This window comes from Nitrospiria bacterium, from assembly GCA_036397255.1.
In the GTDB taxonomy this organism is placed as follows: domain Bacteria; phylum Nitrospirota; class Nitrospiria; order DASWJH01; family DASWJH01; genus DASWJH01.
Genome location: DASWJH010000108.1, coordinates 1 through 49676, shown reverse-complemented (window position 1 = coordinate 49676; position 49676 = coordinate 1). Strand labels below are relative to the sequence as shown.

At 45.1% G+C, this 49676-nt stretch carries 48 protein-coding genes, 3 tRNA genes and 2 pseudogenes; 16 read left to right on the top strand and 37 right to left on the bottom strand.

Features of this window, described 5'->3' with window-relative positions; all coding sequences use genetic code 11:
• Nucleotides 1-138: 138 nt before the first annotated feature.
• Nucleotides 139-459, bottom strand: coding sequence for a hypothetical protein (locus tag VGB26_14815; GenBank protein ID HEX9759045.1), 321 nt, complete (start codon nucleotides 457-459; stop codon nucleotides 139-141).
• Between the two features lie 19 nt (nucleotides 460-478).
• Nucleotides 479-1387 (bottom strand): Clp1/GlmU family protein, encoded by a 909-nt coding sequence (locus tag VGB26_14810; GenBank protein ID HEX9759044.1) that lies wholly within the window; start codon nucleotides 1385-1387, stop codon nucleotides 479-481.
• A 170-nt stretch (nucleotides 1388-1557) separates the two neighbouring features.
• On the opposite strand from VGB26_14810, the gene VGB26_14805 reads away from it, so the two are divergent.
• A complete protein-coding gene (locus VGB26_14805; protein HEX9759043.1) occupies nucleotides 1558-2100 on the top strand; it encodes a thioredoxin family protein in 543 nt (180 codons plus the stop codon).
• Nucleotides 2101-2184: 84 nt separating this feature from the next.
• The gene (locus VGB26_14800; protein ID HEX9759042.1) at nucleotides 2185-2553 is read left to right on the top strand and encodes a response regulator; all 369 of its coding nucleotides are present in this window, start codon (nucleotides 2185-2187) and stop codon (nucleotides 2551-2553) included.
• Nucleotides 2554-2583: 30 nt separating this feature from the next.
• On the opposite strand, the pseudogene VGB26_14795 reads toward VGB26_14800, so the two are convergent.
• The 24 genes and pseudogenes from VGB26_14795 to VGB26_14680 all read right to left on the bottom strand — a co-directional run bounded on the left by VGB26_14795 (nucleotide 2584) and on the right by VGB26_14680 (nucleotide 22359).
• Nucleotides 2584-2904, bottom strand: a pseudogene (locus VGB26_14795) (adenosylhomocysteinase).
• A gap of 46 nt (nucleotides 2905-2950) precedes the next feature.
• Nucleotides 2951-4357: an adenosylhomocysteinase gene (gene ahcY, locus VGB26_14790; GenBank protein HEX9759041.1), complete on the bottom strand. Its 1407-nt coding sequence runs from the start codon at nucleotides 4355-4357 to the stop codon at nucleotides 2951-2953.
• Nucleotides 4354-4548 (bottom strand): adenosylhomocysteinase, encoded by a 195-nt coding sequence (locus VGB26_14785; protein ID HEX9759040.1) that lies wholly within the window; start codon nucleotides 4546-4548, stop codon nucleotides 4354-4356. Before VGB26_14785 ends, ahcY begins: the two co-directional genes overlap by 4 nt.
• Before the next feature lie 197 nt (nucleotides 4549-4745).
• Nucleotides 4746-5897, bottom strand: coding sequence for a methionine adenosyltransferase (gene metK, locus VGB26_14780; GenBank protein HEX9759039.1), 1152 nt, complete (start codon nucleotides 5895-5897; stop codon nucleotides 4746-4748).
• 297 nt (nucleotides 5898-6194) lie between these two features.
• Complete coding sequence (locus VGB26_14775) at nucleotides 6195-7316, bottom strand: sigma-54 dependent transcriptional regulator (protein HEX9759038.1); 1122 nt, start codon at nucleotides 7314-7316, stop codon at nucleotides 6195-6197.
• A gap of 51 nt (nucleotides 7317-7367) precedes the next feature.
• Nucleotides 7368-8207: a zf-HC2 domain-containing protein gene (locus VGB26_14770; protein HEX9759037.1), complete on the bottom strand. Its 840-nt coding sequence runs from the start codon at nucleotides 8205-8207 to the stop codon at nucleotides 7368-7370.
• Nucleotides 8208-8780, bottom strand: coding sequence for a sigma-70 family RNA polymerase sigma factor (locus VGB26_14765; protein ID HEX9759036.1), 573 nt, complete (start codon nucleotides 8778-8780; stop codon nucleotides 8208-8210).
• A gap of 662 nt (nucleotides 8781-9442) precedes the next feature.
• A tRNA-Thr gene (locus tag VGB26_14760) sits at nucleotides 9443-9517 on the bottom strand.
• Entirely contained in the window at nucleotides 9508-10461 is a 954-nt protein-coding gene (locus tag VGB26_14755) for a RodZ domain-containing protein (GenBank protein ID HEX9759035.1), read from the bottom strand. Before VGB26_14755 ends, VGB26_14760 begins: the two co-directional genes overlap by 10 nt.
• 20 nt (nucleotides 10462-10481) lie before the next feature.
• Nucleotides 10482-11270, bottom strand: coding sequence for a tetratricopeptide repeat protein (locus tag VGB26_14750; protein ID HEX9759034.1), 789 nt, complete (start codon nucleotides 11268-11270; stop codon nucleotides 10482-10484).
• Between the two features lies 1 nt (nucleotide 11271).
• On the bottom strand, nucleotides 11272-12180 hold the full coding sequence (locus VGB26_14745) for a PfkB family carbohydrate kinase (protein HEX9759033.1): 909 nt from the start codon (nucleotides 12178-12180) through the stop codon (nucleotides 11272-11274).
• Between the two features lie 96 nt (nucleotides 12181-12276).
• On the bottom strand, nucleotides 12277-12924 hold the full coding sequence (locus tag VGB26_14740; GenBank protein HEX9759032.1) for a hypothetical protein: 648 nt from the start codon (nucleotides 12922-12924) through the stop codon (nucleotides 12277-12279).
• Nucleotides 12925-12935: 11 nt separating this feature from the next.
• Nucleotides 12936-13829, bottom strand: coding sequence for an S-methyl-5'-thioadenosine phosphorylase (mtnP, locus tag VGB26_14735; GenBank protein ID HEX9759031.1), 894 nt, complete (start codon nucleotides 13827-13829; stop codon nucleotides 12936-12938).
• A gap of 108 nt (nucleotides 13830-13937) precedes the next feature.
• Nucleotides 13938-14171: pseudogene (gene hfq, locus VGB26_14730) on the bottom strand (RNA chaperone Hfq).
• 8 nt (nucleotides 14172-14179) lie between these two features.
• Nucleotides 14180-15196: a tRNA (adenosine(37)-N6)-dimethylallyltransferase MiaA gene (miaA, locus tag VGB26_14725; protein HEX9759030.1), complete on the bottom strand. Its 1017-nt coding sequence runs from the start codon at nucleotides 15194-15196 to the stop codon at nucleotides 14180-14182.
• Nucleotides 15197-15199: 3 nt separating this feature from the next.
• A complete protein-coding gene (gene mutL / locus VGB26_14720) occupies nucleotides 15200-17071 on the bottom strand; it encodes a DNA mismatch repair endonuclease MutL (protein ID HEX9759029.1) in 1872 nt (623 codons plus the stop codon).
• Complete coding sequence (gene ybgF / locus VGB26_14715) at nucleotides 17071-17979, bottom strand: tol-pal system protein YbgF (protein HEX9759028.1); 909 nt, start codon at nucleotides 17977-17979, stop codon at nucleotides 17071-17073. The genes mutL and ybgF overlap by 1 nt, the downstream gene beginning before the upstream one ends.
• Nucleotides 17980-18036: 57 nt before the next feature.
• Nucleotides 18037-18591, bottom strand: coding sequence for a peptidoglycan-associated lipoprotein Pal (gene pal, locus VGB26_14710; GenBank protein ID HEX9759027.1), 555 nt, complete (start codon nucleotides 18589-18591; stop codon nucleotides 18037-18039).
• A gap of 125 nt (nucleotides 18592-18716) precedes the next feature.
• Entirely contained in the window at nucleotides 18717-20036 is a 1320-nt protein-coding gene (gene tolB / locus VGB26_14705) for a Tol-Pal system beta propeller repeat protein TolB (GenBank protein ID HEX9759026.1), read from the bottom strand.
• Nucleotides 20036-20794: a TonB family protein gene (locus VGB26_14700; protein ID HEX9759025.1), complete on the bottom strand. Its 759-nt coding sequence runs from the start codon at nucleotides 20792-20794 to the stop codon at nucleotides 20036-20038. The genes tolB and VGB26_14700 overlap by 1 nt, the downstream gene beginning before the upstream one ends.
• A gap of 38 nt (nucleotides 20795-20832) precedes the next feature.
• Complete coding sequence (locus VGB26_14695; protein ID HEX9759024.1) at nucleotides 20833-21258, bottom strand: biopolymer transporter ExbD; 426 nt, start codon at nucleotides 21256-21258, stop codon at nucleotides 20833-20835.
• A gap of 10 nt (nucleotides 21259-21268) precedes the next feature.
• Nucleotides 21269-21970 (bottom strand): MotA/TolQ/ExbB proton channel family protein, encoded by a 702-nt coding sequence (locus tag VGB26_14690; protein ID HEX9759023.1) that lies wholly within the window; start codon nucleotides 21968-21970, stop codon nucleotides 21269-21271.
• A gap of 143 nt (nucleotides 21971-22113) precedes the next feature.
• Nucleotides 22114-22190 (bottom strand) — tRNA-Asp (locus VGB26_14685).
• A gap of 93 nt (nucleotides 22191-22283) precedes the next feature.
• Nucleotides 22284-22359, bottom strand: a tRNA-Val gene (locus VGB26_14680).
• A 169-nt stretch (nucleotides 22360-22528) separates the two neighbouring features.
• Between VGB26_14680 and VGB26_14675 the strand changes: the two genes are divergently transcribed.
• The 12 genes from VGB26_14675 to phoU all read left to right on the top strand — a co-directional run bounded on the left by VGB26_14675 (nucleotide 22529) and on the right by phoU (nucleotide 35673).
• Nucleotides 22529-23650: a two-component regulator propeller domain-containing protein gene (locus tag VGB26_14675; protein HEX9759022.1), complete on the top strand. Its 1122-nt coding sequence runs from the start codon at nucleotides 22529-22531 to the stop codon at nucleotides 23648-23650.
• Nucleotides 23651-23659: 9 nt separating this feature from the next.
• The gene (locus tag VGB26_14670) at nucleotides 23660-24355 is read left to right on the top strand and encodes a response regulator transcription factor (protein HEX9759021.1); all 696 of its coding nucleotides are present in this window, start codon (nucleotides 23660-23662) and stop codon (nucleotides 24353-24355) included.
• Entirely contained in the window at nucleotides 24352-25761 is a 1410-nt protein-coding gene (locus VGB26_14665; protein HEX9759020.1) for an ATP-binding protein, read from the top strand. Before VGB26_14670 ends, VGB26_14665 begins: the two co-directional genes overlap by 4 nt.
• Nucleotides 25761-26570: an undecaprenyl-diphosphate phosphatase gene (locus VGB26_14660; protein HEX9759019.1), complete on the top strand. Its 810-nt coding sequence runs from the start codon at nucleotides 25761-25763 to the stop codon at nucleotides 26568-26570. The genes VGB26_14665 and VGB26_14660 overlap by 1 nt, the downstream gene beginning before the upstream one ends.
• A 22-nt stretch (nucleotides 26571-26592) precedes the next feature.
• Nucleotides 26593-27036: an arsenate reductase ArsC gene (locus VGB26_14655; GenBank protein HEX9759018.1), complete on the top strand. Its 444-nt coding sequence runs from the start codon at nucleotides 26593-26595 to the stop codon at nucleotides 27034-27036.
• A gap of 38 nt (nucleotides 27037-27074) precedes the next feature.
• Nucleotides 27075-29759, top strand: a complete 2685-nt coding sequence (locus tag VGB26_14650; GenBank protein ID HEX9759017.1) for a glucosidase — start codon at nucleotides 27075-27077, stop codon at nucleotides 29757-29759.
• A 437-nt stretch (nucleotides 29760-30196) separates the two neighbouring features.
• Nucleotides 30197-31318: a putative porin gene (locus tag VGB26_14645; protein ID HEX9759016.1), complete on the top strand. Its 1122-nt coding sequence runs from the start codon at nucleotides 30197-30199 to the stop codon at nucleotides 31316-31318.
• A 78-nt stretch (nucleotides 31319-31396) separates the two neighbouring features.
• The gene (locus VGB26_14640) at nucleotides 31397-32419 is read left to right on the top strand and encodes a PstS family phosphate ABC transporter substrate-binding protein (protein HEX9759015.1); all 1023 of its coding nucleotides are present in this window, start codon (nucleotides 31397-31399) and stop codon (nucleotides 32417-32419) included.
• 23 nt (nucleotides 32420-32442) lie between these two features.
• Nucleotides 32443-33351: a phosphate ABC transporter permease subunit PstC gene (gene pstC / locus VGB26_14635; GenBank protein ID HEX9759014.1), complete on the top strand. Its 909-nt coding sequence runs from the start codon at nucleotides 32443-32445 to the stop codon at nucleotides 33349-33351.
• Nucleotides 33348-34232, top strand: coding sequence for a phosphate ABC transporter permease PstA (pstA, locus tag VGB26_14630; GenBank protein HEX9759013.1), 885 nt, complete (start codon nucleotides 33348-33350; stop codon nucleotides 34230-34232). The genes pstC and pstA overlap by 4 nt, the downstream gene beginning before the upstream one ends.
• A 2-nt stretch (nucleotides 34233-34234) precedes the next feature.
• On the top strand, nucleotides 34235-35002 hold the full coding sequence (gene pstB, locus VGB26_14625) for a phosphate ABC transporter ATP-binding protein PstB (GenBank protein ID HEX9759012.1): 768 nt from the start codon (nucleotides 34235-34237) through the stop codon (nucleotides 35000-35002).
• 14 nt (nucleotides 35003-35016) lie between these two features.
• Complete coding sequence (phoU, locus tag VGB26_14620; GenBank protein HEX9759011.1) at nucleotides 35017-35673, top strand: phosphate signaling complex protein PhoU; 657 nt, start codon at nucleotides 35017-35019, stop codon at nucleotides 35671-35673.
• 255 nt (nucleotides 35674-35928) lie between these two features.
• Here the strand turns inward: phoU and VGB26_14615 are convergent, their stop codons facing one another.
• The 4 genes from VGB26_14615 to pyk form a co-directional block, all read right to left on the bottom strand.
• Nucleotides 35929-36168, bottom strand: a complete 240-nt coding sequence (locus VGB26_14615) for a KH domain-containing protein (protein HEX9759010.1) — start codon at nucleotides 36166-36168, stop codon at nucleotides 35929-35931.
• 253 nt (nucleotides 36169-36421) lie between these two features.
• Nucleotides 36422-37096: a deoxyribonuclease V gene (gene nfi, locus VGB26_14610; protein HEX9759009.1), complete on the bottom strand. Its 675-nt coding sequence runs from the start codon at nucleotides 37094-37096 to the stop codon at nucleotides 36422-36424.
• A 115-nt stretch (nucleotides 37097-37211) separates the two neighbouring features.
• Nucleotides 37212-38144 carry a malate dehydrogenase gene (gene mdh / locus VGB26_14605; protein ID HEX9759008.1) on the bottom strand — a complete coding sequence of 311 codons (933 nt, stop codon included), beginning with the start codon at nucleotides 38142-38144 and terminating at the stop codon, nucleotides 37212-37214.
• A 136-nt stretch (nucleotides 38145-38280) separates the two neighbouring features.
• The gene (pyk, locus tag VGB26_14600; GenBank protein HEX9759007.1) at nucleotides 38281-39696 is read right to left on the bottom strand and encodes a pyruvate kinase; all 1416 of its coding nucleotides are present in this window, start codon (nucleotides 39694-39696) and stop codon (nucleotides 38281-38283) included.
• A gap of 167 nt (nucleotides 39697-39863) precedes the next feature.
• Here pyk and VGB26_14595 point away from each other — a divergent pair, with 167 nt between their 5' ends.
• Entirely contained in the window at nucleotides 39864-40133 is a 270-nt protein-coding gene (locus tag VGB26_14595) for a DUF4321 domain-containing protein (protein ID HEX9759006.1), read from the top strand.
• Here the strand turns inward: VGB26_14595 and uvrB are convergent.
• Complete coding sequence (uvrB, locus tag VGB26_14590) at nucleotides 40130-42151, bottom strand: excinuclease ABC subunit UvrB (GenBank protein HEX9759005.1); 2022 nt, start codon at nucleotides 42149-42151, stop codon at nucleotides 40130-40132. The genes VGB26_14595 and uvrB overlap by 4 nt on opposite strands.
• A gap of 295 nt (nucleotides 42152-42446) precedes the next feature.
• Here uvrB and VGB26_14585 point away from each other — a divergent pair, with 295 nt between their 5' ends.
• On the top strand, nucleotides 42447-44492 hold the full coding sequence (locus VGB26_14585; protein ID HEX9759004.1) for a diguanylate cyclase: 2046 nt from the start codon (nucleotides 42447-42449) through the stop codon (nucleotides 44490-44492).
• A 203-nt stretch (nucleotides 44493-44695) separates the two neighbouring features.
• On the opposite strand, the gene VGB26_14580 is transcribed toward VGB26_14585, so the two are convergent.
• From VGB26_14580 to VGB26_14555, 6 genes are all read right to left on the bottom strand, one after another.
• The gene (locus VGB26_14580) at nucleotides 44696-45091 is read right to left on the bottom strand and encodes a hypothetical protein (protein HEX9759003.1); all 396 of its coding nucleotides are present in this window, start codon (nucleotides 45089-45091) and stop codon (nucleotides 44696-44698) included.
• Between the two features lie 256 nt (nucleotides 45092-45347).
• The gene (locus VGB26_14575; GenBank protein HEX9759002.1) at nucleotides 45348-46700 is read right to left on the bottom strand and encodes a hypothetical protein; all 1353 of its coding nucleotides are present in this window, start codon (nucleotides 46698-46700) and stop codon (nucleotides 45348-45350) included.
• Between the two features lie 140 nt (nucleotides 46701-46840).
• Nucleotides 46841-47344, bottom strand: coding sequence for a NapC/NirT family cytochrome c (locus tag VGB26_14570; GenBank protein ID HEX9759001.1), 504 nt, complete (start codon nucleotides 47342-47344; stop codon nucleotides 46841-46843).
• A gap of 161 nt (nucleotides 47345-47505) precedes the next feature.
• A complete protein-coding gene (locus VGB26_14565) occupies nucleotides 47506-47823 on the bottom strand; it encodes a hypothetical protein (GenBank protein ID HEX9759000.1) in 318 nt (105 codons plus the stop codon).
• 451 nt (nucleotides 47824-48274) lie between these two features.
• Nucleotides 48275-48934, bottom strand: coding sequence for a hypothetical protein (locus VGB26_14560; protein ID HEX9758999.1), 660 nt, complete (start codon nucleotides 48932-48934; stop codon nucleotides 48275-48277).
• Between the two features lie 10 nt (nucleotides 48935-48944).
• Nucleotides 48945-49676: hypothetical protein (locus VGB26_14555; GenBank protein HEX9758998.1), on the bottom strand; the 732-nt coding region annotated here is incomplete at its 5' end.

Below are 49676 nucleotides of genomic sequence, written 5' to 3'. Positions count from 1 at the left end.
CATCAAATACATCTGCTCTTGTGCATACGGCCGAAAATGATAGCCCATAACAGCCCTCCATCGGTTGATTATGAAGCTCTATTTTACAGAAAAGCAGCATGACCGCAAAGTGAAAAATAGGGGTTTGTCGGACAGGCTCTAATGCAGTGCAAAATCACAGACAATGGCCAAAAGGGCAATGACATGAAGCCAGGCGATATCGGTTCGCCATTTACAAAAAAAGTGGTAGACATTAAAAATCATAATCAGCTCGGCAATATTGGAAATGGGCATATGCAGCCAGGGCCAACTTGCCAAAGCATAAGTGAGGGAATAGGTTATAAATGCAGAGGACACCAAAATCCATTGCAGACCGCTTGCTTCACCTCTCCTCCATAACCGTAACAATGCGGTCAGGAGGCAAATTAAAACAATGAAAAATAAAAGAGGAAACAATGGCCACCACACCTTTAAAGACATTGATTCCCCTCCAAAAAACCTAATTCAGTTTTCCGTCCTTTTTTCCCAAAAAATCTTTTCCCAAGCCAATGACCGAAGGCTCCACTTTTTGCACACCCGTCAGTGTGGGTAAGGGGGTAATGACTTCTAGGCTTTTTCGTCCAATGCGGGAGATCATGCCAAGCCCCAATGTCTGTCCGGTCTTGGAAAGAAGACCCACCAGCATTCCCTTAAAGGGGTGCATTCCAGGGAGCGGTTTCCTCTGGTTTGAAAAGTAAATCCATCGGGCCCGGCTATTTTGAAAATAATTTGAGAATTGTTTGGCCCGATAAATACGGCGTTCTTCCAGAGACCGCGGTCGAGTGTTCGGGGTTCTGGGAACGTGAGACACAATCATTCCTGGAGGGAAAGGAATCCCTGTGAGAATGTTTTCCAGTTCTTCTTCTCTTCTCTCGAGGACAATCAGATGGTTGGGCCGAACCAATTCAATCTTATGTTTTTTGAGCAAAAATCCCGTTCTTCCTTGAACCAACCCACTGGTATCCACCAAAACCAAATCCACTCCCCGCTCCAGGGCTTGATCCACCAATCGTTTAACCCCCACCACCACCTGGAGGAGAAACCCCACTGGACTTAAAGCACCAATAAATTGTAAATTTTTATAGTTACAATTCCCCTCTATATGGATATCCCCACCCTTTGGATCTTTCTCTTCCTTATCCTTGGGCCTTGTCCAAAAAGAAAGGCTCAAACAGGAAGGTGGACCAAAGGTAGCCTGCCCAATATCGGCATCAACAACAGCAACCCGCCGTTCCTGTTGCAACCCGCACTTCAAAAGGTATTGGATCAGGGTCGATTTTCCCATATCGGGCTTTCCCATGACCATGACAATACCCCCTGATTGCTGAACCCTTTTTCCAACATCGATCCATTTTTGAGGTAAGTCCATTCGTTTATATTACAAAAGACTGTTCCTTTTTCCAAGATTCTTTCTGACCGCCCCCTCTTTCCGGTCTTGAATTAACGTTTTGCACTGATTTAAGATATAGCCTTACCAGAAACATTTTCCAGGATGAGGAAAGCGTTTATTAAAAAACCATCAGCAGGGGGAATTCAAATATGGCAAAAAAACGATTGGCGATTGGAGATCAGGCTCCAGCGTTTACCCTTCCCGGGGTGGATGGAAAAACCTATTCATTGGATAGTTTTAAGGATAAAAAAATTATTGTGGTCATGTTCACCTGTAACCACTGCCCATACGTCCAAGCCTACGAACCCCGACTCGTTGATATTCAAAGGGAAACCCGGGATCAAGGGGTGGCCTTCGTTGCCATAAACGCCAATGAAACCCTAAATTATCCCGAAGATGATTTTCCTAAAATGGTAAAAAGGGCAAAAGAAAAAAACTATAACTTTCCCTATTTAAGGGACGAAACTCAGGAGGTCGCAGACGCCTATGGGGCTCACTTCACCCCAGAAATATTTCTTTTTGATCAGGAACGACGGCTTCGTTATACCGGTCGGATTGATGATCATTGGCAGGACCCCAAAAAGGCCCAATCCCACGATTTGCGGAACGCCATTGAAGCACTCCTGGCACACCAGGACATAGAAGTTCCTGAAACCCATGCCATGGGCTGTACCATCAAATGGGCAAAATAGAAGGGGAGCAAGGAAGGCCTATCTGTTGACAAACACCCTTTTCAAGGTAGAATTAAAGCTGGAAACCTTGAAGGAAGGAAACCCATGTTTGAAAGAATCCTCCTTGTAGATGACGAGAAAAGCATCACTGAAATTTACCAAGATATTCTAACCAAAAGTGGATATGAGGTATCGGTCGCTTCGTCTGCGGAAGAAGCGATCAATCACCTGACCGCCAAAAGCTTTGACCTTCTGATTACCGATATTCGGCTCCCAGGAAAAGACGGGATTTCCCTTCTCAAAGAAGTGAACGATATCCAAAAAGATTTACCTCGAATTGTGATCACGGGGTATGGGACGCTTCAGAATGCAACAGAAGCCATTTCCCAAGGGGTGAACCGGTTTCTCCTTAAACCGCTCAACCCCAAGGAAATGGCAGAAAGCATTGTGGCAGCCCTTGAAAAGCTGAATTAAGGCAGGAAGAAATGGGTTAGATTATTGTAGTTAGGTCCCCATTTCCCATGAAGCAAGATACTTTTCTTGTTCCTTCTTCACCCCCATCGCTTCCAATTTTAATCGGACAATTTCCTCATCAATAACTGCCGGAACCCCATAAACCTTTTTTTTCAATTATTTATTTTCTTTTTTAAGGTATTCAGCGAAAAGCGCCTGGTTGGCAAAGCTCACATCCATTACGCTGGAGGGATGCCCCTCTCCTAGTAGGTTAATCCGCAGACCATCGGGCATGGTAAATTCTTCTACAAATTCACGAATGAGCCTCTTCTTATTGCTCATCTGTTCCAAAGAAGGTATATCAATGGGTACAGCCATGTAAAAATGGGCACACCCGACCTAGAAGTTGAGCCTGATATTAGTAGCGGTAGTGATCGGCTTTATATGGGCCTTCAACCGGTACATTAATGTAAACGGCCTGTTCTTTAGAGAGCTCAGTTAAATGTGCGCCAATTTTCTTGAGGTGTAAGCGAGCTACTTTTTCATCTAGCAGCTTAGGCAGTTTATAAACCTTGTTTTCATACGCTCCTGCATTTGTATAAAACTCGATCTGAGCCATTACCTGGTTAGTAAATGAAGCCGACATTACAAAGCTTGGGTGACCCGTAGCGCAACCCAGGTTAACCAGGCGTCCTTTTGCAAGGATGATAATCTTTTTGCCATCTGGGAAAATAACATGATCAACCTGAGGCTTGATCTCTTCCCACTCATATTTTTTAAGTGAAGCGATATTGATTTCAGCATCGAAGTGACCAATGTTACAAACAATAGCTTCGTTCTTCATTGCTTCCATGTGGTGATGATCAATTACGTTTAAGTTACCCGTAGTCGTAACAAAGATGTCACCCATGTTAGCTACTTCATTTAAGTCAACAACGCGATAGCCTTCCATAGCTGCCTGTAATGCACAGATGGGATCAATTTCAGTAACCCATACAGTTGCGCCCATGCCTTTAAATGCTTGAGCGCAGCCTTTGCCTACATCGCCATAACCAATCACAATACAAATCTTTCCAGCAATCATGATATCGGTTGCACGTTTGATACTATCGATTAAAGACTCACGGCAACCGTATAAATTATCGAATTTAGACTTAGTAGCAGAGTCGTTAACATTCATTGCTGGGAACAGTAATTCACCTTTCTCCTGCATTGCATAAAGACGGTGAACACCGGTTGTGGTTTCTTCGGTTACGCCTTTAACGCTACCTGCAATATCCTGCCATGTGCTTGAACCAGGCTTAATTGTGCGACGAAGTACACCGAGAATCGCTTTGTATTCTTCATTGTCATCATCTTTTGTCGTGGGAATAGCGCCAGCTTTTTCGAACTCAACACCTTTGTGTACTAATAAAGTTGCATCACCACCATCATCAAGAATCATGTTGGGTAATTTCCCATCCGGCCATAGCAGGGCCTGCTCAGTACACCACCAATACTCTTCAATCGTTTCGCCTTTCCAGGCAAATACAGGAATGTTTTTTGCGGCAATCGCTGCAGCTGCATGATCTTGTGTTGAAAATATATTACATGATACCCAGCGTACCTCTGCGCCAAGGTCTACTAATGTCTCGATTAGGACCGCGGTTTGAATGGTCATGTGAATGCTGCCCATTATCCGGGCACCGTCTAATGGTTTTTTGCCTGCGTACTCTTTTCGTAAAGCCATAAGACCAGGCATTTCAATTTCGGCAATGGATATTTCTTTGCGACCCCATTCGGCCAATGACATATCCGCAACTTTATAATCTGTAAATTCGCTCATTGTAATAACTCCTGAATAGCAAAAACAGGTATCTTGGAATTTTTGACCAAAGATGCAGCCACATCGCCCTGCGTGCTGAGGGGATTTGAAGCACACAAAACCACATCAACGCTCCTGGCTTGAAAGACCTCCATCCAACTGGCTGTTTCGGTTGTCACATGAGGACAAGCCGAAACCCGAACCCCGGACAAAAATTTTTCTTTTTTTTTTAAAACGCTTTTTAATGCTTCTAAAAACGGGCATACTCCGCTCTGCCCACTCAATCCTCAGTTGTCCACAATCTGCTAATCCAATATCTTTGATCTCGTAATCCATTTTGCCTTTCATTTAACGTTAAAATTAACCACAATGGCACAAAAACTTTTTGGAAAAACCCCATTGGGCCTTCTTAAAGGCCTGCCTGTTTTCCAATATCTTTGGCCAAATCTGTTTTCTCCCATGTAAATTCCGGCTCAGTTCGTCCAAAATGGCCATAAGCAGCGGTCTTTTGATAAATAGGCCTTCGAAGATCAAGATGATCAATCATTCCTTTTGGGGTTAAGGGGAAGGAATCCCTCACCAATTTGACGATTTTCTCTTGAGAAATTTTCCCGGTTTTAAACGTGTCCACCAAAATGGAAACCGGTTCCGAGACGCCAATGGCATAGGCAAGTTGAACTTCACAACGATCAGCAACCTCGGCCGCCACAAGGTTTTTGGCAATATACCGGCACATATAAGAAGCGGAACGGTCTACCTTTGAGGGATCTTTCCCTGAAAAAGCGCCCCCTCCATGGCTTCCCACTCCTCCATAGGTATCCACAATAATCTTTCGCCCCGTAAGACCCGTATCCCCTTGAGGCCCCCCCACTACAAAACGCCCGGTGGGATTAATATGGTATACAACATCTTCTTCATTTAAAAATTCTTTTGGAACCACTGGCTTAATGCATTTTTCAATAATATCTTCCCGAATTTCTTTTAGTGTGATATCCGGGCTGTGCTGTGTGGAAATCACAATGGTATGAATTCGAACCGGTTTCCCGTTTCGATATTCAATGGTAACTTGGGATTTTCCATCGGGACGAAGATAAGGCAAAACATCGCTTTTTCTAAGGTCCGCTAACTTTCGCGTCAACTTATGGGCCAATAAAATCGGCATAGGCATCAACTCTTCGGTTTCGTTGGTGGCATACCCAAACATTAACCCTTGATCTCCAGCTCCACCGGTATCGACTCCCAAGGCAATATCGGGTGATTGGTTATGAATAGAGGTAATTACCGCACAGGTTTCATAATCAAACCCATATTTGGCCCGGGTATACCCAATCCCTTTAATGGTTTCCCGGACAATATCAGGAATTTCGACATAACACTGAGTGGTGATTTCCCCTGCGACAAAAGCCAAACCCGTTGTTAAAACCGTTTCACAGGCAACCCGGCACATGGGGTCCTGGGATATGATCGAATCTAAAACCGCATCTGAGATTTGATCCGCGATCTTATCGGGATGGCCTTCTGTAACTGATTCAGATGTAAATAAAAAATTGACGCGACCCATATTTCCTCCATTGGAAAACTTGGGAGTCTTTCTCCCTTTAACTCGTAATTATAGCAGAACCTTCCCCCAAAATAAGCCTAGGGGGATAAAAAACTAAAAAAAAACCCCGTGCCGTCCAGCACAGGGCCAATCGCCATAGCAACAAACTCCCAAGCTTTTTAGCACTTTTTTTTAGGTGGTTGCAATATGCCCAAATCACTCCACCAGTCTCTTTCCCCATTTTTATACAATTAATTTCATCAAAAAGTCAAGAAAATTTCTTTGAAGGGGATAGAGGAAAAACCTAAAAACCAGGTTTTATACAGAAGGAGCTTGGTAATCATTTACTTCCAGCCCGTATTCTTTGATCTTATATAAAAGGGCCTTATAGCTAATTTCCAACATACGGGCTGCTTTTTTCCTGTTCCATCGGGTTTGATGAAGTACAATGCGGATCAGCTCCTCTTCGGCTTTGCGGGACGCATTTTTCCCCACCTCTTTCAATGATGGATATTTGGGGAAACCTGTTTCAGAATTGAGGCCGTTGGTAGAGGTTTGGATAGGGGGCGCTGACATCGTGGGGTTTTGGTTTTGGGATGCCATAACCCGTTCCTGGGGGGGAGAAGAAATCATCTTTTCCCATACCGAAGCCTCATCTTCCAAAACAACAATCTGCTTAATTAGGTTTTCTAACTCCCGAATATTACCGGGCCAATCATAGGTCATAAAACGCTTGATCAAATCAGCCGAAAGTTTGGAATACCGTTTATTATATCGGAGGTTAAATTTTTCTAAAAAGAAATTAACCAAAAAAGGAATTTCTTCCCGGCGCTCCCGTAACGGAGGAAGAGTAATATTCACCACATTGAGCCGATAGTAAAGATCTTCCCTGAAGCTTCCTTCCTCCATAGCTTTGCGAAGAATTTTATTGGTGGCCGCAACCACCTGGACATTGACCTTCACATCGGTTTTCCCTCCAATATGGCAGAAAACCCCGTCTTGTAAAACCTGCAACAACTTGGCTTGCAAAGAGAGAGGAATCTCTCCGATTTCATCAAGAAAGATGATTCCATTATTGGCAAATTCAAACTTTCCCAACTTTCTCCGCTCAGCCCCGGTGAAGGCTCCTTTTTCATACCCAAAAAGCTCGCTTTCCAACAACCCATCGGGAAGCGCTGCACACAAAACCTTGATAAAAGGATTATGGCGTCGGAGAGATCGGGCATGAACGGTACGGGCTACTAATTCTTTTCCCGTTCCGCTCTCTCCCGTGATTAAAACTGTCACATCGGACACCGCCACTTGATTGATCACCCGAAGAATATCACTCATCCGTGGACTATTACACAAAAGATGTCCGTAATCCCCGGGGTGGCGTCCTTCTTGGGTTCCTTCCGCCTCTAAAGCGGCTTCATCTTTTACAATCGGATTTGGTTCCATATTAGTCTCTCCGGAAAATCTTTTAAGAAAACAGGAAAAGGTTCAAAGGGATTAAATCTTTTTTCCAATAAAACCTTCCACCGTCTTTAAACCACGGGGGGTTCCATGGCAAACCACACAGGCCTGTTTAACCCGTTCAGGGTCACTTGAAACAAGGATATAACTCAAACCGTCATGGTTCCAACTAATGGTATGGAACCCTTTGTATTTTTTTGGATAAAAAATAAGGCCGTCAAAAGGGATTCCTCCTTTCTCCAAACTCCGTTTAGGATAGGAAGAGGCGGTTACCCCCAAGGAAACTTTTTGTCCCTCCAGATCATAAGCCAAAAGAGCCAATTGTAGTGTCTCCGAAGGCCCAATCTTTCCTCCCTCGAGGGAAAGGTTTTCAGGCAACGCGGAGGGAAGTTGAACAGGGAACCCCACTTTATGTTTAAACCATGAGGTAGCTTCTTGCGGTTCAATGGCTTGAAAATCCAAATGAACACTGCCATCCACATAACCTTGATGATGATTGACAGCGGAACGGACCAGCTCCGGGACATCATCTTTCTTTAGTGGTTGAAAGGAAAAAGCGAATCCCACAACCAAAAGAATCACCGCCGCAAAGGCCAATACAGACCCTAGGTTTTTAAAAACCCCACCGGCTGCGGAAGTGGATGCTTTAGATGCCACTGTTCTTAAAATTTCATGTCGAATATCGGAAGGAATTTCTGGTTGGACCTGATGGTAAGATTCTTTAAAACAGTCTAAAAATTCTTTTTCTAAACGGTAACGACCCCTACAACCGCGGCAGGCCTTTAGATGAGATTGAACCCGAATGACCTCTTTAACATCAAGCTCTCCATCCAAATAAGGATATAATAATTCCTCAATAGCATTACATGCATACATTTAAATATTCTCCACTTTTAAATGGGAAACATTTTCATAGGCGACCAAGGAGCGTTTCAACTGGGTTCGACCCCTGGCCAACCGTGACATGACGGTTCCAATGGGACAATCTAGAATTTCGGCAATTTCTTTATAATTAAAACCCTCAATATCTTTTAAAATCACCGCTACACGCAAACGTTGGGGAAGATCTTGAAGGGCCATTTGAATGTCTTTTTTAAATATCTCATTTCTTCCATTGGGCAGCGCTTCATGAGCATAATGATGTAAAACCTCTCCTGCATGACCTTGTATAAACTCCCCATCCTCTTCCGGCTCGATGGGGAAAACCTCCCGCTGCCTGTCACGAAAATTATTGATAAAAATATTCTTCATAATGGTAAAAAGCCAGGCCTTGATATTGGTCCCTATTTCGAAACGGTCATAATAATGAAAGGCTCTCAGGAAGGTATCCTGAACCAAATCGGCGGCATCTGTTTTGTTCTTGGAAAGGGTGATGGCAAAGCCCCATAAGGAATCAAGATGTTTTAATGTAAGACTTTCTACCTCTTTCCGGTATATCCAGTCTTTCACAATTTTTATCCTTCCTTGGAAGCTTTCAAATAGTTAAACAATTAAAACTACCAAAATATTCCCTAATATTAGCAAAAAATAGAAAAAAAATTCTAAGTCATTGAAAAACATTCATATTTTTTTTATTCCCCATAACCGCTTCTATTAAGTGGAGAAATTTTTATAACTCCATGAAAAAGCTAAAATATTTTGCATAAAAAGCAAAGAAAATTTAGATTAGTTGAACTTTGAAAATTTGGAAAATTTTACATTTAAGTATTTCTTTTACCAAATTGTTGGAAAAACCGCCAAAACACTAAATAACTTTAATTTTTCAATGTCTTATAAATTTTTCCTTGTATAAACGGTATTAAATTAGTATTAGTGGAAGTATAAATAAAAGTACCAACTATGGATAAAAATGTCAATTTTAAATACCTTTAGCACCATTAAATTAAAATAATTTCCTGTTGGATAAATGGATTGTAGTCCTTAGGAAAATCTAATCATTTTTTCAAATAACTCACATTGAATGCATTTTAAAAATGGAAACCCCCACTGCATTACTATTTCGTCTTTAATTACAATAAAAATCTTGCCTTGAAAGCTTTTGAAAAAATGAAATGGAAGGGAAATTTTGGAACTAAACTAAAATGGTGGGGGCAAATCTTCTCAAAATCCTATGGAGCCGGCGAGAGGAGTTGAACCTCCGACCTGCTGATTACGAATCAGCTGCTCTACCACTGAGCTACGCCGGCACCTTTATATGAAACCTAGTGAAAGAGGTCCCTTTCCTTTCAAAAAAGGAAATGACATCTCCATCCCCTTTCTTAATCAGAATATCCCGAACCACCTGCCCCGATTCTCCGTAAGGCGCCAAGGGTTTTCCATTTAACTCCATCCGAATCCCACCGGCATTTCCTAATGTCACCAAAAACTGATGTTCAGCGCGTAGGGTGTATCTCTCACCCGGCTGAAGTGTCATCTCTTTTTCCACTGTTCCATCCAGGTAAACCAAAACCCAGCTTTGCTCAAGAGCTTCAATCAATAGGGAAAGTGGTTTCTCAATCGGCGAGGCAATGGGAGTTTGTGGGAGTTGGGTTAAGGTTTGATTGAGGGGTGGGTTTAGGGGTTTGCTTTCTTTTTTCTCCACCACAAGAGGGGTCATACTATTTCGCAACTCGGGTTTTGTTTTCGTTTCTGATGGACCCGGTTCAATAAGGGAGATTATCGGCTGATAATCCTGACTCACCGGTAGGGGGTGGGGAACCCTTACTTCTTGAGGGATGGCTTGGGACTCGAGGGAATCCCCAGGTTTTTGTGACACCAATAAAAAAATTAATAACACCAAAGCGACCAATCCCCCTGCAAACCCTAAAAGACCCACTCGATTTCCTTTTATGGTGGTGAAAGCCTCAGGCGAGGAAGAAATGGACCTCTGTTCTTTTTCTTTGGAGGACAGGAAAAATTCAGAAATAAAACTTTCGTACCGAATTAATACATCCTTCTCATCGAGGGAGAGGGTTCTCAAATAGGACCTGATAAAGCCCCTGGCAAAAACCTGGTTGGGCGCCTTGGCCAGATCATCCTCCTCCAAGGCCTTTAAATAGATTGGGTTTATCTTTGTCCTGGAAGCGATATGTTCCAGACTAATTCCTTTTTCTTTTCTGACCCGCTGAAGATATTTTCCTAAGGACTCCATGGTCATCCCGATAAAATTATTTAATTCCTGATCTGTTCCAATTGTGTTTTTGATTCTTTCGCAAAATTACTCTCCGGGGATAGCTCAATCACCCGCTGAAATTCCCCTTGAGCCAAACTCTTGGATCCCTCTTTTAAATAAGCCAGTCCCAATTGGTACCGGGCCTGTGTATATTCCGGGAAGGATTCTACCGCGCGTTTGTATGAATCAATGGCAAAACGGACCTTTCCCATTTCTGAATAAACTTCGCCCATTTCAAAATAAGCCGGCGCATAACCCTTATTAACGCGAACGGCCTGTTGGAGCGAATCAATTGCCTCCTCGAATTTTTCCATTTTTTTATAAACCCGACCTAAATTATAATGAGTAAAATCGGGAGTGGGGTACAGGGGGTTGGAAAGAGCCTTTTGATATTCATCCACCGCCTCTTCCCACCTTTTCTGTTTGGCATAAATATTTCCCAAATAATTATGGCCTTCGGAATCGTTGGGTGTATTTTTTACAACCGTTTTGAATTCCTTAATGGCCTCTGGATATTTTTCCCACACATAGTAGATATGGCCCACCGCATACCGTGAATCCCGATCTTTCGGTTTCAGCTCCAATGCCTTTTGAAATTCCACAAAAGCTTGTTGGAAGTTATTATCATTTAAATAGGAAACGCCCAATTTAAAATGGGCCTGCGCTTTTTGATCCTGTTCAATTCTTTTCTGTGCTGAAACACATCCCAAAAACGGGAGTAAAATAAATAGTAACATAAGGAGAAAAATCTGTCTCCTCCCCCCCACTGATTTCTTCTCCCCTATCATGTTACACCTCCTCAAAATGGGTCAAGCGTTTAAACTCACGGTATCGGTTGACAATTTCCTGATAATTCAACGAATTGAGCCTCTCCAAACTGAAAGCTTCAACACAAAAAGAAGCCATAACACTCCCAAAAATGACCGCCTGGCGCATATTGGATTCCGAATAATTTTGGGTATTGGCCAGGTAACCCATAAAACCCCCAGCGAAGCTGTCACCGGCACCCGTTGGGTCATAAACCTGTTCCAAGGGAAATCCTGGGGCTGAAAAAATAGACTCCCCATTAAACATAAGGGCCCCATATTCACCCCTTTTCACAATTAAGATTTTAGGACCATAGGAAAGAATCGTTTGTGCGGCTTGTACCAAATTGGGGTTTTGAGCTAAAGCCCGGGCTTCCCCATCATTGATGATCAGGATGGAAACCTCTCCCAGGGTTTTTTTCAGGGAATCAGGTTTTCCGTCAATCCAAAAATTCATCGTATCACAAGCCACCAATTGAGGGGATTTCACCTGGTGCAACACTCCCCGCTGTAGATCCGGATCGATATTCGCCAAAAAAACCAGGTTAGCTGTTTGATAGGCCTTGGGAATCTGGGGGTTGAACTTTTCAAACACATTTAAATGGGTCTCTAACGTTTTGGCCTCATTGAGCTGGTACCCATATTCCCCCACCCACCGAAACGTTTTTCCCTTTTGCTTTTCAAGACCATCCAGTTGAATTCCCCTCTTTTTCAACAGTTCAATGTGAGCGTTGGGAAAATCTTCCCCAACCACCGCAACCAAACTGACTTCGGTAAAATAACTCGCCGAAATGGAAAAATAGGTGGCCGACCCACCCAACACTTCTTGTGCTTCACCAAAAGGGGTTTTCACAGAATCCAGCGCTACCGACCCAACAACCAATAATCCCATCCTTTCCTCCCTAAATTTAAAAAGTTGAAGTCAAATAGTCTTTTTTTATTTCGGTATTAGGGGCACGGTCTCAAGGGAAAAATATCATTTTAAAATTCAGGAGACACATTCTCCCTGATTCACCCTATTCTTTTTTCCGTTGGCCAGAGGAACTACCAAATTTCGGGCCGCACTGACGAACATTTCTTCAAAACGCGCCCGTTCATCTTGGGCTGACTCCACCACTCCAACCCGACCCACACCGGACCAAACCACCTTTTTGCAAAGGGAATCCCATAGTTCAGCCTCAAGCTCTACCTTTTTTGACACCAGCCCCCCTTTGGACGAAAAATCAAAATCGTTTATCCTGAGGTAAAGAAAATACCTGGTTTGGGTCATTACATACATTTGTTGAATAAATTGGGAATCTAAAAGATGACTCTGCTCATAATCATTCACCCCATCTCTAACCGTTTTTTCCAAACCCAATTTTTTGGCTTGAGTCAATGCCTCAGATTGACTCACCAATTGGGTTTTGGGAAAATAAATCCGTAAAGCCTGGTAGACCTCATAGATGGCATTCTGCCGGATTCCCTCACTGGCCCGGATATTGGCCATGGGCAAAACCGTTAACCCTTGGGCCTCCATGTAAGATACGGAGAAACCCCGGTCGGAAAAGAGCACTTCTCCTTCTTCCCTTAAAGAAGTGTCTTTGGAAATCAACCCCGTGCATGCCCAAGCGGCGCAGGCGACGAAGCCAATCATTAACCAAATCTTCATGATAAATATTTGCCAATAATCGGTTTCAACTTCCGAACGGCTTCTTTCTGGATGGCTTTCGGTTGGGTAATCAACGCGTTTTGAAGGGCATGAGCGCAGGAACAATTCCTCACCTTTGGAATTTTCGGAATCACCTCTAAAATAATTTTTTTGGAGGCTTCTACGTTTTGCTGAAGGATCTTAATCACCGCATCCGCCGTAACCGTCTCCTCTTCATGATGCCAGCAATCAAAGTCGGTGGCCAAGGCAAGGGTCACATAACAAATTTCCGCTTCCCTAGCGAGTTTTGCCTCGGTGGCATTGGTCATTCCGATCACATCCACCCCCCATGAACGGTAGAGAAGGGACTCCGCGCGGGAAGAAAATTGAGGTCCTTCAATACAAAGGTAAACACCTCCATTGTGTAACGGGACGCCTAAGGGACGACCCTTTTCAAAAACAATTTGCCGGAGGTCATGGCAAATTGGATCCGCGAAAGCCACATGGGCCACCAACCCGTTACCAAAAAAAGTACTCCGTCTTTGCTTGGTTAGATCAATAAAAGATTCGGGAAGGACAATATTCCCGGGTTGAATATTTTCCTTCATGCTGCCCACAGCACTCACGGATAAAATCCGTTCAACCCCCAGTTTTTTTAATCCAAAAATATTCGCCCTGAAATTAATATCAGTGGGCAGAATCCGATGCCCTTTGCCGTGACGGGCTAAAAAGGCCACCTTGACACCCGCAAGCTCCCCCATCCTATAAATACCGGAAGGATCCCCAAAAGGAGTCCGGACTTTAACCTCCCGCGTTTTTTTCAAACCCTGGATATCGTAAAGACCACTTCCCCCAATAACACCAATTTCCGCTTCAGGCTTCATCTCCAATATCTCCCACGTTTTTCCCAATCCCTGTCTATTTTTCCCCCGATGAAAACCTTTTTAACCAGCTTCCCCAGTTTCCTCTTCCTTTTTTCCCTTCATGGGTTTAATTCTGGGTTCGGTGGTAAAACCCTTTTCCTCTTTATTCCCCTCTTTATTCCCATCACGAAAAGGGAAAACGTCTTTTTGAGGGATGATGGTGGAAATGGCATGCTTATAGACCAACTCCTGGGTTTTATGCTTTAAAATAATTGCAAAATTATCAAATCCCTGAATGATCCCGGACAATGAGTTTCCGTTCAAAAGCCGGATCGTTACGGTGACTTTTTCCTTCCGGGCATTATTTAAAAAACTATCCTGCAAATTCATTGGGGTTTTCAACACGCTATACTCCTTTCAACAAGGGCAACCTCTGGATCGTTACTTTGAATATACGTCTGAATGATTTGATAGAGTTGCCTGGCAATGGTTTCAGGTTCTGAATCTTCTTCCAGATGAATCCACCGGACGCCCTGCTCACGCCTAAACCAGGTCAGCTGACGTTTTGCAAAACGTTTGGTATCCCGTTTCAAAATCCGGGTCATTTCTTCAAGGGTTATCTTTCCCATCAAATAGGGAATGACCTGGCGGTAACCCAAGGCACGCAAGGAAGGCATTTCCCCATGAGGGTTGCTATCTATTAAACCCTGAACTTCCCCCACCAATCCCTTTTCTAACATTTTATCTACCCGCTCCTCAATTCTTCGATACAGTTGCTCGCGGTCCCACTGTAAACCCAACAAAAGAGATTGATAACGGCCCTTCATAAATCCATGATTTAACCGAACCTGGGTCAATGTTTTTCCCGACAGGGTATATACTTCCAGGGCTCTAATAATTTTGACACAATCTCTGGGGTGAATCCGTTTTGCTGATTCCGGATCCACACCGAGAAGCTGTCGATGCAGTGTTCCTTCACCTCCCCGCTCTTCTTCCATTCGGAATTTCTCTCTCAAATTCCAATCGGGTCCAGGACCTTCCCATAACCCTCCCTTAAGAACGCGAATGTATAGACCGGTTCCCCCCACCACCAACGGGACCCGATGGTCTCGATGGCATCCGTCAATGGCCTCCTCTGCTCGCTTTTTATACTGACCCGCGCTAAAGAGCTCTTGGGGATCCACCACATCAATTAGGTGATGCGTCACCCTACCCCGTTGGAGAGGGTCCGCCTTGGCTGTCCCGATATCCAAACCACGGTAAACCTGCCGGGAGTCCGCCGAAATAATATCGGCTTTCAACAGGGGGGCCAACGCCAATGCCACCTCGGTTTTACCCGATGCAGTAGGCCCTACCAGAAAAATAACCAACCGTTCCTTAAAAACCGTTTGGTCCTGGGATAATGTCGGAGTCATACCCTATCTCCAGAAAAGGCGATCCAACGTTTTTCCTTCCAACTGGACCAGGGTAGGCCGTCCATGGGGGCAGGTAAAAGGCTGATCTGTTTTTTGAAGATCGAAAAGAAGGGTTTCCATTTCTTCCATTTTCATGGGCCGCTGGGCCCTGACAGCACTGTGGCAAGCAATGGTCGCTACAATTTTCTTCCGTTTTTTCTCCGGGGCTTGAGCCGATTCCTGTTCAGAAAGATCATCCACAATATCCATAATAAACCGACGGGAACCTTCCTTAGACACCAATGCAGGCATGGAACGGACCATAAACGTCCGTTCCCCAAAATCGTCTAAATCAATACCAAAGCCTTCCAATTCATGTTGGTGTTCTTTTAACAAAAGGGATTCGGGTAAGGAAAGCTCCAGGGGAAAGGGAATGAGGAGCCTTTGCCTTTCTTGTTGGAAGGAACCCGTGGTATGGAGGAACCGCTCAAACAGAACCCTCTCATGAGCCGTATGTTGGTCCACAAAATAAAGGTCCCTATCGGAAACCGCTAAAATAAAGGTATGATGAATTTGTGTTAAGGGAAACCATTTCTCTTTTAAAATCCTCGGATGGTGATCCGGCAATTGAAAAGAGTCAGGGGATAGAAACCGAAGGGATTTTTGTGGGGGGGAGAAAGACTCTTTGGGATAGGTCCCTTCCTTTAGGTATTGTTCGGCCGCCTCTTGAACACGGTTTTTATACCCACTGGTATTAAACGATGGAACCTCTTTCAAATCCCCTCCTTCTGTGTGGACTTCGAATCTATTCTCTTTAATGAAGGACCCCTCTGAATGGGAACCTCCCTGTTTTTGAACCAGAAAGGATTGAAGGCTTTCCTTTAACCAATCATGGACCTGTTTTGAATCCCGAAATCGGATTTCTTTTTTGGAGGGATGGACATTAATATCGATGGCTTGCGGGTCTAATTTCAGGAAAAGAAACGTAATGGGATGTCTTCCCCGAGAAAGAAGCGACTCATAAGCTTCATACACCGCATGCTGAATACCTGGACTTCGGACCGGACGGTTATTGATAAACAATTCCTGCTGATTTCTCCCCCCGCGGGTGAAAAGTGGACGAGAAATAAAACCGTGAAGTTTCATAGGTTCCGTTTCATGTTCCACTGCAATAAGCTGAGAGAAAAACTCCTCCCCAAAGGCCTGAAGGATTCGCTCACCAAGGGTTTTGACCGGCGTCAAATTATACAGCTCCCTTCGGGTCTTGCTTCCAAGAAGATTTAACCGAAAATGGAGAGAAGGGTAAGCCAGGGCCTGTTGCAGAATTAAATGGGATATATGGCTAATCTCCGTTGTGGCAGATTTTAAAAATTTACGACGGGCAGGGGTATTATAAAACAGGTCCTCAACTTCGATCAGGGTTCCTTCCGGGGCTCCTGCCTCCATGGGTCCCTTCATACTTCCCCCCTCCAGCCTTACTTCCGTTCCAATAGCCCCACCTTTTTTCATGGTCACCAAACGAACTCTGGAGATGGAGGCGATGCTGGGCAACGCTTCCCCTCTAAAACCCAAGGTCTGAAGGTGATGAAGGTCCTGCTCAGAAAAGAGTTTGCTGGTGGCATGCCGCTCAAAAGCCAAAGCGGAATCTTCCCGGTTCATGCCTTCCCCGTCATCCACCACACGGATTAAACTTTTTCCGCCATCCACAAGGTCCACTGAAATGCGCCGGCTTCCCGCATCAATGGAATTTTCAATCAATTCTTTGACGACGGAAGCGGGTCTTTCCACCACTTCCCCAGCGGCAATTTGGTTAATTACCACCTCAGGTAAAATTTTAATCTGGTTGCCTTCCTTGGAAGGGGAATTAACCCGCAGGGATTTTTCAAAACTCAACATTATCGAATCACCGCCAATTTTTCTTTGGCCAAACTGGCCTCATTGGAAAAGGGAAACTGTTCAATGACACGCTTGAGGGAATCTTTGGCTTTTCTTTTTTCCCCTAACTCCAAAAAGGAATACCCTTCTTTGAGGAGGGCGGTGGGAACCTTGTCATTTCGGGGATACCGTTGACGAAGGGTCTCAAACGTTTCAACGGCTTTTGGATAATCTTTTTGGAAAAAATAGCTTTCTCCCAACCAATAATGGGCGCTAGGCTGCAGAGAGGAGGTTGGAAATTGAGTTAAAAAGTTTTGAAACCCAATCAAAGCCAGATCATAATTTCCTCGAACATAATCGTTATAGGCCAGGTTATAGGCTTCAGTGGGTGTTAACCCCCCAACCCGATTTCCGGGAGAACTGGCTTCATCTGGGCTAGGGGTCTCTTGAGTCTCAAGCTCTCGAGGAATGATCCTTCTACCGGGAAGAACGGTTCCCTCCAATCCTCGCCCCTCAGGTTTGGGGGGTGGAGCCGGTTCAGGAATGGCAAATCCAGCGGACCCCAAACGCCTTTCCAAGGAATCCATTTTTTCCAAAAGTTCAGTTAACCGGTAGGATTGGTCATCCATTCGCCGTCCCAACTCAGAGACCACATGTTGATTCTCTTCCAACCTACCTTGTAGCATTTGAATTTCAATGCCTGTTTGATCCACCCGGCCCCCAAGATCTGCCTGGTGTTGCTGGGAAAAAGTGGAGTTCTCTTTCAGATACCCCTCAATCGCGAGCAGTTTCCGCTCCATGTCTCTATCTCTTGCTTTAAAATCATCCATGTCCAGTTGCACATCCACCATGTCGGCCTGGAGGGCACAACCACTCATCAAGAGCAGGCCTATTCCAAAAATAACCATAAGCCAACCGGTTGTTTTCATCGACGTTCTCCTCTACCCATTACCCACAGGGATCTTTCTACCCTCTGTATAAAGGACTTATTTAACCACAAAATGAGCTCTCCGATTCTTTTGATAGCAGTTTTCATCGGTACCCATACAAAAAGGTCTTTCTTCCCCGTAACTGATAGTAGAAATTCGACTGGAGTCCACCCCCATTGCAACCAGGAACCGTTTGGTGGCCTGGGCACGCCGCTCGCCTAAGGCCAAATTATATTCGGTGGTTCCTCTTTCATCACAATGTCCTTCAATTTGAACTTTTACATTGGGATTGGAGCGGAGCCAATTGGCATTTTCCCTAAGAATGGTTTTCGCATCTTCACGAACCAGGGCCTTGTCAAAATCAAAAAAGGAATCACCCATTCCGATAACCATGGGGACTTCTTTACCGCTGGCCCGTGGAACTTCCGCCTCTTGAATACTGGGGGCGGTAATACTCGGCTCCACCCGCTCGGTGGCCGGGCCAGGCCTTTCTTTTCCGACATTCACCGTTTCTTTAGCGGTCTCTACTTTTTTAGGACATCCCGTTAAAAGGAAAAAACCAAGGACGATCAAAAAACCAGGCAACACAGCGCTATTCCATATCCGATTCATATAAGTAGCCTCCCTTCCTTTCATTGATTCATTACCATTTAAATTGAGCTCAAGAAAAACCGTATTTACTTTCCCTTTCTCAATCCCTTAGAAAACAATCCGCATCTTCCATTGACCGCTGGACTTTAGCGGGGAGACCATGCGGGATTCATATTGTCAGCCCCATTAAAGGTCAAACGCTCCAAATCAGTTCCTTTCGCCCCCATGAAATAAAGGTTAAACGGTCCTTCCCGGTTTGAACCAAAAACCAAGTGTCGCCCATCCGGAGCCCAGGAAGGATTTTCGTCATCCCACGCGCCTTCTGTTATTTGCACTTCCTTTAAACCATCCGGACTGATCAGGCAAATATGAAAAAATCTATCCACACGACAGGTATAAGCGATCCATTCTCCACTGGGGGACCAACTGGGAGAACTATTGTAGCTTCCCGTAAAAGTCAGTCGATGAACGTTGGAACCGTCAGCGTTCATCAGATACAGTTGAGGACTGCCACCCCGATCCGATGTAAACACCATGGCATTTCCAGAGGGGGACCAGGTTGGAGAAAGATCGGTACTGGAATTAAATGTGATCCGTTTGAGATTTTTCCCTTCACGATTCAGAAGATACAATTCGGTGTTTCCATCCTTGCTTGATGCAAATGCAAGGAAAGAACCGGAGGGATTCCACGCCGGGGAAATGTTGAGCCCCGGAAAACCGGCCATTTTCCAACGACGGCTGGTGACCAAGTCGATCACGAACAGATCAGGATTTCCATCACGAAAAGAGGTATAGGTAATCCATTTCCCATCCGGGGACCAGCGTGGAGACAGGACAATACTTTGATCCCCGGTGATCCGCCGTGGGTTATATCCATCATAATCGATTAAGAATACTTCTTTCACACCGCTCAAATTCGAAACATAGGCAATGGTGGTTTGGGCAAACCCTTTTTCCCCGGTGTAATGGTAAACGATATCATCCGAGAGGCGGTGAACCACCGCCCTGAAAAATTTTCGTTGTCCCGAATAACGCTTTGAGAGGACCACTTTTCCTTTAAAGGCATCATAAACATGGGCCTCCAGAACCACATCCTCTCCGTTGAGTCCCAAACGGGCCCAAACAAACGCATCAGCCCCCACACCGCGGATTTCACGAACCAAGTCTTCATGGGCTCGGTTTTGCTCCCCTTGAAAACGCATCCCGGGAAGGTCGATCACACGAAAAAAATGAGAACGTCTCAAATCCGCCTCTAGAATCCCTCTGGCCGTGGTTCCTTCCAAACGGAGTGACTCCTGCACCTCGAAACCCAAGATGCCAAAGGGAATCTTTTCACTTTCTGACTTTGTAATCCCCATAAAAACTTCGGCCCCGATGACCGGCTCTACAGAAAAGGTGCTCCACCACCCCACCCCAAGCAAAACCACCATCCAGCACCGATGATAAAACCAACCGCCCCAATTCACTACAGGTTCCTATTCAACAAAAAACTCACATGGATCAGCAAAGTGCTTTCCAAATATTCCCGTGGAAGAGGAGGGAAGGGATCGGCTTCATGAACCGCCCGTAAGGCCGCCAAATCAAAATGTTGATTTCCTGAACCCTTTTCCATCTTGACCCCACTGACTTTTCCATTTCTTGCAATTTTAAATACCACGACGGCCTCGGGACCCTCAGTCACCGCCCCCACCGGGGGGGGTGACCAACTTCTTCGAAGTTTTTTTTCAGCACTCAATAAATACGCCGGAAAAGGGAAATTTGAAACCTCGAGCATGGGCGTGATACTGGTAGGAGAAATTGCCGCTTCCTTCAAAGGAGGGGCTTCCTGGGGCTCCTGTTGGGTTATCTCAGCTAACTGTTTTTTCAATTCCTGAACCCTTTTCTTCCGTTCAGAAGAGGCCGGATCCTCAACCGCAGAGCGTTTTTGAACAACGATCGGTTTGACAATTTCCTCCTGAATCACTTCCTTTTTGGGTAAATGGATCTTTTGGGTTTTCACTTTTTTGGGTTCGGTTTTTTCTGAAACCACCACCGCCTTTTTGGGCTCGGATGCTTTAACCAAGGGGCGGGGGTTGGGCTCCACCTCTCTTTCGGGAAGCTCAACAAGGTCCACCTGGTAAGTTTGAAGGTATGGGGTTTTCCATCCCATGCTAAAGGTAAAGGAAAAGAGCATGAGGAGAAAAAAACCATGAAACCCTATGGACACAGCGAGCATTGGTTTCATTTGAAAGGGTCGCCTGTTTCTTCAATCAATCAAGGGGGTCATATTTTTCTCTTTCTGCCCGGCGGTTCAGTCACCATCCCCAACTTATCGATCCCCACCTGTTTAACGGTATCCATTACGGCAATCACCACCCCATAGGCCACCGACTGATCCGCCCGAAGATAAACGGTTACCCCGGGATTCCGGTCCTTTACCGATTGGAGCTTCGGCCTTAAATCCTTCAGTAAAACCGTTTCCTTATTCACAAAAATTCCACCGTTTTTTTCAACGGAGATTACCAACCGTTCTTTGGCTTCAATGGTATTGGTTGAAGATTTTGGAAGCTCAATGTCAATCCCCCGGTAAAGGAGAGGAGCAGTCACCATAAAAATGATGAGTAAAACCAAAACCACATCCACCAGGGGAACCACATTGATCTCTGCTAAGAAACGACGCCCACCCAGGTTTGAATCTGTTCCGTGCAAATTGAACCCCTTAGGCCCTAACCGTCTCTTCTGGCTGGGCCTGTTCTTCAAAAAGTTCCATCAATTCCAAAGAAAAGGCTTCCATCTGGGAAGAGGACACGCGAATACGGTTTAAAAAAATATTGTAAGCGATTACGGCGGGAATGGCGGCAAACAAACCCGCGGCAGTGGCCACCAAAGCCTCTGCTAATCCAGGGGCTACCGTGGCAATGCTGGCAGTCTGCTGTCGCCCAATCTCCTGAAAGGCATTGATGATTCCCAAAACGGTTCCAAATAAACCTACAAAAGGAGAAACATTTCCCGTCGTCGCCAGAAAAGATAAATACTCTTCCTGATGAGCGATTTCCTCCTGAATGGAACTTTTGATAGATCGCTCAAGACCTCTCACCCTGGCCGGGTCCCCGTTTTGCCCATGTTCACCTCGCCGATAAACCCTTCGGTACCCCTCCAAGAATAAAGAAGCCAGAGAGGAATCCACGCAACGCTCGGCTTCCCGTTTCATTTCAGCAATATCCTCCCGATGACTGACGAATTGAAGAAAATGACGTGTGGCCCGCTTCTCCTTTTTAAAAATTCGATACTTATAGAAAATAATGGCCCAAGATACCACTGAAAAAAGCAGCAAAAGAAGCAAAACCAGCTTGATGATCCAACTGGAGGAAAGAACCACTTCCAGAATTTGAGAGCCTCCCCAATGAAATCCTTCAGGCATACCCCTTTAACCCTTTCCTCCGCGCTCATGGACAAAGCGCCCATCCCCCCGATCAAGGCGATAAAACCTCATAATGCATTTTGGTAGGGGGAGTGGGCGCAGAAAAAAAATGGCTCGTTGATTTTTTAAAATTCTCTCAATTTTGGCGGGGCCGACGAGGCTCGAACTCGCGACCTCCGGCGTGACAGGCCGGCGTTCTAACCAACTGAACTACGGCCCCGCACATTGTGTACACTTTTATTCAACTGCTTTTTGGTTCCACCCGGGCATTTGAAATGAGTTTGGCCCATGGGCGGGAAATTATTAATACTGATGGTAGGCGGAACAGGGCTCGAACCTGTGACCTTCGGCTTGTAAGGCCGACGCTCTCCCAGCTGAGCTATCCGCCCGTTCTCTAAACTCGGGCATCAATCCTTTCTTCTTGTAAATACAAGGGGAACGGGCTAGAATACTAACAAGATTACCATACCTTGTCAACAGATAACGGTTGAAAATGTGTTGAAAAATCAACCATATTTCCAAATCTTTCATTTCAATTTTATTATCCGTGTTTTCTCAATGGTCACGTTGGTTTTTTTGGCTCAAGGATGCACATCGGAGGGACCTTCTGCCCCTTTTTCCCCGGAGAAAAAAAATATACCTTCCCCCACCAGGCCAACAGGAAAACAACTTCAGTGGACGACTTTTGAAACCGGGCAAAATGTAAAAACCCTTGCCTTGGATGGCCCTTTTCTATGGATGGGCCTGCCTTCTGGAATCATAAAATACGATACCCGGACACAGGACAGACACCAAATTTACACCATTTCAAACACACAGGCCGGCTTTCTCGCCCGTGGCATTTATAAAATAAAAATTGACCCGGAGGGAAATAAATGGGTGGCAACCTATGGTGGAGGACTTTCCAAATTCGATGGAAAACAGTGGACAACGTTTACGCCCTATGGTGCAGGGTCCACCATCTATGGACCCACATGGATGATCTACACACCGGGGGAAGGCCTGGGAGACCTTTGGGTCTATGACATGGTTTTTGGATCCAAAGGAGAAATGTGGGTTGCCACATGGGAAGGAGCCAGCCGGTTTGACGGCAACCGTTTTACGACCTATTCCGAGGAAGCCGGTCTAGCGGACAAATGGGTTTATTCCATTGCTTGGGAGGGGGATCATATTTTATGGTTCGGAACCGAAGGAGGCGTCACACGATTCGATGGCTCATCTTGGGAAAGCTACTCCCATCAGGACGGTTTAGGAGCTGACCCCACGCGTTTGGGCACCGCCAATCTATTCCGGCCCAACACTTCCCATCACGCCCAAAGTGAAAAAAAAGTGGGAGAACCCAACCCTAACTATGTGCTTGCCATTGCCATTGACCAAAACCATCATAAATGGTTTGGAACATGGGGAGCAGGACTCACCCGGTTTGACGGATCCACCTGGACAACTTACACTCGGAACGAGGGGCTGGGAGGAAATTTTATTCATGCGCTTTCCATGGATCACGAAGGAAACCTCTGGGCTGGAACCGATGGAGGGGTTAGCTGGTACGATGGAAAACAGTGGCACACCTTGACAACTCAAGATGGCTTGATGGATAACAATGTATTTTCCTTTGCATTCAACAAAAAGGAAAAGTGGATCGGAACATGGAAAGGGCTCAACCGCCTTCAAATGAACTGATTAAGGACGATGGCAAAAAAAATTTTAATTATTGAGGATGAGAGGGATTTAGCCCAACTACTCGTTCACTACCTAGAAAAAGAAGGATACAAAACACTCTTGGCAACGGAAGGACCCACAGGGTTAAAAACCGCCCAAACCGAAAATCCGGACTTAATCATTTTAGATCTCATGCTTCCCGGTATGGACGGCCTGGAAATCTGTAGGAGACTCCGAACGGGTGCCCATACCCGTCATCTGCCCATCATGATCCTCACCGCAAAAGGAGAAGAAACCGATAAAGTGGTCGGCCTTGAACTGGGGGCCGATGATTACATGACCAAACCGTTTAGCCCAAAGGAACTGGTCGCCCGGGTCCGGGCACTGACCCGAAGAATGGAACGGCAAGAAACCACCCCATTACAATTCACTTATCAAAATATGGTTTTAAATGTGTCCAGCCATGAGGTGAAATTTCAAGGAAAAGAGGTCCCGCTCACGGCAAAGGAATTTAATCTTCTTCTTGAACTGTTGAAGGGCAAAGGAAGGGTTTTAACCCGTGACATATTACTCAACAATATCTGGGGATACGACTATTATGGAACCACGCGAACCGTGGATGTTCATATCCGTCGGTTGAGAGAAAAAATCCCCATCTTGGCCAAAGCCATCCTCACCGTTAAACCCTATGGCTATAAGCTCAAGGAGGAGGAGCCAACCATTTGAAATTCTCCATTCAGTGGAAGTTTATTACGGCTTTCTTTTTTATCATCGTCACCACCCTGGCAATAAATTTCCTCATTCTGCTTTTCCTTCCAACCCACCTTACTGAGGGACCCCGCTCGAAGTTAACCTTCCTCTTGGCCTCCTCAAGCGCATTGGTGTTCACACTCCTTCTGTGTTATCCCTGGATCCGGAAATTTCAAAACGCCCTTTCGGAGATTGAAGGCCTTGCCACCCGGTTGTCCAAGGGAAATTTTGGGCAAAGGTTACCCCTCAATGTTCATGAAGAGACGGGAGAACTGGCCGATTCCATCGATCAAATGGCGGTGTCGATTGAAACACAGGTTTTTCAGCTTTCCGAGGACCGGACCCATCTTTCCGCCCTATTAACCGGAATGGTTGAGGGAGTTCTGGTTCTGGACCGGCAAGGACAAATTCTATTGACCAATACCGCAATGGAAAAAATGTTTGGCCTTTCACGACAGGAGACCAAAGGCCGGCCTTTTATAGAGGTTATTCGGCATCATCGCCTGAACGAATTTATTCAACGCACTTTGGAGTCCAAAACCAATCCATCGGAGGAAATCGCCATTCCCGCCCCGGAAGAAAAGATTTTTTTTGTTCAGGCCTCTACCGCAAAAAACGCCGATGAACAAGAGATCGCAGCGGCTTTTGTTTTCCATGATGTCACCCCATTAAAAACCCTTGAAAGGGTCAGGAAAGATTTCGTCGCCAATGTGTCTCATGAACTCCGCACCCCCATGGCCTCTATTAAAGGATATATTGAAGCCCTTTTGGATGGGGCAAAGGAAAATCCCACTCAATGCACCGAGTTTCTAAAAATCATCGAAAAACATGCGGATCGTTTGAATAATATCATTTCGGATCTATTGGCTCTTTCACAAATTGAATCCGGAAAATACCAATGGGTCAAAAATGAAATCCAGGTGCCGGAACTTTTTGAAAAAGTCTCCTCCATCCTAAAACCCCTGGCGGAAAAAAAGGATCAACACCTGTCCATCCACATTTCCCAGCCGATCCATCCGATCCAAGGGGATCTAGAAAAAATGACGCTGGTGGTCACAAACCTTCTAGACAATGCCGTGAAATACACCCCTGCAGGGGGAAAAATAACATTGGGGGCTTTGGAAACCGATTTCGCCACGGAAATTTCAGTTTCCGATTCGGGGCCTGGGGTTCCCAAAAAAGATCTTTCTCGAATTTTTGAACGTTTTTACCGTGTGGATCGGGCCCGATCGCGAGAAATGGGTGGAACCGGACTAGGCCTTTCCATCGTAAAGCATATTGTAGAAACCCACGGTGGTTCCGTGACGGTTCAAAGCCAACCTGGGAAGGGATCCACCTTCACCGTTCGGATTCCCAAAAGAAAAGGAAACGGGGAATCGTAATGCCGGTTTGGTGGGTCTCAGTTCTGATGGGAATCATTGAAGGTCTGACAGAATTTTTGCCAGTTTCTTCAACGGGACATCTCATTATTGCCGGCCATTTTTTAGGGTTTACAGGAGACTTTGCAAAAACGTTTGAAATTGCTATCCAGTTAGGGGCCATTTTGGCGGTGGTGGTCTATTTTTGGGTTCAGATATCCGATCTTTTTTTTCGCCTCCCAATTGATCCTACGGCACGGACCTTTGTCACCGCAATCGGATTGGCATTTCTCCCGGCAGCCTTTGTGGGATTAATCGCCCATGGGGCCATTAAAGTTTATCTCTTCAACCCCATTACCGTTGGAATTGCACTCGTAATCGGAGGATTCGCTATTTTAATCATCGAATCAAAAAAGAAGACAAGCCATATTAGCCAACTGGAAGGGATTAATTTTAAAACTGCCTTTTACGTGGGTTTGGCCCAATGCCTTGCCCTTTTTCCCGGGGTCTCCCGTGCAGGGGCAACCATCATGGGAGGGCTGGTGGTCGGGATGGATCGAAAGACCTCAGCGGAATTTTCTTTTTTCCTCGCCCTTCCCACGATGTTTGCCGCCACATTATACGATGCCTTTAAAAACAGAGCTTTGATCACCGATGAAAGTCTGGGGATAATGCTTTTGGGCCTGGGGGCCGCCTTTGTAACGGCTTGGGGGGTGATCGCTTTATTTCTTGCTTTTATTAAACGGCATTCTTTTAAGCCTTTTGGTTATTACAGAATTGTATTTGGATGTTTTATTCTATTTATTTTTTGGTCAGGTTTTTTTAAATTTTAAAAAACTTTCTTTTGACTCCTCTATGGGCAAACCCAAAAAAGTTCTTTTTTTATGCACGGGGAATTCGGCCCGAAGCCAGATGGCCGAAGGATTGGCCAGAGACTTGAGCAAGGGAATCCTCGAAGTGTCCAGTGCAGGCTTGAACCCAAAGGGAATCCACCCCATGGCCATTGAAGTGATGGATGAAATGGGCATCAATATCCGTTCCCAAACATCAAAAAAAATAGAGCTTTCCTTTCTATTGGAAATGGATGTGATCATCACCGTTTGTTCAAATGCGGAATCCCATTGCCCAGCAACCCCCCCAAAGATACGCAAAGAACACTGGCCTTTGGAGGATCCCGCCCAGGCCAAAGGGTCCCAACAGGAAATCAGGGAAGCCTTTCGGCAAGCTCGAAGTGATCTTCATTCCCTGATGGTTCCCTTTATCCAAAAAATGATTTCAAACCCGGGGACGATCACCTGAAATTGGAAATATTGCTCCGTTTATAAACTCAAAACAGGATGAAAAAACCTCTGACGCCAGAAGCCCTCCGTCTTAAGGAAAATCGAACCCTCAAAGCCCATTGGCACCGGTGGGGTCCCTACCTGAGTGAACGGCAATGGGGAACGGTTCGGGAGGATTACAGCCCCAACGGCGATGCCTGGAACCATTTTCCTTTTGAACAGGCCCGGTTCAGAGCATACCGCTGGGGCGAGGATGGCATTGGGGGCATATCCGATAACCACCAACGGCTCTGTTTTGCTCTGGCCTTTTGGAACGGGAAGGATCCGATTCTAAAAGAAAGACTTTATGGAGTGGGAGGTCATGAGGGCAATCACGGGGAGGATATCAAAGAATACTATTTTTATTTGGACAACACCCCCACACACGCTTACATGAAATATCTATATAAATATCCCCACCAAGCCTTTCCTTACTCCCAACTCCTTCACGAAAATCAAAAAAGAAATCGATCGGATCCGGAATGGGAATTGATGGATACCGGGATTTTTGAACAAAGCCGATACTGGGATATTTTAATTGAATATGCAAAAAAGACCCCCGATGACCTTCTGATCCAGATTACGGTGAACAACCGGGGTCCCCAGGAAGCCGAGCTACACCTTCTCCCTACCTTGTGGTTTCGAAATACCTGGTCATGGAACGGTTCTTCTAAACCAAATCTAAAGGACATTTCAAACAGGAAAAAATGGAAAACCATACACACAGACCACCCTACCCTAGGGAAGCAGACCTTATTTTGTGAAGAAGCAAACCGATTGCTTTTCACCGAAAATGAAACAAACTTCCAACATCTTTTTGGAACACCCAACCGCTCCCTTTACACCAAAGATGCTTTTCATCATTATGTGATCGATGGAAAACAGGAAGTCATTAATCCCCAAGGGATCGGAACCAAAGCCGGCGCCTATTACAGGTTAAAAACAGATCCCGGGAAACCCAAAATCATACGGCTTCGTTTAACCAATCTGACGGATGGCATTTCACCGTTCGGTAAATCTTTTTCTACCCTCATTCAAAAAAGGAAAAAAGAAGCCAATGGTTTCTACGAAGGCTTAACCTCTGACACCCTAACAAAAGAAATGCGGATGATCCAAAGGCAAGCTTTTTCGGGCATGTTGTGGAACAAGCAGTTTTATCACTACATCGTGGAGGATTGGTTAAAGGGTGATTCCAAAGAACCCGAGCCACCGGGCAGTCGAAAAAAAGGACGTAACAAGGGTTGGCCCCACCTGTATAATGAGGATATTCTTTCCCTGCCAGATAAATGGGAATATCCCTGGTTTGCCTCGTGGGACCTTGCTTTTCACGTCATTCCCTTTGCTTTGATTGATCCGGACTTTGCCAAAAAACAACTGCTCCTTCTCACACGGGAATGGTACATGCATCCCAATGGTCAAATTCCTGCTTACGAATGGGGTTTTGGAAATGCCAACCCGCCGGTGCATGCCTGGGCGGCGTGGCGGGTATACAAAATTGAAAAAAAACAGCGGGGAAAGGGTGACCGGGTCTTTTTAGAACGGGTATTTCAGAAACTTCTCCTGAATTTTACCTGGTGGATCAATCGAAAAGACACCGATGGAAAAAATATCTTTCAAGGGGGATTTCTGGGATTGGATAACATCTCCGTCTTTGACCGGAATGAAGCCCTTCCTACAGGGGGACACCTGGAACAATCCGATGGAACCAGCTGGATGGCCTGTTACAGTCTTCACATGCTGCGAATTGCCCTTGAACTGGCGAAGGAAAACCCATGCTATGAAGATATTGCCAGTAAATTTTTCGAGCACTTTTTATATATCGCCAATGCCATGAACCATTTCAAAGAACTTCAAACCGGCCTATGGAATGAGGAAGACGGGTTTTTTTATGATGTCCTCCAACTCCCCGATGGATCCACCCTTCCTCTAAAAGTCCGTTCAATGGTCGGAATCATTCCTCTTTTTGCGATTGAAACCCTGGAACCCGAATTGATTGAATCTCTGCCAGGCTTTAAAAGACGCCTAGAATGGTTCATTACCAACCGCCCTGACCTTTCCCGCAATGTGGCAAGTATGGAAAAACCCGGAGTCGGAAAGCGCCGCATCCTTTCGGTGGTGAATCCTGAAAACCTACGTCGCCTGTTGCATAAAATCCTAGACGAGGAAGAATTTTTGAGTCCCTTTGGAATACGATCTCTTTCCAAATATCACGAAAAAAACCCGTTTGTTTTAAAAGTAAACGGACACTCCCACGAGGTTCAATATGAACCCGGCGAATCCAAAGGTTCCCTATTTGGGGGAAACTCAAATTGGCGTGGTCCCGTCTGGTTTCCGGTTAATTTTCTCCTTTTGGAGGCACTCCAGAAATTCCATTTTTATCTGGGAAATGATTTCAAAGTGGAATGTCCAACGGGTTCAGGGCATGAGGTCAATCTTTGGGAGGTTTCTACTGAAATTTCCCACCGAATGATACGGCTTTTTCTTAAAAACCAAAATGGGAACCGCCCCATTAATGGAGAAAACTTCCCTTTTCATGACAACCCTCATTGGAGGGACCATATTCTATTTTATGAACATTTTCATGGCGATCAAGGCCAAGGACTCGGTGCCAGTCATCAAACCGGTTGGACCGGACTGGTCGCAAAACTCATTCAACAATGCGGAGAGTATTGCGGGCATCACAAACCACCGAAACTGACTTGATATTTTCTATTAATCCCTTCCCCCATTTAAAATCTTAGTTCCTTCCATTGCAATAAAAAAATTCCATTTAATCATTCCTTTTAAGAAAAAACTGAACCTGCCCTCCTTTTTTTTACACAGATTTAACTTGGTTGTGATGGATGTTTAACATTCCCCTGATAGGGTACCTATCGTAAAAAAAACTAACGGAACCATGACAAAACCCGGTAGTCAGGAAAGGAAAGGCAAAATGGGAAGAAAAACCAAAATTTTTCAACCTCTCATAAAAAAAGATCCTATTAAAACCCCGCTTCATTTAATGAAAGAGATTAAAAAAGAGGTAGACCGAGCCATAGGATAAAGGAGTCCTTTAGGTTTCCCTCTATCTTTATTTTAGGCGAGATTTAAAGGACTCTCCATTTAATGAAATTAAAAAAATAAAAAGGAGACAAAGATCAATGAAGAGAAAAATTTCAATGTTAATGACATTATTGGCTCTGGGCATTGTCCATATTCCAGTGCTTGGGGCAACCGATTTAAAATTCTCCGATTTCGTTGATGAAATAAAACTGAAAGGGGATCTTCGCCTTAGACATGAGTCCTTTTGGAAAAATCCCGATCAGGATCGCCATCGTCAACGGCTAAGGCTCCGGGTGGAAACCAAATTTAAAATAAGTGATTTCACGGCTGGAATCCGCATTGCCAGTGGCAGCGCTGATCAAACCTCTACCAATCAGACCTTTGACAACCTTTTCTCATCAAAGGATATCTTTCTGGACAGAGCCTACCTATCCTGGAAAGGGGCTAACACCGAATGGTTGAAACTCACCGGAGGAAAAATGGCCATTCCTTTCTTTACCTTCTATTCAACGGACATTGTCTGGGATTCGGATGTTAATCCCGAAGGGTTTTCTGAAAGCTTTTCTTTTCCCATCGGAAGTGAGATTTTTGTGAATTTGGGCCAATTTGTTCTGGATGAGGATTCCGGGTCCAACAAGGATCAGTGGATGTTCGGTCAACAAGTCGGCCTCACCCTTGATCTTGTAGAGAATACGGAGGCCACATTGGCTATTGCTTACTATGTAACGGATAACGCCACCCAAAGTACCCTAAGCCAGGCAAGCACCTTGGATGGAAATTCAAGGGACGGAAGCGGCGTACTAATCAATGAATACCGCACCCTGGATGTCACCGGTGTGGTTAAAACAAAAATAGGTGGTTTACCGGTCAGTGTTGGAGGTGATTATATCAAAAATTTAACAGATACCGTGAACGCGGCCGGAACTGGAACCGGTAATGACGGATATCAGGTTGGCGTTATTCTTGGAAAAGCCAAAAAAGCAAAAGACTGGGAGGTTGCTTATTTTTTTAAGCGTGTAGAAACAGATGCAACTTTAGCCGATATATCCGATTCCGATTTCGGTGATGGAGGTCTAAACCGAAAGGGGCACATTGTATGGGGAGCTTACCGTATTTTTGATTTTTTAAAAACCCAGGTGAAATTTTTTTCAACAGAAGCCCTTTCAGAACCCAAGGATGATATTGACCGCCTTCAGGTCGATCTGATTGGTTATTTCTAAAGGAACCGTAACATAGATTTTACATTCCCGTAACATTAAATTAACAATGTACCTCTAACCTAGCAAGGAGAATAAACCATGTTAAACTCAGACACACAAAAGTTATATAATTCCCCCCTTGTTCTTAAAGCAGGGCTCATGGGGATCACGCTGGCCTTTCTTTTTACTCTTTCTCCCAAAATAGCAACTGGAGCGGACCTCATTAAAATAGATGGCTCCAGTACGGTTTACCCAATTACCGAAGCCGTTGCAGAGGAATTTCAGATCAAAAATCGATCTTCCCGTGTTACCGTGGGAATCTCCGGAAGCGGAGGTGGGTTTAAAAAATTCTGCCGCGGGGAAACAGACATTACCGATGCCTCTCGGCCCATTAAAACAAAGGAAATTAAACTTTGCGGGGAAAACGGTATCCAATACATCGAAATTCCCGTTGCCTATGATGGTCTGGCCGTTGTCGTAAACCCTAAAAATGATTGGGTCAAACAGATGACCATTTCCGACCTTAAGAAAATTTGGGAACCCGATGCTCAAGGAAAAGTCACCCATTGGAATCAAATTTACCCCCATTGGCCAAAAAAGGAAATTCATCTCTTTGGCCCGGGTGTAGATTCCGGCACTTTTGACTATTTCACAGAAGCGATTATGGGTAAATCTCAATCCAGCCGGGGGGATTTTACATCCAGTGAAGACGACAATATCCTGGTTCAAGGGATTGCGAATGATGTTTATGCCCTGGGTTATTTTGGTCTCGCATACTATGAGGAAAACAAAAGTAAACTAAAATTGGTGCCCATTGATGGGGGGAACGGTCCAATCGCTTCCTCTCACAAAACCGTGGAGGATGGGTCTTATTATTTGGCCCGACCCCTTTTTATTTATGTCAGTGAGAGTTCTTTAAAAAAACCCGAAGTGAAAAAATTTGTGGATTTTTATCTCCAAGAAGGACCTGCCCTTGCCGAAGAAGTGGGCTATATTTCTCTTCCCCAATCGATCAGAAAAATGGTAGATTCCCGTGTGAAGGAAAGAAGGCTAGGTTCAGTTTATGAGGGGAAGGGATCGGTTGGAAAATCATTGAACTCCCTCCTCCGTGAATCCAACTAACATCCAGGGGAGTACCCACCTATTTGCAAAAAGCAATCGCCCTGCGCAGGAAAAAAAACCTTTTGGGGGAAAAGATCATTCAGTCCTTTCTTTTCCTGTGCGGGGTTCTTTCCCTTTTGACCACCCTTGGAATTATTTTTGTCCTTTTCTTTGAAACCTTTCATTTTTTTAGAGAAGTTTCCTTTAGTCAATTTTTTCTGGATACCCAGTGGACCCCCCTTTTTATCAATAAACATTTTGGAATTTGGCCCCTCGTTACAGGAACATTTCTGGTCTCCCTCATTGCCATGTTGGTCGCCATGCCCATTGGGTTATTGAGCGCCGTATTTTTAAGTGAATACGCTTCAGACGCTCTGCGAAGAACCATTAAACCCGTTTTGGAAATCCTTGCTGGAATTCCCACTGTGGTATACGGTTATTTCGCTCTTCTTTTTGTGACCCCCCTTTTGCAAAATCTGATCCCTCAATTATCCGGATTTAATGCATTGGGGCCAGGAATTGTGATGGGAATTATGATCACACCCATGATTTCATCTCTCAGTGAAGATGCCATGTTTTCAGTCCCCAAAAGCCTCAGAGAAGGAGCCTATGCCTTAGGTTCATCCCGGTTACAAGTGGCATTAAAGGTGGTATTCCCCGCGGCTTTTTCAGGAATCAGTGCGGCCTGCATCCTTGCCATTTCCCGAGCCATCGGTGAAACAATGATTGTAACCATAGCCGCTGGACAACAACCTAGATTAACATTAGATCCATTCGTACCGATCGAAACCATGACTGCCTATATTGTTCAGGTGAGCCTGGGAGATACCCCTCATGGGACCATTGAATATAAAACCATTTTTGCTGTTGGAATGACCCTTTTTTTAGGGACTTTCCTTTTAAACCTCACCAGTCATTGGCTTCGGGAACGGTATCGGGAGGTTTATGAATGAAAACCCTGACCTCAAAAGAATTAAATCAGCTTTTTTCAAAGCGAAAATGGGCTGATCGAATCTTTATCGGATTGGCGCTAGGCGCTTTATTTGTGGCCTTAGCAACCCTTTTGACCCTCTTGATTTCGATTCTAATCGATGGGTTTACAAGGCTCAGTTGGGATTTTTTAACAAGCTACCCCTCCCGAAGGCCCCAAAGGGCAGGGATCCTATCCGCTACGGTTGGAACCATATACATGATTGTCCTCACGGCGATAATCGCTTTTCCCCTCGGAGTAGGGGCGGCCATTTATCTACAAGAATTTTCAAAAAAGAACTGGTTCAATCGGTTGGTTGAAATTAATATCGCCAATCTGGCGGGAGTTCCCTCTATTGTTTATGGTCTGCTGGGTCTTGAACTCTTCGTTCGTGCATTGAAATTCGAGAGAAGCATTTTAGCGGGATCCATGACCATGGCCTTATTGGTTCTACCCATTATCATTCTAGCCTCACGTGAAGCCCTAAAAGCGGTTCCCAATTCCATCCGGGAGGCATCATTCGCCCTGGGGGCAACCCGATGGCAAACGATTCGAAACCAAGTCCTTCCCTTAGCGTTCCCGGGAATCCTAACGGGTACCATACTTGCCCTTTCCCGCGCCATTGGGGAAACAGCACCTTTAATCATGATCGGCGCCCTTACCTATATCGCTTTTTTACCCGATAGTATATTTGCCCCATTTACGGTACTTCCCATTCAGATTTTCAATTGGGTTTCCAGGCCTCAGCACGCCTTTTCCATCAATGCGGCGGCTGCCATTCTGGTGCTCTTGTTTATCCTTTTAACCATGAATGCCATTGCGATATGGCTCCGAAACCGTTTTCAAAAAAAGCTTCACTGGTAATTATGATAGAACCTGAATCATTCGCCTTTGAAATCATAAAACTGAATGCATGGTATGGTTCCTTCCATGTATTAAAAGATAACTCCTTTCAAATCAGGAGCAAGGAAATCACCGCACTCATTGGTCCTTCCGGGTGCGGTAAGAGCACTTTTATCCGGTGTTTGAACCGGATGAATGATTTTGTTCCGGGGTTTCGCTTAACCGGAGACGTTCTCTATGGCAAAGAAAACTTATATGCACCCCGAAAAAACCCCATGGAGATTCGGCTAAAAATTGGAATGGTATTTCAAAAACCAAACCCTTTTCCAAAATCCATTTACGAAAATATCGCTTATGGACCTCGGATTTGCGGAATTCGGAAAAGAGTTGATTTAGATGAAATTGTCGAAATGGCTCTTCAGCAAGCAGCGCTTTGGGAAGAGGTAAAGGACAAACTCCATCAAAGCGCACTTGCCTTATCGGGAGGACAGCAACAAAGACTTTGCATAGCCCGTGCCATGGCGGTGGAACCGGAGGTCATCCTACTGGATGAACCCTGTTCCGCTTTGGATCCCATTGCCACTGCCCGAATTGAGGCATTGATGATGGAGATTAAAAAGGATTATACTGTGGTAATCGTGACTCATAACATGCAACAAGCCGCCCGAGTTTCTGATATAACAGGGTTTTTCCTTTTAGGCCACCTGATCGAATATGGAGAAACCCGTAGAATTTTTACAAACCCGAGTGATCGTAGAACAGAAGATTACATTACAGGAAGATTCGGCTAAGGTGGGATGGACCCATGCATAGACGTTTTGATGAAGAACTAAAAGATTTAAAAGAAAAAATCCTCAGGATGGGGGCAAAGGTTGAAGAACAGATTGCCAATGCCATCAAATCCCTTGTTGAAAGAGATTCAGAACTTGCCAAAGAGGTGATTGCAAACGATCACAAGGTTAATGCCATGGATGTAGAAATCGATGAGGATAGCCTCAGCCTCATCGCACTTCATCAACCCACTGCGGGAGATCTTCGGCTCATCACCACCGCCATGAAAATTTCAACCGAATTGGAACGGATGAGTGATCTGGCTGAAAACATCGCGGAACGGGCCATTGAACTCAATGAAGAACCTCAATTAAAACCTTATATTGATATTCCTCGAATGGCAGAACACGCCCAAGGAATGGTCAAAGAGGCGTTGGATGCATTTGTAAACCGGGATGCAACTTTGGCACGAAAAGTTTGCGGGGATGATGATTTTGTTGACAATCTCACCCATCAGATTTTTAGGGAACTGCTAACCTATATGATTGAAGACCCTCACTCCATTGCCCGAGCGGTCAGAATTACGTTTGTTTCAAAATACCTTGAAAGGATGGCCGATCACGCCACGAATGTGGCAGAGTTAGTGGTTTACCTCGTAGAGGGGAAGATTATCCGTCACACGAGTTCTTAAAAAATCCCACAAAAAAAAAGAGGGAATGAACTTTTCCCCCTTTTTTTACTCCATTTTCAACAACTTCCGCTTTATTTTATGGAAGGGCTATTAAAATATCATTCACCTCAAACTTAATACGTTTTACCCCGGAAGATGCCGGCCCTCCCGTGGCCTCCCCTTATCTTGATCAGCCCCTTTATCTTTTCTTCCTCACTTACAAAAAATCCTCTTCACTGAAACTTTAGGGTCTAGCCATCAAAAACCGGGTAACCTTTACTCAACAATTTCTAAAAAAGCGCGCTTTTTGAGTTTCGTGGCCGCTGCATTCAATATGGTTCGGATGGCTTGAGCTGTCCTCCCCTGTTTTCCAATCACCTTCCCAAGATCTCCCTTCGCCACCTTTAATTCAAGAACGGTGGTCTGATCCCCTTCGACAACCTTCACTCCGACCTGGTCCGGAAAATCAACCAAGGCCTTGGCAATTAAATCCGTTAGTTCTTGTAGCTCTCGCATGGCCTTTACCCCGCAATTCTCAACACAACATTAACCCAAAATTAAACTACCATTTCTCAGCGATGAAGAATCGCCCTCCTTCTGAGGTTTCACTTTGGATCATCAATAATAGGTACCTGTTTTCCTTTTCTCAAAAATCCTAAAAAATCCCCCTTCTCTCTCGCCTTTTTAATAAGAACAGGGAGTCGAAATTTGTGAAAAGACAATTTCTAGCGTACCCCTTTGCCTCTTTAAAGTCAAATTGAAGGGGAGGCTACACCGATCTCAAACGGTTGACAAAAAGGTGTGCTTGGCGGGTAGGTTCCGGAAGTCTGTAACCCCGGCAACTGGTCAACGTAAAATGAATGGAAGCTTCCAGATCGATTTTATGACCCCCCGAAACAAATAAGGGGCGAACATTGGCCTTGGTTCTAACCACAGCACCCACCACCTCTTTTTGATCGGTTACTAAGGGTTGGGTAGCCCCTGCTTTCAAGCCGGGCTCCCGGTAACGCCCAAACAGCCAGGACTTGGCGCAACCAATGGTGGGTTTATTAAAAATCAATCCCAGATGTGTGGCTAAACCCATCCGCCTTGGATGGGCAATTCCCTGACCATCCACTAAAATAAGATCAGGTTCATGGGTTAATTTTTCAAAGAGTTTTATCAGCACTGGAATTTCCCGAAAAGAAAGCAGCCCGGGAATATAAGGAAAAGAAATCTGAACACGCTTTCCTCGTTTTTCCAAAATGGTCAAATCCGGATAGGACATGACCACCACCCCTGCAAACGCTTCTTGGCTTTCACGAAAAATAGCAATGTCTGCACCCGCAACCCGCTCAACGGGTTGTTGAAGGGGTTCAAGACAGACACGATTTTTAAGTTGATTTTGAATTTGGATGGCTTCAGAGGGGGAAATATCCCACGGATGTAATCGTTGATATTTCATATGACGGAAAAATAACGGGCGAAAAAGGGCAACGCGGATGGAACCGGGTATTCTTCTTCACTGTTCTCCATGTGAAAAAAACCTTGTTATAAAAATTAGCTGGAATGGGTTCACGCTACAATAATTGATCCACGCGATTACACAAATCTCTCACCGCATGGGCGGACTTCTCCAAAGCCTGTTTCTCCTCCGGTGAAAGGGAAACCTCAATAATTTCTTCCATTCCCTGGATCCCTAACTTAACGGGAACCCCCACAAAAAGGTTTTGAAACCCATACTCTCCTTCACACCGGGCGGCACAGGGTAGAATCTTTCGATTGTCTTTTAATATACTCTCCACCATCTCTACAATGGCACCCGATGGGGCATAAAAAGCACTTCCCTGTTTTAACAGCTTGACGATTTCCGCACCACCATCCCGGGTTCGTTGGACAAGGGCATCCAACCGTTTTTTTGGAATCAATTCCGAAACCGGAATACCGGCCACCGTGGTCAGCCTCAAGGCTGGAACCATGCTATCCCCATGCCCTCCCAAAACAAGGGCATGAACACTTTTAACTGACACATTTAATTCTTGCGCAATAAAACAACGAAAACGCGCTGAATCCAAGGCTCCCGCCATTCCGAGAACCCGCTGACGGGGAAACCCGCTGATCCGAAAAGCCACATGGGTCATGGCATCCAAGGGATTTGAAACCACCAACAAAATGGCATTGGGGGATTTTTTGATCACCTGCTCAGTCACACTTTTCACAATTCCCGTGTTGGTCTTTAAAAGATCGGCGCGGCTCATTCCGGGTTTTCTGGGAACCCCAGAGGTAATAATGACCAGGTCAGACCCTTCGGTGAGCGAATAATCATCCGTCCCAACGATTTTTGTATCATACCCATACAGGGGACCGGTTTCCATCAGATCCAATGCTTTCCCTTGGGCCATTTCTTTGGCAATATCGAGAAGGATAAGTTCTGTCACATGCTTTTCAGCCAACCGTTGGGCAGTGGTCCCCCCTACATTTCCTGCACCCACGATGGTAATCTTACTGGCCATTTAAAAAACCTCTCCGACAAATTTTTAAAACCCTTGATTTGGAAAAATAAACACTAGAACATTTTTGGGGTATCTCGAGATCTTATAATGAACCACGTGGAAATGTAAACCCCTTAACCACGTTTTCCTTACGGGTTTACTCAATCCGATGGAGTTTCATCATATTGGTCACCCCCCTTCGTGTCGGGGAGGTTCCGGAAAGAACCACCACCGTATCACCTTTTTTTGCCAGTCGGTTTTCGAGAAGGGACTCTTCCAACGCACCAAAGAGATGATCGGTACTCTCCGAATACCCCATGATTTTAGGATTAACCCCCCAATGCAAACACATTCGTTTTTGAATATCTGGTTCAGGGGTAAACGCGATGATGGGAATCGAAGGACGATACTTGGACATTAAAAGAGCGGTATACCCCGAATGGGTAAACACCACAATGGCCTTGGCACGTGTTTCCACCGCAACATAGGCTGCCGCTTCACTAATGGCATCCGGAAAAGCACGGGCAATTTCTTTTTTCCGCCGAATAAAGGCTTTCTCGTGAAGACGGGCCCCATCCGCTTCTCCCACAATGCGGACCATCATTTGGAGGGATTCAATGGGATAGGCCCCGGAAGCGGTTTCTGCTGAAAGCATAACCGCATCCGTTCCATCAAAAATGGCGTTGGCAATATCGGAGGCCTCCGCACGGGTCGGCCGAAGGTTTGATACCATGGATTCTAACATTTGTGTGGCGGTAATGACCGATACTTTTTGGGCGTTGGCTCTATTAATTACCCGTTTTTGAATCATGGGGACCTCCTCGGGGGGCATTTCCACCCCTAAATCCCCTCTGGCCAACATGACCCCATCGGAAACGTCAAGGATTTCTTCCAGATTTCGGATGGCATCGGGATGCTCCAACTTCGCAATCACGGGGGTATGGCAACCGGCGTCTTTTACAATCTTTTTAATCGCCAAAACGTCTTCGGGTCCGCGAACAAAAGATAAAGCCACATAATCCACCCCTTGTTTGAGTCCAAACAAAAGGTCCTCCCGGTCTTTTTGCGTTAAAGAGTGGGCACTGACCCGAACCCCAGGCAGATTAATTCCCTTGTGATCCAAAACAGAACCTCCGTTCATGACACGGCAAAACACATCTTGAGAAGTGGTACGAAGAACTTTGAGTTGAATCAGGCCGTCATCAATTAGGATACGATCCGAAGGTTTTACATCCTTAGGTAAATCGGAATAGGTGGTGGGAATTTCACCAGGAAGGGCCTTGGCTTTGGTGGTGATCACCACCTCCTCTCCCTTTTTTAAAACCCGAGGGCCATTATCCAATACCCCAACCCTGATTTTAGGTCCTTGGAGATCTTGTAAAATGGCCACCGGTTTTTGGGTCTTTTCCGATAGGCGTCGAATGATTCGCATCATTTCGGCGTGGTCGGTTTGAGTCCCATGGGAAAAATTCAACCGAGCCACATCCATTCCGCCATCAATTAATTGACCGATTTTCTTTTCGGAACAACTGGCGGGTCCCAAGGTACAAATAATTTTGGTTTGGCGTTTCATGAATTTAACCCCCGGAAGGTAAGGAAGAATCCTTCAGAAAAATAAACCTGACCTTCACACCCGGCAGGCGCGGCTCCAACGGGCGCCTTGACTTCAAGGCTGGCTTGACAATTAGTTGAAAACAGTTTAATCTTCCCTCCGATTATCGCCCACCATTTAGAGGATTAATGGCTGTTTTAAGAAAAACCCCGTGGCTTTTGATTTTTTTTATCATAGCGGGTGGTTTGTTTGGAGGCGTATTGGGAGAGGTATTAAAATCGATCTCTCCAGAAGGGCCTCTGCGAGACTTTTTCCTAAAAGCCTACACGCTGGGCCTTGATCCCCCCTTTAAATTGGACCTCGGTTTGATTTCCCTGACTCTCGGTTTTACCTTCAAGTTAAATCTTTTGAGCTTTCTCGGGATCCTTTTGGGAATTTTTATCTACAAACAGGCCTAATTCCCAGGAGCGGTCCGTTGGGGTTTCACCCCGATATCCGCTTCCCTTAACTCGCGTATCCGGTCCCTGATCTCTGCCGCCCGTTCAAACTCCATGCGCTTGGACGCTTCCCTCATCTCCCGTTGCAACGTTTTAATGATTTGGGGAATTTCATCAGGTGGAATATACGTTCCTTCCTTTTCCCTGACAGCGGGAATGGGAAAATAATCGGCTTCCACAGTTTCATATAATAACCGGTCATGAATTTGCGTTTGGATGGTTTGGGGTGTAATGCCATGGGTTTGATTATATTTTTTTTGGATCTCCCGCCTTCGGTTGGTTTCCCGAATGGCCAGTTCCATAGATGCGGTCACACGCTCGGCATAGAGAATCACTTCCCCTTCCACATTTCTCGCCGCCCGGCCTGCGGTCTGAACGAGAGACCGGTAGGCCCTCAAAAAACCTTCTTTATCGGCATCCAAAATAGCCACCAGGGAGACTTCAGGAAGATCCAGGCCCTCTCGCAAGAGATTAATTCCGATGAGAACGTCAAAAACTCCCATGCGAAGGTCTCTTAATATTTCCATCCGTTCCAAAGTGACGATTTCCGAATGAAGATACCGCACCTTTATACCCAGTTCCTGATAATATTCCGTCAAATCTTCAGCCATCCGTTTGGTCAACGTGGTGACCAATACCCTCTCTTTTTTCTCAACCCGTTTTTGAATTTCCTCCAGCAGGTCATCCACTTGGCCCACGGCAGGTTTTACGGTCATCTTGGGATCCATCAAACCCGTGGGGCGGATAATTTGTTCCACCACCTCCCCTTGGCATTTTTCCATTTCATAAGACCCGGGGGTGGCAGAGACATAAATGGCTTGCTGGACAAATCCCTCAAACTCTTGGAAGGTCAGGGGACGATTATCAAATGCCGAAGGAAGTCTAAAACCATACTCTATAAGGTTTTTTTTTCGGGACCGGTCTCCTGCATACATCCCCCCGATCTGAGGAACAGTGGCATGACTTTCATCAATGATCAGAAGAAAGTCCTTTGGAAAATAATCCAAAAGCGTCGGCGGAGGCTCACCCGGTTTTCGGCCACTCAAATACCTGGAATAATTCTCAATCCCCTGACAATATCCAATTTCCTTAATCATTTCTAAATCAAAGGTGGTTCTTTGCTCCACTCTCTGGGCCTCTAGGAGTTTATTTTGCCCTTCAAAAAACGCGACCTGTCCCACCAGTTCCTGACGGATCCCTTCCATGGCCCTTTTCAAACGATCGGTTGGGGTCACATAATGACTCCCTGGATAAACCGCAATCTTGGGAATCCGTTCCAGGACCACACCCCGCAGCGGATCCACCCGTGTCAACAGCTCCACCCGATCACCAAACAGTTCAACCCGGAAGCAGTACGCTTCCGAAGCGGCAGGAAAAATTTCGATGACATCCCCCCGGACACGGAAACTGCCACGGGAAAAATCAATCTCATTGCGTTGATACTGGATCTCCACCAATTTTTTAAGAATGTCCTCCCTTTCAATCTCCATTCCTTCCTCTAAATAAAGCAACATCCCATGGTAGGCCTCAGGGGAGCCTAAACCATAAATGCACGAAACAGAGGCCACAATGATGATATCGTTTCGTTCAAAAAGAGAGCTGGTGGCCGCATGACGCATTCGATCAATGGCATCGTTGATGGCGGAATCTTTTTCGATATAGGTATCGGTTTGAGGAAGGTAGGCCTCAGGCTGGTAATAATCGTAATAGCTGACGAAATATTCCACTGCATTGGAAGGGAAAAAAGACCGGAATTCGTTATACAGCTGGGCAGCCAAGGTTTTATTATGGACGAAGACCAGGGTGGGCCTTTGAACCCGCTGAATCACATTGGCCATCGTAAAGGTTTTTCCTGAACCCGTAACCCCCAAAAGAACCTGGTGGGCTTTCCCCTTGAGAACGCCTTGGGTCAATTGATCAATCGCTTTTTCCTGATCCCCTTTCACAAGAAAATCGCTTTTCAATTGAAACTGGTTCATGATTATACCTTGCCTATTTTGGGGTAAACGAAAAGACCTTCAATATAACATAAATTCAACTCTAAGAGCATAATTTTCTACAATTTTTCCCCAAAACCCCCTACCTCAAAAGTGCCTTTTTTTGGCGCTTTCATCTCGATATTTGGGGAAGCACCAAACAGGAGAAAAACATCGGGTTAAATGGGTGAAAACCGCCTTGTGCTTCCCTCCTCCTTTGTTTAGAATACAAGGCACCAATTTTGCTTTATTCTCCGGTACGGTAAAAAGAGTTTACCCGCTAACTTTGGATCCGAATATGTCAAAAATGCACAAAAATCCCGATCCCGCCCAGAGATTGGCCGATCGGGCCAATTGGCAACCCATCCAAGACCGCCTGGCAACCATGACCAGCCTTTCCCTTTTAACCTACAATCAATCCGGGGAATTGCTCTTTCCCCCATCACAAGAAAATGAAATTTGTAAACTCTCCCAACAAAATCCCATCGGTAATCAGCGATGTCAAGAGCACTGCGGAAGACAGGTCACATTGGCGGCTCAAACAGGCGAAGGCGCTTTCTTTAAATGCCATGCCAACCTTCAGGTTTTCTCAGTTCCCCTGGTGATCGAAAATACCAAAATCATTCTCCTGGGAGGAAAAACCTATTACTCGTACCAGGACCTCTCTGAGTTTAGAAACACCTCAGAGGAAATTGGAATTCAATCGGAACAGTTACTCAGTATTTCAAAATCCCTCCCCTTCAAGGAGGAGGAGGCTTTGAAAGCAGCCTCAAGTCTATTGAAAACCATGGGACAAACCCTCCTGAACCATACCCATGCCTCGCTAACTTCCTCTGGCACCTCCACTCTTCTGCTCACCCTCCTCAAAATCCTGGCTGAGGCCAGGGGCACTACCCATCCCAAGGAGTTTGCGCCTTTACTCCTCAATACCCTTGGGGTCCTTTTTAATATTGATACCGCCCTTTTTTTTCTCCATCACCCCGTTTCAAAATCCTTCAAAGTGACCTCCGGTTTCGGACGGATGAGAAGCTCTTTAGACGAAAGCAATCTCAATGACACTGATGGGCTCTTAGCCCGATGTATGGAGGAGGGAAAACCTTTTACCTCCCAGAGTCTTTTTGAAATATTGAAATCAGGTTTTCCCGATACGACCTATCGGATCGATTTTTTTCCCATCCTTTTGGAAAAAAAGATCGAAGGAATTATCGTTGTCATGAATACCCCCCTGACCCCGGAGGAGTTTGATATCATTTCTACCTTTTCAAGCCAGGTTTCCCTTTTGTTTGAGAACATCGGCCTGCAGCGGCAATTTTCAAAAACCGGAAATGATCTTTTCTTTTTAAACGAGATGAACAAAGCCATCGGGTCCGAATTAGATGCCGAACGGCTATGCAATATCATCTTGGAAAAATCTTCAGAGGTGATCGGAACAGAACAAGGGTCCTTGATGCTTTTAGACGAAACCAAAAAAGAGCTCAGAATTAAAGCCATCAAAGGACTCAATCCAAAAATCGTAGAACCGATCCGAATTGAGCCGGGACAGGGGATCTCCGGGTATGTGGCTGCAACAGGGGAACCCTTACTGGTTGAAAATTTGGAGTTGGACCAGAGGGTGATCCAGGATCGCCGAACCCGCTACAAAACCAACTCTTTTATCAGTATTCCCCTCAAACTCAATCACCGTATCATCGGGGTGCTTAATTTGACGGATAAAGTAAGTGGTGAAATTTTTTCGGATGAAGATTTGCACCTTTTAACTTCCATTGCCAACCAGGCCTCCATCGCGATTGAGCGCTCAACCTTTTTCCAAAGGACAGAAGAACTCAAGCAGATCTCGATCACCGATTCCCTCACCAACCTTTTGAACCGTCGGTATTTCCATGAACGCATGGCAGAAGAAATAGAGCGGTCCAGGCGGCACGGAGTCCCTCTTTCATTAATGATGATAGACCTTGACGATTTTAAACGGTTCAATGACTCCTACGGGCACCTCACGGGGGACGAAGCCTTAAAAGCCGCGGCAAAATGCTTTCGAAACTGCATACGGACCATTGATGTGGCCGCTCGATATGGCGGAGAAGAATTTACCGTGATTCTTCCCCAAACCACTAAAGAAGAGGCTGCAATCATTGCGGAAAGAATATGCGGAGAAATGAAAAAAATCCAACTCCCTTTTGACCGACGCCTCGAGGGGGGCCGGATTACCGTTAGTTTGGGACTGGCCACTTTCCCCGAAGATGCCCAAACCCAGGAAGAACTCATCAACAATGCCGATCTGGCACTCTACCGGGCTAAAACCCTGGGAAAGGACCAGGTGGTTTTATTCCAAAAAAACTGGAAATAAGAAAATAATTTCCACCGTCACTCCACTTTTTTGCCCATTATCCCATCTCCGGGAAGATTATATGGATCCCCCCACGATTTCAAACCCCATAAGCCCGTTCCTGAAAGGACATTGGAAAAATTCTAATTCTTGATTTTTGAGGAACGTCAGGAATACAAGGTTTGGATTAGAGGGATTTTAAAGAGAAGGCTCTGTTTGAAAATTTAGGGTGTACCTTGTGGTTTTGCTAACTTTTCTGAAGATTGAACCTCAATTTTGACGGAAGCCTTTGGTCCCAGTTCTTTGTGCTCAACGCCTTTTTCATCCTTCTCACGGCTTGCGGCCCGGACCTCAATGGTATGCTTTCCTTCCTTAACGTCCCAAAGTGTGGTGGAATCCCGTCGGCTGGTTTTAAAATATTTCCCATCCAAATAAAAATGAAGGTGGTCTCCTTTGTCCCCTCGTTCAAATTTCACCTCGATTTTTACATCTTGGGAGTTTTGGATTTCCCCTTCCCTCGGGGAAAGAATAATCACCGAGGTCTCCCCGGCCCAGGAAGGGACAATCCAAAGAAAGACGAAGAGCCAACCCATCCTCATTCCTTTTTTTACACGTGCCACAGGATTCCTCCTTTTTTTGGATTTTTATAAAATATCAGCAAGTTTTATCCCAACCGGGCAGAAGGAAAACATAATTTAAACCCAATAATTTCTCTTCCTTACCCAAATTCAATTTAAAATTCTTCCGGCTTTAGAAGAACCTAAAACCCCCCATATAACGAGACGTTTACCTCTTTCCGGAGAATGTTTTCCAGGAAACCCAAAGGGGAGTTTAGTCCCCTTTGGGTTCAGAAGGTTTTTACCGAAAGGTTTTTAATTAAAAAACAATATCTACTCCGGCAAAGACCGTGGTTTCATTTTGGTCCAGACCGCTGGGAGAGGTTTCCTGTGTTTTTTTGTAACTGCCCTCCACATGCGAAACCAGGGAAACCCGATTAGTAAAAATGGTATTGTGCCGTACAGATATGGTAAAGCCATCCAGATCATTTGTATCGCTGGAAATGGAGCTGTCTCCCTGTTTGAGGTTGCGGATGGTATCATACCTTGCGGAGATTAACAGGTTTAAAGCAGTCATAAAATGATTCAGTTCTGCAAACCCCCCATGAAACCGGGCGTTCTGGGGTGAGCCTGAATAGAGCTCCTGATCATCGTAACCGTAAAGATACAATACTACCAGATTGATAGGATCCTGAAGACCGCAGGGGCAATTTAGGTCCAAATCTGCCCCGGCCCTGAAATAGGGTTCGTCATTGGTTCCGGTTCCATGGATATCGTCTCCCCCCAAGGTATCCTCTTCCGTGGGAGCTGTTCCAACCAAGCCAAAGACTCCCAGAGTTTGGTCCATGAGGGTCTGAGAAACCCGGGTATACAGATCGGGGATTCTGTTGTTATCAGCCTTGGCTTTGGTTCCATTGATTACCGCAATCGCATAACGGAAACCGTCCGTGTAACGACCCAACAGTTCCAAACCTAAGTTGTGCTCACCAAGAACACCCCCTCCTTTTCCGCTGGGATCATATTCCAAAATATAATAGGGCGCTGTAGTGGCTCTCTGGTGGTTCAAAGGACGGACAGCCAGATCCAATTCGGTGACCCCGAGTTTCAGGTTGGTCATCCCTCTTTCATGGCGATGGGTATACCTGACCCATCCCAGGTGCAGTTCACCCTCTTGATCTACTCCTTCAAAAGATAAATGCTCCAAAGAAGGGCTATAATTCATAAAAAAGGAGACTCCCGGAATCAGGTTTCCACCGGCAATAATCCCAAGGTTCCGGATTCCAAACGAATTAACATCCACAGATTTTTCTCCTGCATCGGTATCTTGATTGCTCTTGGCGTTGAGCTGATACCCTACATCTTGAAGACGAATGGAGAATGGAAAATAAGCGGGATGAATGTCCTCCGGATCATCTTTACCCGCCCGGTCCTGGAGTTCTTGTTCCAATCCTTTCTCCAGGCCCTTGATTTGAAACCCATTGTCCCTAAATTTTCTTCCAAATTCCGCCAATTGAGGCGGTGTGGTGTGGCAATGACTGCAATCCATATCGTATTTCCGGGTAAAAGCAGGAATGGCTGATGCTTCCTCAACGTTCCAACCCAAAAGGGTTAAACCGAACACTCCCAAACAAACACTAAACAACAACTGCAAGCCAACGACATTAACTTTCATCGAAGGATTCCTCCTTAATTATATGGTGATGGAATTTTCCCCTTCCCAGATAAAAATTTCCCTGGAACGGGGATTTCAATCCACGAGTTTCTCCCAAGAGACCCGGGGAAATAACCATTGTTTTTTCTCCTTTTGGATTCTTACCCACGCAACTCTCCTAGGAATTCCCATCCCTCCCGATGCTTGTGACAGTCGGCACATTGCTTTCCCTGGGTATCAAACCGGCGATGAATCGGAATTATTTTTTCTTTCGAATGACATTGTGTGCAGAAGGTAATGGGAACCTTTGCTTTAAAGGGCGGTTTCAATTTTTCAGAGGGAAGAGTAAAATGGGATATTGTGAACTTTACACCACGCCACTGGGATTCAATCTCCCCCAAAAGGCCGGGTCCGGAATGACACTGAATACACTCAGGATGTTTTTCGGAAGCCCCGGATTCTTGCCATTCTTTTAAAACATGTTCCATTTCGTGACAGGAGACGCAAAAGCCGTTATGTTTTTCCAACTTTCGCCCCGCCTTGATCGTAGCCAGAGGGAAGATAAGCAAAAACAACAGGCTTAAAAAAATAACTCCTTTCTTGTTATGGATAATTCGGTTTTTATCAACCCTCGCTGGAGGATTTTTTTTGAGAAAAGGCATCATTCTCTTCCATATTTCAAAAAGGGGGGTCAACCCTTAAAATAAAACGGATAAAACCCTATTCTTAAAAAATCCTTCTCCTAAGATTTTTTTGGAGATTAAGATTTATTTTCTGAGGATTTTAGATTCCTCTTTTTTTTTATACTGGTTTTGGTTTTTAAAATTTAAGAAAAGAAAATGGGAGGGGGTCTAACTCTCAAGTCAACATGATAGGCATTTTTAATTAAACCCGGAACCTCAATAGGCGAGATTTCAAAAGAGGGGGTAAAAGGATTTAAAACAACTGGATCATCATAAAATGCCGCCATATACCCAGAACAAAACCAGGCACAAACCGGTTTTTGATGTTGCCCTGCATGGTCCGCCTTTTGTTTGTGGACCTTCATATGCGTCAAGGCAAGGGGAACTATTAACCCGGAAAAGAGAAAATAGACCAATCCAAAAAGGAAAATGTATTTTTTAATTTGATTATTTTTATACATCAATCTTTAAAAAACCCCAATTTACAGCAACTAAAAGCAAGTTTTGAGCCCTTTTTAAATCAAAAAATTTCTTTAATGCTACCCATTTGAAAAATATAGGTAATTTTGATTCCCGTTTTTCAAGTCTAAAAAACCCTTCTTTTTAAAAAGAGGAAAATTCTTTCTTTTTAATGGAACTTATATTATGTTTTTTAAAAATTAGATCCTGATGGCCTCGTAAAAAGTCCGTAACAGGACTCCTTCGTCATTCCCGCGGAAACGGGAATCCAGTCTTTTCAAGCGGTTCCTTGGGTCCTGGATACCCGCTTTCGCGGGTATGACGACTTTTTACGAGTGCATCAGATCCTGGGACACAAAAATATTTTTAAATAAACTCTACGGATCCAAAACCCTGGAAAAGGACCAGGTGGTCCTATTTCAAAAAGACTGGAAATAAAAAAGGTTCACATCATCATTCCATTTCTTTGGGAATAACACGGTCCAAGCGAAACTGAAAAAATCGAACCACGCTCTGGATCAACTCTTTCTTCTGCTTTCTAAACTGCTCCCATTTTTTATCTTCCAGGCTGTACAGCATCTGGTCCAAGAGGCGGTCTAACCGCTTCTCCTCAATAGGGTCAATCTCACCCATGGTGGGCTCCAACAGATAAGAAAAATAGTTTCTTCCCAACCAAAAAATAGTGATTTGGGTTTGTAGAGCAACCGTTCCCTTTTCCATCATGTTATGGAGGCGATCGAATTTTTCCAGCATTAAAAGAAAACTTAGCCATTCAATCCCTTTCTTCAACCCTGAAGAGTTTTTTTCAACAATGGCACGGGAAATCATCTCGTGGGTCGTAGAATGGTAGGTCTCATCCACCCTTATACTGCTGGTTCTTAAACCTGCCTCCCATCCCATGCGTCCGTTTTCTTGAAAATCTTCGTACACCCGCTCGGCCATCCGTACGGCCTCCTCGCCTCTACCCTTTTTAATAAATGTAATGATATGGTCTGCGTGCAGCATGAGGGGGGTAACTTCTCCCACCACCTCATGTCCCCATAGATGGGGAGGCAAAAGGAAAATAAAAAGAAGGGGCCAAACACAGAAAAAAACTTTTCTCCTGATTTTCATAATAAACTCTTTAAAAAAGCTTTGAAATCCCAAAATGAAAACCCCAATCATCCGCTTCACTGGTTATTCCAACAGGAACTGCAAATTTAAGCGCTAACTCTTGGATGACAAAAATGACCTCGGGACGAACCATGATGTGATCAAAATGAGTCTTAAAATTACTTTCTCCGTTGAGCTCCGTGACCAATAAAAGACGATCAGGGATCACCCGGAATATAGGAGCCAAGTTATACACAAAAATATGTGCGTTTTGCACATGGGTTTTCCCTTCCCCCTCAACATCCGGGCCACCCCCAATGACGGTTCCCTCCACCTCAATTTCCCGTTCGGTTTCCAGTAAATATCCTGTTTCCAAATGGAACAGGAAAGAATTGGATAGGTTTTTTGTAAACAAAAAGGTCGTCTTGAGTTCAGCTTCATCCCCTTTTAAACCCGCAGCGGGTGCAAATTCCACCAAGAATCCCGCATCGGGGAGGGTTTCAGTCTCATCAAAAAAGCGATGTTTTAACCCAAAGGCAATCTCCTGAATCCCGTCACTTTTTCCCTGAACCCCTTCAATCTTTTCTTCAAGTAAAACAGCTGCTTCCAGATTTAATTGTGTTCTCTCTCCTACCCCGATTTCAAATTCTAAGGGCAGAAGGTGGGTACTGACCTTTGGCCCATTATCGGGGTCTTTTCGTGTATACAGGTATTCCACCTGTCCAAACATTCTTCCCCGAGGGGGTGTGGCCGCAATCTCGGT

Excerpts from the sequence above, each read along its gene's own strand:
- pstA (HEX9759013.1), top strand. The coding sequence starts at position 33,348 with ATGAAAACCCTGACCTCAAAAGAATTAAATCAGCTTTTTTCAAAGCGA.
- VGB26_14770 (HEX9759037.1), bottom strand. The coding sequence starts at position 8,207 with ATGTATGCATGTAATGCTATTGAGGAATTATTATATCCTTATTTGGAT.
- miaA (HEX9759030.1), bottom strand. The coding sequence starts at position 15,196 with ATGACTCCGACATTATCCCAGGACCAAACGGTTTTTAAGGAACGGTTG.
- uvrB (HEX9759005.1), bottom strand. The coding sequence starts at position 42,151 with ATGAACCAGTTTCAATTGAAAAGCGATTTTCTTGTGAAAGGGGATCAG.
- VGB26_14570 (HEX9759001.1), bottom strand. The coding sequence starts at position 47,344 with ATGATGCCTTTTCTCAAAAAAAATCCTCCAGCGAGGGTTGATAAAAAC.
- nfi (HEX9759009.1), bottom strand. The coding sequence starts at position 37,096 with ATGAAATATCAACGATTACATCCGTGGGATATTTCCCCCTCTGAAGCC.
- VGB26_14800 (HEX9759042.1), top strand. The coding sequence starts at position 2,185 with ATGTTTGAAAGAATCCTCCTTGTAGATGACGAGAAAAGCATCACTGAA.
- VGB26_14670 (HEX9759021.1), top strand. The coding sequence starts at position 23,660 with ATGGCAAAAAAAATTTTAATTATTGAGGATGAGAGGGATTTAGCCCAA.
- VGB26_14650 (HEX9759017.1), top strand. The coding sequence starts at position 27,075 with ATGAAAAAACCTCTGACGCCAGAAGCCCTCCGTCTTAAGGAAAATCGA.
- VGB26_14690 (HEX9759023.1), bottom strand. The coding sequence starts at position 21,970 with ATGCCTGAAGGATTTCATTGGGGAGGCTCTCAAATTCTGGAAGTGGTT.
- VGB26_14595 (HEX9759006.1), top strand. The coding sequence starts at position 39,864 with ATGGCTGTTTTAAGAAAAACCCCGTGGCTTTTGATTTTTTTTATCATA.
- VGB26_14660 (HEX9759019.1), top strand. The coding sequence starts at position 25,761 with ATGCCGGTTTGGTGGGTCTCAGTTCTGATGGGAATCATTGAAGGTCTG.
- VGB26_14775 (HEX9759038.1), bottom strand. The coding sequence starts at position 7,316 with ATGGAACCAAATCCGATTGTAAAAGATGAAGCCGCTTTAGAGGCGGAA.
- VGB26_14745 (HEX9759033.1), bottom strand. The coding sequence starts at position 12,180 with ATGGGATTATTGGTTGTTGGGTCGGTAGCGCTGGATTCTGTGAAAACC.
- mutL (HEX9759029.1), bottom strand. The coding sequence starts at position 17,071 with ATGTTGAGTTTTGAAAAATCCCTGCGGGTTAATTCCCCTTCCAAGGAA.
- VGB26_14645 (HEX9759016.1), top strand. The coding sequence starts at position 30,197 with ATGAAGAGAAAAATTTCAATGTTAATGACATTATTGGCTCTGGGCATT.
- VGB26_14560 (HEX9758999.1), bottom strand. The coding sequence starts at position 48,934 with ATGAAAATCAGGAGAAAAGTTTTTTTCTGTGTTTGGCCCCTTCTTTTT.
- VGB26_14565 (HEX9759000.1), bottom strand. The coding sequence starts at position 47,823 with ATGTATAAAAATAATCAAATTAAAAAATACATTTTCCTTTTTGGATTG.
- VGB26_14755 (HEX9759035.1), bottom strand. The coding sequence starts at position 10,461 with ATGGAGTCCTTAGGAAAATATCTTCAGCGGGTCAGAAAAGAAAAAGGA.
- VGB26_14585 (HEX9759004.1), top strand. The coding sequence starts at position 42,447 with ATGTCAAAAATGCACAAAAATCCCGATCCCGCCCAGAGATTGGCCGAT.
- VGB26_14700 (HEX9759025.1), bottom strand. The coding sequence starts at position 20,794 with ATGAAACCAATGCTCGCTGTGTCCATAGGGTTTCATGGTTTTTTTCTC.
- VGB26_14750 (HEX9759034.1), bottom strand. The coding sequence starts at position 11,270 with ATGATAGGGGAGAAGAAATCAGTGGGGGGGAGGAGACAGATTTTTCTC.
- pal (HEX9759027.1), bottom strand. The coding sequence starts at position 18,591 with ATGAATCGGATATGGAATAGCGCTGTGTTGCCTGGTTTTTTGATCGTC.
- VGB26_14575 (HEX9759002.1), bottom strand. The coding sequence starts at position 46,700 with ATGAAAGTTAATGTCGTTGGCTTGCAGTTGTTGTTTAGTGTTTGTTTG.
- VGB26_14675 (HEX9759022.1), top strand. The coding sequence starts at position 22,529 with ATGGTCACGTTGGTTTTTTTGGCTCAAGGATGCACATCGGAGGGACCT.
- ahcY (HEX9759041.1), bottom strand. The coding sequence starts at position 4,357 with ATGAGCGAATTTACAGATTATAAAGTTGCGGATATGTCATTGGCCGAA.
- phoU (HEX9759011.1), top strand. The coding sequence starts at position 35,017 with ATGCATAGACGTTTTGATGAAGAACTAAAAGATTTAAAAGAAAAAATC.
- pstB (HEX9759012.1), top strand. The coding sequence starts at position 34,235 with ATGATAGAACCTGAATCATTCGCCTTTGAAATCATAAAACTGAATGCA.
- VGB26_14740 (HEX9759032.1), bottom strand. The coding sequence starts at position 12,924 with ATGATTGGCTTCGTCGCCTGCGCCGCTTGGGCATGCACGGGGTTGATT.
- metK (HEX9759039.1), bottom strand. The coding sequence starts at position 5,897 with ATGGGTCGCGTCAATTTTTTATTTACATCTGAATCAGTTACAGAAGGC.
- VGB26_14805 (HEX9759043.1), top strand. The coding sequence starts at position 1,558 with ATGGCAAAAAAACGATTGGCGATTGGAGATCAGGCTCCAGCGTTTACC.
- ybgF (HEX9759028.1), bottom strand. The coding sequence starts at position 17,979 with ATGAAAACAACCGGTTGGCTTATGGTTATTTTTGGAATAGGCCTGCTC.
- pyk (HEX9759007.1), bottom strand. The coding sequence starts at position 39,696 with ATGAAACGCCAAACCAAAATTATTTGTACCTTGGGACCCGCCAGTTGT.
- mdh (HEX9759008.1), bottom strand. The coding sequence starts at position 38,144 with ATGGCCAGTAAGATTACCATCGTGGGTGCAGGAAATGTAGGGGGGACC.
- VGB26_14815 (HEX9759045.1), bottom strand. The coding sequence starts at position 459 with ATGTCTTTAAAGGTGTGGTGGCCATTGTTTCCTCTTTTATTTTTCATT.
- VGB26_14655 (HEX9759018.1), top strand. The coding sequence starts at position 26,593 with ATGGGCAAACCCAAAAAAGTTCTTTTTTTATGCACGGGGAATTCGGCC.
- VGB26_14810 (HEX9759044.1), bottom strand. The coding sequence starts at position 1,387 with ATGGACTTACCTCAAAAATGGATCGATGTTGGAAAAAGGGTTCAGCAA.
- VGB26_14615 (HEX9759010.1), bottom strand. The coding sequence starts at position 36,168 with ATGCGAGAGCTACAAGAACTAACGGATTTAATTGCCAAGGCCTTGGTT.
- VGB26_14640 (HEX9759015.1), top strand. The coding sequence starts at position 31,397 with ATGTTAAACTCAGACACACAAAAGTTATATAATTCCCCCCTTGTTCTT.